This is a genomic window from Enterococcus sp. 6D12_DIV0197, from assembly GCF_002174385.1.
Lineage (GTDB): Bacteria > Bacillota > Bacilli > Lactobacillales > Enterococcaceae > Enterococcus_D > Enterococcus_D casseliflavus.
The window spans coordinates 199,885-257,555 of the sequence record NZ_NIBN01000001.1; the positions used below are offsets into that span (position 1 = coordinate 199,885).

The 57,671-nt window shown below is 44.8% G+C and carries 52 protein-coding genes (3 of these 52 cut by a window edge); 39 read left to right on the forward strand and 13 right to left on the reverse strand.

Translation table 11 applies throughout. The features are described 5' to 3' along the window. Nucleotides 1-14, forward strand: partial view of a Mini-ribonuclease 3 gene (locus A5867_RS00940; RefSeq protein ID WP_005226405.1) — the 3' portion only. The gene continues 409 nt to the left of window position 1, outside the view; the window shows 14 of its 423 coding nt (coding positions 410-423); the start codon falls outside the window, past its left edge; it ends in the stop codon at nucleotides 12-14. After that, nucleotides 1-819: the 3' portion of a 23S rRNA (guanosine(2251)-2'-O)-methyltransferase RlmB gene (rlmB, locus tag A5867_RS00945; protein WP_005226411.1), read on the forward strand. It extends 21 nt beyond the left edge of the window; only the last 819 of its 840 coding nucleotides appear in the window; the start codon falls outside the window, past its left edge; its stop codon occupies nucleotides 817-819. Before A5867_RS00940 ends, rlmB begins: the two co-directional genes overlap by 35 nt. Further along, complete coding sequence (locus A5867_RS00950) at nucleotides 816-1,334, forward strand: NYN domain-containing protein (RefSeq protein ID WP_010748486.1); 519 nt, start codon at nucleotides 816-818, stop codon at nucleotides 1,332-1,334. The genes rlmB and A5867_RS00950 overlap by 4 nt, the downstream gene beginning before the upstream one ends. Nucleotides 1,335-1,429: 95 nt before the next feature. Beyond that, complete coding sequence (locus A5867_RS00955; protein ID WP_015508689.1) at nucleotides 1,430-1,993, forward strand: sigma-70 family RNA polymerase sigma factor; 564 nt, start codon at nucleotides 1,430-1,432, stop codon at nucleotides 1,991-1,993. 87 nt (nucleotides 1,994-2,080) lie between these two features. Next, nucleotides 2,081-2,326, forward strand: a complete 246-nt coding sequence (locus A5867_RS00960; protein WP_005226417.1) for a Veg family protein — start codon at nucleotides 2,081-2,083, stop codon at nucleotides 2,324-2,326. Nucleotides 2,327-2,387: 61 nt separating this feature from the next. Beyond that, a complete protein-coding gene (locus A5867_RS00965) occupies nucleotides 2,388-2,840 on the forward strand; it encodes a GNAT family N-acetyltransferase (protein ID WP_010748489.1) in 453 nt (150 codons plus the stop codon). Nucleotides 2,841-2,935: 95 nt separating this feature from the next. Here A5867_RS00965 and mscL read toward each other — a convergent pair whose 3' ends face one another. Further along, nucleotides 2,936-3,382: a large conductance mechanosensitive channel protein MscL gene (gene mscL, locus A5867_RS00970; protein WP_005226421.1), complete on the reverse strand. Its 447-nt coding sequence runs from the start codon at nucleotides 3,380-3,382 to the stop codon at nucleotides 2,936-2,938. A gap of 161 nt (nucleotides 3,383-3,543) precedes the next feature. Here mscL and A5867_RS00975 point away from each other — a divergent pair, with 161 nt between their 5' ends. The 7 genes from A5867_RS00975 (at nucleotide 3,544) to rny (ending at nucleotide 12,514) form a co-directional block, all read left to right on the forward strand. Next, nucleotides 3,544-4,812, forward strand: coding sequence for a pitrilysin family protein (locus tag A5867_RS00975; RefSeq protein ID WP_087626682.1), 1,269 nt, complete (start codon nucleotides 3,544-3,546; stop codon nucleotides 4,810-4,812). Further along, nucleotides 4,805-6,103, forward strand: a complete 1,299-nt coding sequence (locus tag A5867_RS00980) for a pitrilysin family protein (protein ID WP_074934338.1) — start codon at nucleotides 4,805-4,807, stop codon at nucleotides 6,101-6,103. Before A5867_RS00975 ends, A5867_RS00980 begins: the two co-directional genes overlap by 8 nt. A 464-nt stretch (nucleotides 6,104-6,567) precedes the next feature. Then, nucleotides 6,568-7,470 carry a helix-turn-helix domain-containing protein gene (locus A5867_RS00985; RefSeq protein ID WP_016608952.1) on the forward strand — a complete coding sequence of 301 codons (903 nt, stop codon included), beginning with the start codon at nucleotides 6,568-6,570 and terminating at the stop codon, nucleotides 7,468-7,470. A gap of 132 nt (nucleotides 7,471-7,602) precedes the next feature. Next, nucleotides 7,603-8,184, forward strand: coding sequence for a CDP-diacylglycerol--glycerol-3-phosphate 3-phosphatidyltransferase (pgsA, locus tag A5867_RS00990; RefSeq protein ID WP_005226440.1), 582 nt, complete (start codon nucleotides 7,603-7,605; stop codon nucleotides 8,182-8,184). A gap of 127 nt (nucleotides 8,185-8,311) precedes the next feature. Beyond that, nucleotides 8,312-9,550: a competence/damage-inducible protein A gene (locus tag A5867_RS00995; protein WP_087626683.1), complete on the forward strand. Its 1,239-nt coding sequence runs from the start codon at nucleotides 8,312-8,314 to the stop codon at nucleotides 9,548-9,550. Nucleotides 9,551-9,652: 102 nt separating this feature from the next. Beyond that, nucleotides 9,653-10,696 (forward strand): recombinase RecA, encoded by a 1,044-nt coding sequence (recA, locus tag A5867_RS01000; RefSeq protein WP_005226448.1) that lies wholly within the window; start codon nucleotides 9,653-9,655, stop codon nucleotides 10,694-10,696. A 243-nt stretch (nucleotides 10,697-10,939) separates the two neighbouring features. Beyond that, complete coding sequence (rny, locus tag A5867_RS01005; protein WP_005232891.1) at nucleotides 10,940-12,514, forward strand: ribonuclease Y; 1,575 nt, start codon at nucleotides 10,940-10,942, stop codon at nucleotides 12,512-12,514. Between the two features lie 298 nt (nucleotides 12,515-12,812). Here the strand turns inward: rny and treR are convergent, their stop codons facing one another. Genes treR through A5867_RS01020 form a run of 3 tightly spaced genes read right to left on the reverse strand, consistent with a single transcriptional unit; the run spans nucleotide 12,813 to nucleotide 16,876 of the window. Then, nucleotides 12,813-13,529, reverse strand: coding sequence for a trehalose operon repressor (gene treR, locus A5867_RS01010; RefSeq protein ID WP_005226457.1), 717 nt, complete (start codon nucleotides 13,527-13,529; stop codon nucleotides 12,813-12,815). A 54-nt stretch (nucleotides 13,530-13,583) separates the two neighbouring features. Further along, entirely contained in the window at nucleotides 13,584-14,234 is a 651-nt protein-coding gene (gene pgmB / locus A5867_RS01015; RefSeq protein ID WP_087626684.1) for a beta-phosphoglucomutase, read from the reverse strand. Nucleotides 14,235-14,248: 14 nt separating this feature from the next. Further along, a complete protein-coding gene (locus A5867_RS01020) occupies nucleotides 14,249-16,876 on the reverse strand; it encodes a glycosyl hydrolase family 65 protein (protein ID WP_087626685.1) in 2,628 nt (875 codons plus the stop codon). A 336-nt stretch (nucleotides 16,877-17,212) separates the two neighbouring features. On the opposite strand from A5867_RS01020, the gene treP reads away from it, so the two are divergent. Next, complete coding sequence (gene treP, locus A5867_RS01025; protein WP_016608959.1) at nucleotides 17,213-19,192, forward strand: PTS system trehalose-specific EIIBC component; 1,980 nt, start codon at nucleotides 17,213-17,215, stop codon at nucleotides 19,190-19,192. A 120-nt stretch (nucleotides 19,193-19,312) separates the two neighbouring features. On the opposite strand, the gene A5867_RS01030 is transcribed toward treP, so the two are convergent. Further along, on the reverse strand, nucleotides 19,313-20,686 hold the full coding sequence (locus tag A5867_RS01030) for an MFS transporter (protein ID WP_087626686.1): 1,374 nt from the start codon (nucleotides 20,684-20,686) through the stop codon (nucleotides 19,313-19,315). A gap of 258 nt (nucleotides 20,687-20,944) precedes the next feature. On the opposite strand from A5867_RS01030, the gene A5867_RS01035 reads away from it, so the two are divergent. Next, nucleotides 20,945-21,430, forward strand: coding sequence for a hypothetical protein (locus A5867_RS01035; protein WP_005226468.1), 486 nt, complete (start codon nucleotides 20,945-20,947; stop codon nucleotides 21,428-21,430). 292 nt (nucleotides 21,431-21,722) lie between these two features. On the opposite strand, the gene A5867_RS17875 is transcribed toward A5867_RS01035, so the two are convergent. The 3 genes from A5867_RS17875 to A5867_RS01045 are packed head-to-tail and all read right to left on the reverse strand — an operon-like array spanning nucleotide 21,723 to nucleotide 22,787. Continuing rightward, nucleotides 21,723-21,887 (reverse strand): hypothetical protein, encoded by a 165-nt coding sequence (locus A5867_RS17875; protein WP_005226470.1) that lies wholly within the window; start codon nucleotides 21,885-21,887, stop codon nucleotides 21,723-21,725. Beyond that, a complete protein-coding gene (locus A5867_RS01040; RefSeq protein WP_010748498.1) occupies nucleotides 21,884-22,474 on the reverse strand; it encodes a DUF1700 domain-containing protein in 591 nt (196 codons plus the stop codon). The genes A5867_RS17875 and A5867_RS01040 overlap by 4 nt, the downstream gene beginning before the upstream one ends. After that, on the reverse strand, nucleotides 22,461-22,787 hold the full coding sequence (locus tag A5867_RS01045; RefSeq protein WP_005226473.1) for a PadR family transcriptional regulator: 327 nt from the start codon (nucleotides 22,785-22,787) through the stop codon (nucleotides 22,461-22,463). The genes A5867_RS01040 and A5867_RS01045 overlap by 14 nt, the downstream gene beginning before the upstream one ends. Nucleotides 22,788-23,106: 319 nt before the next feature. Here A5867_RS01045 and A5867_RS01050 point away from each other — a divergent pair, with 319 nt between their 5' ends. The 12 genes from A5867_RS01050 to A5867_RS01105 all read left to right on the forward strand — a co-directional run bounded on the left by A5867_RS01050 (nucleotide 23,107) and on the right by A5867_RS01105 (nucleotide 37,495). Beyond that, nucleotides 23,107-23,721 (forward strand): TetR/AcrR family transcriptional regulator, encoded by a 615-nt coding sequence (locus tag A5867_RS01050; protein ID WP_170927484.1) that lies wholly within the window; start codon nucleotides 23,107-23,109, stop codon nucleotides 23,719-23,721. A 345-nt stretch (nucleotides 23,722-24,066) separates the two neighbouring features. Further along, nucleotides 24,067-26,088: a type I pullulanase gene (gene pulA / locus A5867_RS01055; protein ID WP_087626688.1), complete on the forward strand. Its 2,022-nt coding sequence runs from the start codon at nucleotides 24,067-24,069 to the stop codon at nucleotides 26,086-26,088. Nucleotides 26,089-26,205: 117 nt separating this feature from the next. Next, nucleotides 26,206-27,213 (forward strand): LacI family DNA-binding transcriptional regulator, encoded by a 1,008-nt coding sequence (locus A5867_RS01060; protein WP_086338866.1) that lies wholly within the window; start codon nucleotides 26,206-26,208, stop codon nucleotides 27,211-27,213. 157 nt (nucleotides 27,214-27,370) lie between these two features. Further along, on the forward strand, nucleotides 27,371-27,658 hold the full coding sequence (locus A5867_RS01065) for a PTS cellbiose transporter subunit IIB (RefSeq protein WP_087626689.1): 288 nt from the start codon (nucleotides 27,371-27,373) through the stop codon (nucleotides 27,656-27,658). A 31-nt stretch (nucleotides 27,659-27,689) separates the two neighbouring features. Continuing rightward, entirely contained in the window at nucleotides 27,690-29,108 is a 1,419-nt protein-coding gene (locus A5867_RS01070; RefSeq protein ID WP_005226500.1) for an L-fucose/L-arabinose isomerase family protein, read from the forward strand. Then, a complete protein-coding gene (locus A5867_RS01075) occupies nucleotides 29,099-29,935 on the forward strand; it encodes a transketolase (protein WP_087626690.1) in 837 nt (278 codons plus the stop codon). Before A5867_RS01070 ends, A5867_RS01075 begins: the two co-directional genes overlap by 10 nt. Continuing rightward, entirely contained in the window at nucleotides 29,922-30,863 is a 942-nt protein-coding gene (locus A5867_RS01080) for a transketolase C-terminal domain-containing protein (protein WP_087626691.1), read from the forward strand. Before A5867_RS01075 ends, A5867_RS01080 begins: the two co-directional genes overlap by 14 nt. A gap of 1 nt (nucleotide 30,864) precedes the next feature. After that, entirely contained in the window at nucleotides 30,865-32,313 is a 1,449-nt protein-coding gene (locus A5867_RS01085; protein ID WP_087626692.1) for an FGGY family carbohydrate kinase, read from the forward strand. Between the two features lie 12 nt (nucleotides 32,314-32,325). Further along, the gene (locus A5867_RS01090) at nucleotides 32,326-33,183 is read left to right on the forward strand and encodes an alpha/beta hydrolase (RefSeq protein ID WP_087626693.1); all 858 of its coding nucleotides are present in this window, start codon (nucleotides 32,326-32,328) and stop codon (nucleotides 33,181-33,183) included. Nucleotides 33,184-33,229: 46 nt separating this feature from the next. Further along, entirely contained in the window at nucleotides 33,230-34,510 is a 1,281-nt protein-coding gene (locus tag A5867_RS01095) for a DUF4038 domain-containing protein (RefSeq protein ID WP_087626694.1), read from the forward strand. Nucleotides 34,511-34,517: 7 nt separating this feature from the next. After that, nucleotides 34,518-35,831 (forward strand): PTS transporter subunit EIIC, encoded by a 1,314-nt coding sequence (locus tag A5867_RS01100; RefSeq protein ID WP_074934325.1) that lies wholly within the window; start codon nucleotides 34,518-34,520, stop codon nucleotides 35,829-35,831. 221 nt (nucleotides 35,832-36,052) lie between these two features. Further along, on the forward strand, nucleotides 36,053-37,495 hold the full coding sequence (locus A5867_RS01105) for a glycoside hydrolase family 1 protein (RefSeq protein WP_087626695.1): 1,443 nt from the start codon (nucleotides 36,053-36,055) through the stop codon (nucleotides 37,493-37,495). A gap of 108 nt (nucleotides 37,496-37,603) precedes the next feature. Here A5867_RS01105 and A5867_RS01110 read toward each other — a convergent pair whose 3' ends face one another. The 3 genes from A5867_RS01110 to A5867_RS01120 are packed head-to-tail and all read right to left on the reverse strand — an operon-like array spanning nucleotide 37,604 to nucleotide 39,711. Further along, nucleotides 37,604-37,960 carry an MmcQ/YjbR family DNA-binding protein gene (locus tag A5867_RS01110; RefSeq protein ID WP_005226519.1) on the reverse strand — a complete coding sequence of 119 codons (357 nt, stop codon included), beginning with the start codon at nucleotides 37,958-37,960 and terminating at the stop codon, nucleotides 37,604-37,606. A gap of 60 nt (nucleotides 37,961-38,020) precedes the next feature. After that, the gene (locus A5867_RS01115) at nucleotides 38,021-38,773 is read right to left on the reverse strand and encodes an ABC transporter permease (protein WP_087626696.1); all 753 of its coding nucleotides are present in this window, start codon (nucleotides 38,771-38,773) and stop codon (nucleotides 38,021-38,023) included. Continuing rightward, entirely contained in the window at nucleotides 38,770-39,711 is a 942-nt protein-coding gene (locus tag A5867_RS01120) for an ATP-binding cassette domain-containing protein (protein ID WP_015508713.1), read from the reverse strand. Before A5867_RS01120 ends, A5867_RS01115 begins: the two co-directional genes overlap by 4 nt. Before the next feature lie 95 nt (nucleotides 39,712-39,806). On the opposite strand from A5867_RS01120, the gene A5867_RS01125 reads away from it, so the two are divergent. The 5 genes from A5867_RS01125 to cydC all read left to right on the forward strand — a co-directional run bounded on the left by A5867_RS01125 (nucleotide 39,807) and on the right by cydC (nucleotide 46,872). Continuing rightward, nucleotides 39,807-40,766: a helix-turn-helix transcriptional regulator gene (locus tag A5867_RS01125; RefSeq protein WP_087626697.1), complete on the forward strand. Its 960-nt coding sequence runs from the start codon at nucleotides 39,807-39,809 to the stop codon at nucleotides 40,764-40,766. Between the two features lie 188 nt (nucleotides 40,767-40,954). Further along, nucleotides 40,955-42,385, forward strand: a complete 1,431-nt coding sequence (locus A5867_RS01130; protein WP_015508715.1) for a cytochrome ubiquinol oxidase subunit I — start codon at nucleotides 40,955-40,957, stop codon at nucleotides 42,383-42,385. Further along, complete coding sequence (gene cydB, locus A5867_RS01135) at nucleotides 42,382-43,401, forward strand: cytochrome d ubiquinol oxidase subunit II (RefSeq protein ID WP_005226530.1); 1,020 nt, start codon at nucleotides 42,382-42,384, stop codon at nucleotides 43,399-43,401. The genes A5867_RS01130 and cydB overlap by 4 nt, the downstream gene beginning before the upstream one ends. Continuing rightward, nucleotides 43,398-45,119: a thiol reductant ABC exporter subunit CydD gene (cydD, locus tag A5867_RS01140; protein WP_087626698.1), complete on the forward strand. Its 1,722-nt coding sequence runs from the start codon at nucleotides 43,398-43,400 to the stop codon at nucleotides 45,117-45,119. Before cydB ends, cydD begins: the two co-directional genes overlap by 4 nt. Next, a complete protein-coding gene (gene cydC / locus A5867_RS01145; protein WP_087626699.1) occupies nucleotides 45,112-46,872 on the forward strand; it encodes a thiol reductant ABC exporter subunit CydC in 1,761 nt (586 codons plus the stop codon). The genes cydD and cydC overlap by 8 nt, the downstream gene beginning before the upstream one ends. A gap of 54 nt (nucleotides 46,873-46,926) precedes the next feature. Here cydC and A5867_RS01150 read toward each other — a convergent pair whose 3' ends face one another. Beyond that, nucleotides 46,927-47,907, reverse strand: coding sequence for a polyprenyl synthetase family protein (locus tag A5867_RS01150; protein ID WP_087626700.1), 981 nt, complete (start codon nucleotides 47,905-47,907; stop codon nucleotides 46,927-46,929). A 93-nt stretch (nucleotides 47,908-48,000) separates the two neighbouring features. Here A5867_RS01150 and A5867_RS01155 point away from each other — a divergent pair, with 93 nt between their 5' ends. The 3 genes from A5867_RS01155 to A5867_RS01165 all read left to right on the forward strand — a co-directional run bounded on the left by A5867_RS01155 (nucleotide 48,001) and on the right by A5867_RS01165 (nucleotide 51,222). Further along, nucleotides 48,001-48,903, forward strand: coding sequence for a prenyltransferase (locus A5867_RS01155; protein ID WP_005226546.1), 903 nt, complete (start codon nucleotides 48,001-48,003; stop codon nucleotides 48,901-48,903). A 31-nt stretch (nucleotides 48,904-48,934) separates the two neighbouring features. Beyond that, entirely contained in the window at nucleotides 48,935-50,143 is a 1,209-nt protein-coding gene (locus A5867_RS01160) for an NAD(P)/FAD-dependent oxidoreductase (RefSeq protein ID WP_015508719.1), read from the forward strand. Nucleotides 50,144-50,280: 137 nt separating this feature from the next. Then, entirely contained in the window at nucleotides 50,281-51,222 is a 942-nt protein-coding gene (locus A5867_RS01165; protein ID WP_087626701.1) for an FAD:protein FMN transferase, read from the forward strand. Between the two features lie 62 nt (nucleotides 51,223-51,284). On the opposite strand, the gene A5867_RS01170 is transcribed toward A5867_RS01165, so the two are convergent. Continuing rightward, on the reverse strand, nucleotides 51,285-52,199 hold the full coding sequence (locus A5867_RS01170) for a LysR family transcriptional regulator (protein ID WP_010748521.1): 915 nt from the start codon (nucleotides 52,197-52,199) through the stop codon (nucleotides 51,285-51,287). Nucleotides 52,200-52,462: 263 nt separating this feature from the next. Here A5867_RS01170 and A5867_RS01175 point away from each other — a divergent pair, with 263 nt between their 5' ends. The 4 genes from A5867_RS01175 to A5867_RS01190 all read left to right on the forward strand — a co-directional run. After that, nucleotides 52,463-53,068 carry an NADPH-dependent FMN reductase gene (locus tag A5867_RS01175; RefSeq protein WP_005226550.1) on the forward strand — a complete coding sequence of 202 codons (606 nt, stop codon included), beginning with the start codon at nucleotides 52,463-52,465 and terminating at the stop codon, nucleotides 53,066-53,068. Between the two features lie 18 nt (nucleotides 53,069-53,086). Continuing rightward, the gene (locus A5867_RS01180; RefSeq protein ID WP_087626702.1) at nucleotides 53,087-55,513 is read left to right on the forward strand and encodes a flavocytochrome c; all 2,427 of its coding nucleotides are present in this window, start codon (nucleotides 53,087-53,089) and stop codon (nucleotides 55,511-55,513) included. A gap of 90 nt (nucleotides 55,514-55,603) precedes the next feature. Then, a complete protein-coding gene (locus A5867_RS01185; protein ID WP_005226552.1) occupies nucleotides 55,604-56,833 on the forward strand; it encodes an OFA family MFS transporter in 1,230 nt (409 codons plus the stop codon). Nucleotides 56,834-57,054: 221 nt separating this feature from the next. After that, nucleotides 57,055-57,671: the 5' end (the start) of an SH3 domain-containing protein gene (locus A5867_RS01190; RefSeq protein ID WP_087626703.1), read on the forward strand. The gene runs 1,486 nt beyond the window's last position; only the first 617 of its 2,103 coding nucleotides appear in the window; it begins with the start codon at nucleotides 57,055-57,057; the stop codon falls past the right edge of the window.

Consider the following 57,671-nt stretch of genomic DNA (forward strand, 5'->3'; position numbering starts at 1 on the left):
AAGCGTCCAAATAAAAAAACAGCTGGCCGATCAGAAGCCAGACAAGAAAATAAACCGGATCGCCGCAAAGAAGCCGCTGGAGAAGCCATCGAAGATAATTTTGTCTTCGGCTATCATGCGGTTGCTGAAGCCTTGAAAGAAGGGCGAGGCAACAAGCTGTTTCTTTCCGAAGAAGCACGGGGAGAAAAAATCGATCGTTTGAAAGAAATGGCGCGGGAACAGGCAGTTCCAGTCAAATGGGTGCCAAAACAAAAGCTGGATACGATGAGTGACCAAGGGGTCCATCAAGGCATGATCTTGGCGATCACCCCTTATCAGTATTTGACCTTGGATGAATTGTTGGCCCAAACGAAAGAACAGCCGCTGTATCTGATTTTAGATAATCTAGAAGATCCCCATAATTTCGGCTCCATCATGCGAACCGCTGATGCCAGCGGCGTAGACGGGATCATCATTCCAAAACACCGTGCGGTGGGGATCACGCCAATCGTGGTGAAAACGTCGACCGGCGCAGTGGAACATATCCCTGTGGCCCGCGTGACCAACTTGACCCAAGCAGTCCAGCAACTGAAAAAAGCTGGTTTTTGGATCTTCGGTACGGATATGAGTGGCAGTGATTACCGCACATGGAATGCCCAAGGGGCGGTCGGTTTGATCATCGGCAACGAAGGTCGCGGAATGGGGGAAGGTTTGAAAAAAGAAGTGGATCAAATGCTGACGATCCCAATGACTGGGCACGTGCAGAGCTTGAATGCCAGTGTGGCGGCAGGTTTGTTGATGTATCAGGCCTTTACTAGCCGAAATGGGGCGTCCCAATGAAAACCCCTTTGCTGATCGTGGATGGCTACAATATGATTGGCGCTTGGCCGGAGCTGGTTCTTTTGAAAAATCAGGACCGTTTAGAAGATGCCCGAGAAGCCTTACTGAATCGGCTGTCGAATTATGCAAAATATGAAGGGTTGAAAATCATCGTTGTTTTTGATGCCCAACTGGTGCCTGGTGTGACCCAAAGTTACACCAAATATCAGCTGGAAGTTATTTTTACCGAAGAAGGAGAGACCGCCGACAGCTACATCGAACGAATCGCTGGTGAATTAAACAATCGATTGACCCAAGTCACCGTCGCTACCAGCGATTTAGCCGAACAGTGGGTGATCTTCTCTCAAGGTGCTTTGCGAACTTCGGCACGGGAATTGTACAAAAGCGTGGAAAAAACAGAAAAAGACATCCACGAGCATCAAACCGACTTGCGGTTTGAAAATTTCCGACGCAATTCCCCTTGGTCACCTGAACAATTAGCCGAACTTGAAAAGAAATTGCAAGACCTTAGTTAGGGACAAAGTTGGTCTGGTAAATTAGAAGATGTCCAAGCCATTTATGATACGCTCCTTTTGTAGCAAATGAAGCAAAAACAAAAGGAGTGATCTCGATGCGCACAAAGGAAAGACAAGTATCGCACCGTTCAGATAGATTTGAAGAGTTGTTCAGAAAATATCGACCGATCGTTGAGATTTTGCATAAAAAGTATTATCTGCGGGATTATGACTTAGACGATTGGCTGCAAGAAGGCAGGATCGTTTTTAATAAGTGTCTAAAGACTTACGATAAGGACAAAGGAACGACGATCGGTATCTTGTTTAAGCGTTCCTTTGAGAACCGTATCTGCAGCCTGTTGCGGGCGCAGCATGCCCAAAAACGCAAAGCCCAGGTCGATGCCTGCTCGCTGGAAGAAAAGCTTTTACAAGAAGGCAATCGGTTTTTGACCGATCATAATCGCTGTGCGGAAACTGCAGAGACCTACTTGTTCGTTAATGAATCGTTGGCAGAGTATCCGAAAAGTTTATCGTCTTTAGAACGAATGGTTATAATGAATTATTTAAAAGGATTAGAACTTGATCAGATTGCCGCTCAAGAAAAGCTGCCTTATGAAAAAATAAAAAGCGCTTTCAGTCGCGGTCGGACAAAGTTGATAGCGCTTATCAAGGGTGTTTAACAAAAATCTTATTGAAAGTAGAATTATTTTATGGTAAACTTGAAATTTTCTGCTTTTCGTGGTATGATGATGCTCGAGGTGAATGCGATGCCAACAACTTTAGCTACGATCAAGAAAGATTTAGAAGGCCGTATCGGTAGTGAGATTATGCTAGTTGCTCAGACTGGACGTAAGCGTCAAACTGAACGTCGCGGCGTTTTGACAGAAACTTATCCTTCAGTTTTTGTTGTAGATTTGGATCCAAATGAGAATTCATTCGAGCGGGTTTCTTATAGTTATTCAGATATTTTAACTAGAACTGTTGAGATTGAATTTTTATCAGAAGCTGTTTGAAACAAGAAGAGTTGACACTTTGTTGACTCTTTTTTGGTTCAATAAGATAAGGAGTGATGGGATGGCGTTTTTTCTAAAAGAGTTAGGGGAAATGACTGGGGTGGAGTTTTATCAGCTTGCCCGTTTGCGTACAGCGGTTTTTGTGGTGGAACAAGCGTGTGCGTATCAAGAGATCGATGCGATCGATGCACAAGCTAAACATTTATGGGCCCTTGATGAGGAAGGGCAGATCGTTTCGTACGCCCGTATTTTCCAGCAGGAACAAACGGTGCATTTTGGTCGGGTCATTGTGGCACCAGCATACCGGGGGCAAAAAGAAGGCCATCGTCTGATCAAAGAAGTTTTGCATCGCATTGAGCAGTGTTATCCAGCTTTGCCTATTGAGATCGAAGCACAAGCCCACTTAGAAAAATTCTACGGCCAGTATGGCTTTAAAACCATTACACCGCCTTTTTATGAAGACGGGATCCTGCATGTCGGGATGAAAAAAGAAGCAAGCACAGCGACTCTCTAGCGAGGTTCGCGTGCTTGCTTCTTTTAGCGCTATGATTGATGGATCGGATGAATCCGAATCGCTTCTTTCGACCTTATTGACTAAGAGCCGTTTTTTTATCGGATCGTATCATCCAATGATGTTGGACGTGGATCAACAGTGTTGGCAGGAGGCGTTTGCGCTTTTAGAAGGTCACGAATCTCTTCTAAATAATCCTCTGCAGTGACTTCTGGTACTTCTTCTTCCTCAGGTTGTTGTTTCAGATTGCGTAGTTTGTTGACTGCTTTGACAATCAAGAACAAGACAAATGCGGTAATCAAGAACGTAATAATGGCAGTAATTACGCGGCCGAAATCAAAGACCACATTTTTGGCTGGTTCAAAGACCAAGCCAGAAAAGGCATCTGCATTACCAAAGAGTGATAAGATCCATGAAACCAATGGTGTCAGCAATCCTTCAACTAAACTAGTGACGATTGCGGTGAAGGCACTCCCGATCACGACCCCGATCGCCAAGTCAATGACGTTTCCTCGTAAAATAAATTCTTTAAATTCTTTAATCATCCTGTATCCTCCCTTCTAAATCTTACTGACAGTATAGCGAAAAACGCGGGATTTATAAAAAAAAACGCTCGCTGCAGCAGGTTTGATCAGCGAGCCGAGGAGAAAGTTTGTCAGCTATGCTATAATTGAAGAGATAATTTTGCTTCTAGAAGGGGTGTCACATGTCTATTGAATTAAAAAAAGGTGTTCGGTTAACGGTGCTACCGACCAAAAAGTATAAAACGATCCGTTTTTTCGTTCGGTTTACTGCACCATTGCAGGCTGAAATGACCGCCAAACGGACCTTATTGACCAGTTTATTAGAAACGACTAGTTTGGCTTATCCGACACAGACCGCATTTAGCAGTCAGCTGGCAGAGCTTTACGGTGCCAGCTTTGGTATGAATGTTAACAAACGGGGCAATCTGCATCAAATCAATGCAGCGATGTCCTTTGTCAACGGGAAGTACGTGTCAGATGAAGCAGTATTGCCGCAAGCAGCCGCTTTTTTAGCAGAAGTTTTGTTCCATCCGAATGCCCACGAGGAACAATTTGAAGAAAAGAGCTTCACCATCGAAAAACACAACTTGATCGCCTATATGAACAGCGTGGCAGAAGATAAGCAAGCATTGGCTTCTTTAGGGCTGCAAGAGTTGTATTTCGAAAACGATCAGAATCAGAAGTATCCGAGCTTTGGCCGTCCCCAAGACTTAGAAGCTGTGACCGCAAAAGAGCTTTACCAAACCTATCGCTCAATGATGGACAATGATCAAATCGATATTTTCGTGATCGGCGATGTGGTTGAAGCAGAAGTTGCGGCGCTCTTCCAAAACATGGCCTTTACCGATCGGCCAGACCAAGCAATGCCGGTCTTTTATCAGCAAGCGGCGGAAAACATCATTCGCGAGAAAATCTTGCGAGAACCAATCATCCAAGCCAAATTGAACTTAGGCTATCATACTGGCGTGTATTATGACCAAGCCGAGCGGATCGCCTTTATGGTCTTCAACGGGTTGTTTGGCGGATTCCCTCATTCAAAACTGTTTATGAATGTCCGAGAGAAAGAAAGTTTGGCGTATTATGCTTCTAGCAGTATCGATACGTTTCGTGGGTATTTGTCGGTCCAAACGGGGATCGATGGCAAAAACCGCGACAAGGTCTTCAACTTGATCGAACAGCAGCTGCAAAGCTTGCAGCGTGGCGAAGTCACCGCGGAAGAACTGGCACAAACAAAAGCGATGTTGAAAAACCAGTACTTGCTTTCATTGGATAACCCACAAGCACTGATCGAAACAGCCTATCTGAATCAGTGGGTACCGAATACGAAAATGACGGAAGATGAATTTATGCAGAAATTGGCACAAGTGACCGTGGCAGATGTCCAAGCATTGGCTCAAAACGTGTCCTTGCAAGCTGTATTCTTCCTGGATAAGGAGACGACCCATGAATAAAAAAGTCTATCAGCAAATCAATGAGACCCTTTATGAAGAAGTATTGCCAAACGGCTTGAAAGTTTATTTGCTGCCAAAAGCCGATTTCCATAAAACTTACGGACTTTTCAGTACGAACTATGGCTCTGTCGACAATCATTTCGGGTTTTCACCCGAAGCATTGCATCAAGTCCCTGATGGCATTGCCCATTTTCTAGAGCACAAACTGTTTGAAAAAGAAGACGGCGATGTCTTTCAAACCTTTGGTCAGCAGGGGGCTTCTGCCAATGCCTTTACCAGTTTCACGAAAACCAGCTACCTTTTTTCGGCAACCGATCAAATCAAGTTGAACCTTGAAACGTTGATCGATTTCGTTCAAGCCCCGTATTTCACAGAAGAAACCGTCGAAAAAGAAAAAGGGATCATTGGTCAAGAAATCCAAATGTATGATGACGATCCAAACTGGCAGCAGTTTTTTGGCATCATCAAAAATCTGTATCCGAAGCACCCCTTGCATATCGATATCGCTGGTACGGTGGAAAGCATTGCGCAGATCACCGCAGAAGACTTGTATCTTTGCTACAATACCTTCTATCACCCAAGCAACATGACGCTTTTTGTGGTAGGCAATATCGATCCTGAAGAAACGATGGCGTGGATTCGGACCAATCAAGCGGCCAAGACCTTTCCAGAAACGCAGGCGATCATTCGCCAGTTTCCTGAAGAAACCTTTGCCGATATTCAAGCAGAATCAAGTCTTACCATGCCAGTGACACGTGCCAAAGGTGTATTAGGGATCAAAGGAGACTTGAACAAACTGCCGAAATCAGGAAGAGAGCTCTTGCGCTTCAAAAATGCGTTGAATCTTTTCTGCCAATTGGTGTTAGGCAATACTTCCGCCAATTATTTGCGTTTGTATGATCAAGGCATCATCGACGACACATTTGGGTTTGAAGTGAACTTGGATCGCGGCTTTTACTTTGCCGACTTCTCGGGGGATTCTGAAGAGCCAGAAAAAATGTTGGCAGAGATCGAAGCGATCGTAATGAATTTCCAGCAAGATCCAGAGATCAATGAAGAAAACTTGACGTTATTGAAGAAGAAAATGCTAGGGAAATATTTCCAATCACTGAACTCACTGGAGTTTATCGCAAACCAGTTTACCCAAAGTTTATTCGGTGAAACGACGCTCTTTGATCTGCCAGAGGTGATCCAATCGATCACTTTGGAAGATGTCCAGCAAGCGGCTCGTTCCTTTATCGATCCCAAAGCGTTTAGTCGTTTTTACATGTATCCAACGGAAAAAGCCTAAGCGAAGGCTGGTTTTGTCAAACAGCTGTCATCTAAGCGACACTGACTGATTCAAGGAGGAACGCCCAACAGAACAAGGGCTGGCCAACTCCTGAGTCATTCAGTGTTTTCTTTTTGCGTCAAAGGGTGGTTTTTTCTTGCAATTTGATGCCAATTTGGCGAAAAGTATTAAAATTTGTTTGCGAGTTGTGGTTAGGCTATCCTCAGACTTTTTCTTTTATGGTATTCTTTAATTATTGAAGCAAAATCTTTTTTTGTTTTTTTACAAAAATTCACGGAAAAAATGTTATATTTAGTAGACGGCGCGCCCAGATGGCAATCTGCGTGACGGAGTTTTTTTTATTGACGTATACAGGGAACCCCTGTTTTAAAATGATAGAGCAGCTTTGCTGACCTTACGACAAGCAGCGAAGCGATTTTAGGGCTTTTTTTAAAGATGAATAAAAGACTGGAGTAGATGATCGAGTGGCCAACGAAACAACGATTGGAGCAAAATTACGGCAAGCCCGTTTAGATAAAAACATTTCATTGATTGAATTACAACAAATGACAAAGATCCAAAAACGCTATTTAGAAGCAATTGAAGCAGAGCGTTTTGATCAATTGCCAGGCACTTTTTATGTCCGTGCGTTTATTCGCCAATATGCAGCAGCGGTTGGAGAAGACGGCGACAAATTGGTAGCCGTTTTTGATGGCAAAGATACGTTAGACGCCCCCTTACCAAAAAGACCGCAGCCTGAAACCGTCAGCGGCTCACGAAAAGCACAGCACGTAGAAGAAAAAAGCGGCTCATTTGTCGTCCGCTATTTGCCGATGATTCTATTAGGTCTGGTGGCCATTACGATCGTGAGTATCGTGGGCTACATGGCTTGGCAAGACAGGAATACAACGCCGATGATCCAAGGAAGCTCTTCTCTTGTGGTAGAAAATTCAGCGTCTACCGCTTCCACCACGTCAAGTACGGAAGAAACCAGTACTTCGAGTGAAGCGACTGAGTCCTCAAGTACGACGGAATCCAGCGAAGCGAAAATGACGATGACTGCCAGTGATTCGACGCAATCGTCGATCACGATCACGATGAAAGATGCGGAAAATCCTATTGAATTGGCATTTACTGGGCTAGATGCTTCTTGTTGGGTCGGTGTACAAGTCGACAACGCTTATGTGTACCAATACACTGTTCAAGCGGGAGAAACGCAATCGATGACGCTGCCAGAAGGCGCCACGAATGCGACCTTGACCCTGGGCGCAAGCCAAAATATCTCCATCACTGCCAATGGTCAGGAAGTGGACTTTTCTGACCCGCAATTTGAATTGTTACAAAAGACAGTCCGCCTGGTGATTGAATACCAAGACGATGCGGCATAAATCTGACAAATGCGCCTTATTGAGGTATCATTAGCTAAAAAGTTATCTGTTGCATCCGACCATTGAAAAGCAGAAGTAGTGGCATAATTTGCCGTTATTTCGTACAATAGTCGGCAGAGAGGAGTCTATTTCGTGAATTTACCCAATCAATTAACTGTATTACGGATCATTATGATCCCCATCTTTATTTTGGTCTTGGTTTTGCCGATCGATCTTGGCACGCTGACCGTTGGTACGACACAATTAGAAAACACGCACCTTATTGCAGCGATCCTTTTTGCGGCAGCCAGCATTACAGACTGGCTAGATGGCAAGATCGCTCGTTCCAGAGGCCTTGTTACCAACTTCGGGAAGTTTGCTGACCCGTTAGCAGATAAAATGCTCGTCATGACGGCTTTTATCATGCTGGTTGAATTAGACAAAGCCCCAGGCTGGGTAGTTTCGATCATCGTTTGCCGCGAGTTGGCAGTGACAGGTTTACGCTTGTTGTTAGTGGAACAAAGCGGGGAAGTCATGGCTGCTGCGTGGCCAGGGAAAATCAAAACCGCGACACAAATGGTTGCGATCATTTTCTTGTTCTTGAACAACATTCCCTTTTCAATGATCGGTTTGCCTATCGATCAAATCATGTTGTATCTATGTTTGATCTTCACGATCTATTCCGGGGTCGATTATTTCATAAAAAATACGAATGTTTTTAAAGATTCTATGTAAAATTTCTAGATCTAGATAAAGAAGCGATAAAAACAAGGATACAAGTCACGAAAGTTCAGAAGTTTTCTGGACTTTTTTTGTCAATATGAAAGACTTTTACGTATCTGATAAATGAAGGAGTAAACGAATGAAAGCAGAAATTATTGCAGTCGGGACCGAATTACTTTTAGGACAGGTGGTGAATACAAACGCGACCTTCTTGTCAGAAGAACTGGCAAGTCTTGGGATCGATGTTTTTTATCATAGTGTTGTCGGGGACAACCCCAATCGCTTAGAAGAATTGCTGACGATCGCCGACAAACGCAGCGACTTGATCGTATTGTGCGGCGGCTTAGGGCCCACCGACGATGACTTGACGAAACAAGTCACTGCCCGTCATGTGGGACAAGAGTTAGTCAGAGATGAACCAGGTTATCACCAATTGAAAGCCTTCTTTGAAAACAGTCAACGGAGGATGACGGAAAACAATTTGCGGCAGACCCTCGTTTTTAAGGACGGTGTGTCTTTGCCAAATCCCAATGGACTAGCGATCGGGATCTTTTATCAGACAGCCGCTACCAGTTATTTGCTGCTGCCAGGACCACCAAGTGAACTACAGGCGATGTTTCTTACCCACGCAAAACCACTTCTGTTAGAGCAGTTTCCCCAAGAAGAGGTCTTGCTGTCTCGCGTTTTGCGCTATTACGGGATCGGGGAATCGGCATTGGTCACAGAATTGGCCGATTTGATCGAGAATCAAGTCAATCCCACCATCGCTCCTTATGCCAAACCCAATGAGGTCACGCTGCGTCTGACGGTCAAAACTGCAGACGAGGCGCAAGGGATCAAACAATTGGATGCGTTAGAAGAAACCGTCCAAGCACGGGTCGGTGCGTATTTCTATGGGTATGGGGAACAAAATTCGCTGGCAGAAACAGTCGTCGGGCTACTGATCGAGAAAAAGAAAACCGTCACCGCAGCGGAAAGTTTGACCGCTGGTTTGTTCCAAGCGACCCTAGGAGGGATTCCTGGCGTCTCTGAGGTGTTTCCCGGTGGGTTCGTGACATATTCTGCTGCAACAAAAAGCAAGCTCTTAGGCATCGATCCAGGGCTTTTGGAAAGCTATGGGACTGTTAGTCAGGAATGTGCAGAAGCAATGGCCGTCTATGCCCGCAAACAAGCCGAGACTGATTATGCGGTGGCGTTTACTGGTGTTGCTGGTCCAGACGAGTTAGAAGGTCAGCCTAAAGGCACCGTTTGGATCGCCTTAGCTTCTGACAAAGGCGTCTCGAGCCAGCTGTATCACTTCAACCGCGACCGCGCCTATATTCGGCATAGTGCCGTCATGGCGGGCTTAAATCAAATACGTAAGGAATTATTAAATTAATGCGAATGTTTGTTCGTTTTTTCTTGCAATTTCCCGTCAGAAGGACTATTATTATCTTATGAACGACACACGAAAGTGATGAATATAAGGAGGATTATCCGTTTGGCAGATGATCGTAAAGCAGCCTTAGATGCTGCACTAAAGAAGATTGAAAAGAACTATGGTAAAGGTGCCATCATGAAGCTTGGCGAAAAAGTTGATCAACAAATTTCAACGATCCCAAGTGGTTCATTGGCCTTGGATGTTGCATTAGGTGTAGGTGGTTACCCACGAGGACGGATCGTAGAAGTTTACGGCCCAGAAAGTTCTGGTAAAACGACAGTTGCTTTACATGCCATTGCGGAAGTCCAAAAAAATGGCGGAACAGCAGCATTTATCGATGCCGAACATGCGTTAGATCCTCAATATGCGCAAAAATTAGGTGTAAATATCGATGATCTTTTGTTATCACAACCAGATACAGGGGAACAAGGATTAGAGATCGCTGACGCCTTAGTTTCAAGTGGTGCGGTTGATATCGTGGTCATTGACTCGGTAGCAGCTTTAGTCCCACGGGCGGAGATCGACGGTGAAATGGGTGATACCCACGTTGGTTTGCAAGCACGTTTGATGTCACAAGCATTACGGAAACTTTCTGGTTCCATCAACAAAACGAAAACGATCGCGATCTTTATCAACCAAATTCGGGAAAAAGTTGGGATCATGTTCGGGAATCCAGAAACGACGCCTGGTGGCCGTGCGTTGAAATTCTATTCAACCATCCGTTTGGAAGTACGTCGTGCTGAGCAATTGAAATCCGGTACAGATATCATCGGGAACCGCACGAAGATCAAAGTAGTCAAAAACAAAGTAGCGCCACCATTTAAAGTAGCAGAAGTCGACATGATGTATGGTCAAGGGATTTCCCAAGAAGGCGAATTGCTGGATATGGCTGTGGAACAAGACATCGTCGATAAAAGCGGTGCGTGGTATGCCTATAAAGGGGATCGTATCGGTCAAGGTCGTGAAAACGCCAAAAACTACATGCGTGAACACCAAGAAATGATGTTAGAAGTTTCTGCTCGCGTCCGCGATGCTTACGGGATTGGAACAGGAGAGACCGTAACCCTTGAGGAAGCGCAAGAAGAATTACCATTAGACGACTAAGTCTTGAAAAAGCCAAACAACTTCGTTGTTTGGCTTTTTTGTGGCTTTTTGCTAGATTCGTCCATTGTTGAAAAAACATCCGTAAAAAGGAAGGGTTGCGAAAGTTTACTTTATTATTTAAAGTTGACACTCTTGTGTTCAAACATTAGAATAAACGTATGTGGATTTCCACATAAGAAGTAGCGAATTGATAATTTTGTTATCCTTTGTTAATCAAAATTACAAAATATTTAAAAAGATAGTATGGAGGTGGATTCATTGGAACTACTTTACATTCTCCTCGCTATCATCGGTTTAATTGTCGGTCTTGGATTAGGAGTTTATGTGACGAAATCTCGTCATGAGAAAGAAATCAACGGCGCCCAAAATTCTGCAGCTGGAATTATCGAAAGCGCTAAGAAAGAAGCAGAAACTCTTAAAAAAGAAGCATTGTTAGAAGCTAAGGAAGAAAATCAGAAGTATCGGTCAGAGATTGAAAGTGAGTTGAAAGAAAGCAAACTTGATTTAAAATCACAAGAAAATCGTTTACTCCAAAGAGAACAAGTTCTTGATCGTAAGGACGATTCTTTGGAAAAACGAGAACGCTCACTTGAAGATAAAGAAGGCAGACTTAGTGAGAAACAACAATTAATTGACGAGCGAGAAAAAGAAGTAGAAAACTTAATCGATGGACAACAGAAAGAATTAGAGCGCATTGCTGCGCTGTCTAGAGATGAAGCAAAAGAGTTGATCATGAAATCAACGGAAGAGGAATTGAACCATGAATTAACGATCATGGTCAAAGAATCTGAACAGCGTGCGAAGGAAGAAGCAGATCGAAAAGCAAAAAATCTCTTGTCCTTAGCAATCCAACGTTGTGCCGCAGACCAAGTGTCTGAAACCACGGTATCGGTCGTATCATTACCAAACGATGAGATGAAAGGTCGAATCATCGGAAGAGAAGGTCGGAACATTCGCACCCTTGAAACATTGACAGGGATCGATTTGATCATTGATGACACGCCAGAAGCAGTCGTCTTATCAGGATTTGATCCGATTCGCCGTGAAATTGCTCGTATGACCCTTGAAAAACTGATTCAAGACGGCCGGATCCATCCAGCTCGAATTGAAGAAATGGTCGAAAAATCTCGGAAAGAAATGGATGAGCATATTCGTGAATATGGGGAACAAGCAGCCTTTGAAGTCGGCGCCCACACCCTTCATCCAGACTTGATCAAGATTTTAGGTCGTTTGCGTTTCCGTACCAGCTACGGACAAAACGTCTTGAACCACTCGATCGAAGTCGCAAAACTAACCGGTGTTCTTGCCGCAGAATTAGGCGAAGATATCCAGTTAGCCAAACGTGCTGGACTCTTGCATGATATCGGGAAAGCCCTTGACCATGAAATTGAAGGCTCTCACGTTGAGATCGGGGCTGAGTTAGCTGCCAAATACAAAGAAAATGGTGTGGTGATCAATGCGATCGCTTCTCACCATGGAGATGTTGAAGCAACATCGGTTATCTCTGTTTTAGTTGCAGCCGCAGATGCCTTGTCAGCAGCCCGTCCAGGTGCCCGCAGCGAATCATTGGAAAATTATATTCGCCGCTTGCAAAACCTAGAAAATATCGCCAACGGCTTCAAAGGGGTCGATTCCAGTTTTGCAGTCCAAGCCGGACGTGAAGTCCGTGTAATGGTCAAACCAGAAGAGATTTCTGATTTGGATGCTGTACGATTGGTTCGCGACATCCGCAAGAAGATCGAAGACGATTTGGATTACCCAGGTCATATCAAAGTAACCGTTATTCGCGAGACCCGCGCAACGGATTACGCCAAATAGCAAGCAAAAGCAGTATCCTCTGAGAGGATACTGCTTTTTTGTGTAGCTGATTGTCAATAAGGACGGCTGAGTTGTGCAAAATCGACTCTATTTCATCAGTCCCATAAATGATCGTGCCTTTTTTATTCGTCGGCAACAGAACAACGAACAAGCAAAAGGATGGCTCGATAGCGACAGAGGCGAAAAATGGGAGGATCGATCCAGTATTATCGAGTCGGGGGCTATTGAAAAACAAAACAGACCCAGACTTCTCGGGGAAGTCCAGGTCTGTTTCATGTGTTTCACGTCTATACGTCCATCAAATCTTGCGTCGGCGGGCAAAGTCCACAAAGCGGAATTTATCCAGTCGGTGGATCGATTCGGTGTATTCAAAACAGCGCGTGTCTTCTAGATACACGAGGCTGCGAACCGTAACGACATGCTGATCTTCAGGACGCAGATCCATTAGATCCCGCAATTCTTTGTTGACGGGGTCAACAGTGATTTCTTTTTGTGCATAAGCGATCTCAAGGCCAAGATCATTTTCAAAGTAATCAAAAATCGATACTTTCGCTCGGTTTTCTGGCAACTCTTCGATGATAGAAGCATCAAGGTAATCTTTATCCAAAATCACCACTTCTCCATCAATTCTCCGCTGACGGATCAGTTTCCATGCCTCAGAAGCAACAGGCCAACCAGTGGTCTCGTGCAGCTTTGGCGAAACGGCGATCTTGCGGATCTCGACAACCTTTGTTTCACTAGGAATGCGTTGGGTATCTTGCAGCTCTCGAAAACTCGTCAAGCCAGAAATCGGGAAATCAAAGCGATTCAAGTCTAAAACGATCGAACCTTTCCCTTGTTTCTTTTGGATATAACCAGCATCCCGCAATAAATTCAATGCCTTACGGACAGTCTCGCGGGAGACACCATAAGTTTTGATCAATTGGTTTTCGCTAGGCAGCAAAGAATGCGGAGGGTATTCGTTTGCTAGAATTTTTTGTTCTAAATCTAAAAATATTTCTTTGAACTTGTTCATCGGATTGCCCCCTCTTTGGCTATTATAGCGAGGCCAATTTGGAAATGCAATCGACTATTTCGCCAAAAGTTCGTCAATGTTTAGGTCCGTCAATTTTTCAACGATCACATCTGCACCGTGTAATTCTTCTCCTGAATAAACGCCTACCGCATACATACCAGCAGCTTTGATGCCGTCGATCCCTGCTTGAGCATCTTCAAAGCCAACTGCTTCTGCCGGTTCAATGCCTAGTGCCAGCGCTGCTTGGATAAAGATTTCTGGATCTGGTTTGCCTTTTTTCAAGGTTGCTGGGTCAACGATCGTATCAAAGTCTTGCATGACCCCAAGTTTGTCCAAAATAAACGGTGCATTTTTGGATGCCGAAGCGATCGCACAAGGAATGTTTTTTGCTTTGGCTTCATCAAGGAATGTCTTCACCCCTGGCAATAGATCATCAGGAGTCAAGTTTTGTAATAATTGTACATAGTGGGTATTTTTCTTCGTCGCTAACGCTTCTTTTTCGACTTCTGTGTAGGCGTCATTTTTGTTGCCTAGGGTTAAGATTCGCTCCAAAGAATCCATGCGGCTGATGCCTTTTAACTGCTCGTTGAACTTCAAATCGATCTCGATCCCGATCTCAGAAGCTAATTCTTTCCATGCAATGTAGTGGTATTTGGCCGTATCCGTGATAACGCCGTCTAAATCAAAAACAAATCCTTTTTTCATGTGTAACACTCCTTTTAATAAGTAATCGTTGCTTCTTTCTTTGCTTCTAGAGAAACTTGTTGCCCATTCACTAAGATCGTGACTGGCTGATCAGCGGTAATCGTCAATGTTTCATGTGTAACATTCATTGCAAAGCGGGTGCCGCGAACTTCTAGCTGAAAGGCTAAGCTGTCCCAAGCTTTCGGCAAGTTTGGCGTGATCTGCAGCTGCTCTTCTCGAATATCGATCCCAGCAAAAGTGGTTAATGGAATAAACAACGTAGCAGCCATGACACCGGCGTGAATGCCTTCTGCTGTAGTCCCGCCTTGGATATCACGGTAATCAGAAGAGAGGGCTTCTTGGTATAATGACCAAGCCAACTCCTGATCATCTACCATTGCCGCCAACTGGGCATGAACGATGCGTGACAAAGTCGAGCCGTGGGAGGTACGAGCCAAGTAATAATGGAGATTTTTTTCAATATAGTCTGTTGGCAGCTGGTAAGAAAGATCTGCCAAAATCTGATTGACTTGCTCTTTTGAGAAATTGTAGAAAATCATCAAACTATCCGCTTGTTTCGCGACTTTGTAGCTGTCAGCACTCTTGCCTTCAGCGTTCAAGATGCGGTCCATCCGATAGATGTTGCCATATTTCTCTTTGTAGTGAGCCCAATCCAGATCTTCCAGCTGGAAGTACCCTTCAAATTGTGCAATGATGCCTTCTGGATCGATCTCTAAGCCCAGCTTGGTACGAATATCTGCCATAGCAGCAATATCTGCAGGGGTTAAAGCCGTTTTCTCTAATACCGCTTGGAAGCTCTCTGCTGAAAGTTGTTGTTGAAGGTTCTCGATCTCTTCAAACAACCATACTACCATCATATTGGTATAGGCGTTGTTTTTCAAGCCGCCTTGTTCACTATTTGGGTAGCTTTCATGAAATTCATCTGGTCCCATGACTTTATCGATAAAGTAACGTTGAGCAGCATCATCCCAGGTGGCAGCACTTTGCCAGAAATGAGCGACTTCTAACATCAATTCTAACCCATATTGTTCCATGAAGACTCGATCTTGCGTGTTGTGCCAGTATTGCCAAATGTTATAAGCGATCGCTAAGGAGACATGGCGTTGCAAGCGACTGTGATCTTCTTTCCATTCGCCGCTGATAGGGTTCAAATGCAGTTCTTGGGATTGCTCACTGCCATCCAATCCTGATTGCCATGGGAACATGGCGCCTTGGTAGCCAGCTTTTTGGGCATCTTTTTTGGCAGCAGCTAAGCGGCGGTAGCGATACAGCAGAATTTCTTTGGCGGTGTCAGGAAAATGTAGAATGTAAAACGGTAAGATAAACAGTTCATCCCAGAAAATATGACCGCGATAGGCTTCACCATGTAGGCCACGGGCAGTGATACTGGCATCTAAGGACTCCTGATAAGCATTCGGTGCTGCGGAGACCAGCAGATGATACGTATGCAGATTCAGCATTTTTTGCGACATCAAGTCACCAGTGACTTCGATGGCCGCTTTCGCCCATAATTCAGCCCAGGCTTGTTTTGAGGCGGTATACATCGTCGCAAAATCAGGTAATGCTAAGGAAGAAAACGTAAATGCCGGTTGCGGCTCTTCTTGGCGATAAGCGGCAACAGTGACTGATTTTTCGACCCGATAAGTTTGTCCTTCCGTCACCTCAAGGGTTACTTGCTGACGGATGAGCTGGTCATTTGTTTCAGCTTGCAGCTCAGCCAATGGTAGGTCCTGTGAAAACAGTTCAGAGGATTGGACAACGGTAATCTGTGATTGGTTAGTGGTGACCACTAAATGCGCTTTGTTTTGTTCAGCTGCTGCCTCTTTCACGGTCAAATGCTGGTTAGTTAAACTACGGTAACGAGCGACGTTATAGTTATAGACCGATCCGTCGGCTTCACTGACGAAGGTAAGGGCGCCAGAAAAGTTCAGCGGAGTAAACTGATAGACCAAACTGTATTGGTGAACATCTTGCATATTGGCGATCTTCTTCGTTTCGATTCGCAGACGCTTTTGTTTTTTGGTTTCAATTTCTGCCACTGATTGGAACAAGCCGGTCTTCAAATCCAATGTCCGTTTAAAGGAAAGGAGCTGATTGTTGGCGATATCGATCACTTCATCATCGATCTTTACGTACATTTTTTGCAGATTCGGTGCATTGACGAAGTCTTCATTGCTGATGGTATGACCAGAAACATCCGATTCCACCGTATTGTAAAGACTTGCTAAATACAGTCCTGGATAGTTCGCTTCACAAATGGTCATCTCAGGCGTTGTGCCTCGCAGCCCTAAATAGCCGTTACCGACGGTTAAAAGTGACTCCACCGAGTATTCATCTTTACCAGGGGTGTAGCCATAGTATTCGAGGCGCCAAGGAATTTCAGTACTTTTTTCTTCATACTGTTCTTTCGTAGTGCAAACAAAGGGACGATTTAATTTTTCTGTCAACCATTGGTCCAGTGAAAAAGTCCCTTCTTCATTCGTAAACACCAGCGATTCAGAGACGATCCCGCCACCTTCCATTTGCTGCAGCTGCGCGGTCAGTGCGGCAACGCGTTCACTGTCAGTCCCAGAAAACGGATAGGTCGTACCAGTTTGATCCGTTAACAGCCATTGTTCCTTAGATAATATAATCGTATTCACAGTAGTTGTCCTCCTTTAAACTTGTCTATACATGCAAAATGATTATAACGTAAATTGTAAGCTATTTCAATTTATCTAGCCTGTTTTTTTATTCTTTTTTGTCAAATAAACAGTAAATAAAGTTGTTGGCAATATTATTTTATATTAATGAAACATTTTAAAAAACGTTTATTTATCAAGGTTTTTATATGGTGCCTTTGCTATTTGCTTGTATTGTTTATAGAAAAAGTAAAAAAAATTGGTTTGAAACGCTTGCAATATCAAAATTATCAAGTTATGATTAGTGCGTAATCAAAACATATATATACAAGTGGAGATGAAAGGGGTTTATTAATTATGGGAAAGTATCGTGATGATGCTGAGAAGCTGCTGGAATATGTTGGCGGCAAAGAAAATATCGCCGCAGTAACACATTGCGCGACACGGATGCGTTTTGTTTTGAACGATCAGTCAAAAGCAAACGAAAAGGCAATTGAAGAAATTCCAAGTGTCAAAGGAATGTTTACAAATGCGGGACAATTCCAAGTCATTATCGGCAATGATGTCTCAACGTTTTACAATGATTTTACCGATGTATCAGGAATAGAAGGTGTTTCTAAAGAACAAAGTAAAGCGATTGCAAAAAACAATCAAAATATCGTGCAACGAGCGATCGCTACGTTAGCTGAGATCTTTACCCCGTTATTACCAGCGATTATTGTCGGTGGTTTGATGCTAGGGCTGAGAAATTTCTTAGAAGGTGTACCGCTAGAAGCTCTAGGTGGACAAACCATTACACAAGCTTCTACTTTTTGGAACGGTGTCAACGGCTTTTTATGGCTGCCCTGTGAAGCGATCTTTCACTTTCTACCAGTAGGGATTACTTGGAGTATTACACGTAAGATGGGAACCACGCAAATATTAGGGATTGTTTTAGGGATTACATTGGTTTCACCGCAATTATTAAATGCTTATTCAGTAAGTTCAACTTCTGCTGCAGAAATTGCTCAAAATTATACGTGGGACTTCGGGTTCTTCACTATTGATAAAATTGGGTATCAAGCACAAGTGATCCCAGCAATGCTGGCAGGTTTCTTATTGGTTTATCTTGAAAGATTCTTCCGGAAATGGATTCCAGAAGCGGTTTCAATGATCTTCGTTCCATTGTTCTCATTGCTGCCAACTATTTTAGCAGCCCACATGGTGTTAGGTCCAATCGGTTGGCAAATCGGATCAGGCATTTCTTGGGTCGTAAATGCTGGCTTGACCTCACCATTAAACTGGTTATTTGGTTTCATTTTCGGTGGCTTGTATGCGCCTTTGGTTATTACCGGATTGCATCATACAACGCTAGCGATCGACTCTCAATTAGTAGCGGATTTTGGGACAACCAACCTTTGGCCAATGATCATGCTGTCAAATATTGCGCAAGGTACGGCAGTATTGGCGATTTGGTTCCTTCACCGTGGCAATAAAAAAGAAGAACAAGTCTCTGTTCCAGCAACGATTTCTGCTTACATGGGGGTTACTGAACCAGCGATGTTCGGGATCAATTTGAAATATGTTTACCCATTTGTCGCAGCAATGGTAGGTTCTGCCTTTGGTGGTATGCTGATCACTGCAACGAATACCCGTGCATTAGGTATTGGTGTAGGGGGACTGCCTGGCTTCTTATCATTTAAAATTGAAAACTATCCAATGGTCTTCATCTCAATGGCGGTGACGATTGCCATCACGTTTGTTTGCACCATCATCTTTAGAAAAGTTACCTTCTTAAATAAATTAGAACCGCAATTGGCTGCTGATACAGCTGCAGCAGCGGCTGTTGCACCAACGACGGCTGCACCGACAACTGCAGCCCCAGAAGCGGCACAAGTTTCAGAAGAAACCCTTTATGCCCCAGCTGATGGGAAAGTAGTTGCCATCACTGAAGTTTCTGATCCTGTCTTTTCTCAAAAAATGATGGGTGACGGCTTTGCTGTTCAGCCAACGAATGGAACGATTTATGCTCCTGTTGCAGGTACGATCTCTAGCATTTTTGAAACAAAGCATGCAATTGGGATTTTAACGCCTGGTGGCGCGGAAGTTCTTGTTCATATGGGCTTAGATACTGTGGAATTAAAAGGTGCGCCATTTGAGGTCCTTGTTTCTGAAGGTGACACGGTCACACCAGAAACGAAGATTGCAGTGATGGATCTAGATGCAGTGACCGCAGCTGGCAAACAGACAGATGTTTTAACAGTCATCACGAATGCCGAAAAAGTGCGTCAGCTTTCATTGACGACCACAGGCACAGTGACAGCCAAAACAGCGGTTGGTTCAGCTGAATTAAACTAAAAAAATAATCCGTTTCCGAGAGCACCCTTTGACTAAGAAGGGGGATCGGAAGCGGATTTTTTTATGGCCGCCCTCAAGGGAGAGCGGCTTTTTCTTGGTTTTCAATGGGTAAAGCCGCAGTTAGCTGACGGCTTTTTTGTCGGTGCTTTTGCGGAAGTAGTTGATCGTTAATAGGAAAGTCAGTAAGACTAAGGCCCACAAAAAGAATAAGGCGATTTGAGAGCCGATGACCGTCCCTTGGGTGTAATCGGTCGCCGCATTTTGTGCCAAATTGATAATGGTCGCCACCACAGCCGTCGCCACTGCACCAGAAAATTGCTGTAGCGTATTAAAGATCGCATTACCGTCCGCGTACAATGCAGGAGTCAGCTTGTTTAAGCCGGTGGTCATCATATTGCTGTAGGCTAAGCCGATCCCGATCATGTAAAAGACATGTCCAGCAACTAGGCTCCAAATGAAAGGCGAATGCAAAACGAGGGCTAAGGCAAGCCAACCGATGGCAATCAACGTCAAACCAGACAGGATCGGTTTTTTCGGTCCAACTTTATCCAGCAACCGACCAGAGATCGGCGCAAGGATCGCCCCGATCGCCGCCCCAGGAAGCATAACTAATCCTGCAGTAAAGGCATCTTTTCCCAAGACGAGTTGGACAAAGTTCGGCAAGACAAAGGAAATGCCCAGTAAAAGGAACTGACAAACAAGAAAGCCAAACAGAAACAAACTGAAGCTACGGTTTTTCAAAACAGCCAAACGAATCAAAGGGTTCGGGCCTTTTGAGCGTTGATAAAACAAGCCAGCACCAATGAAACCGAAAAGCAGCGGCAGTAGACTCGCTAAGGTGCCTACTTGATTCAAGAACAATAAGAAGCCGCTGAACATCAAGACGATTCCTAATACACTCAGTAAATCCAGGGAAGTGTCTTTTGCCCCAGCCGTTTTAGGGATCGAGTAAAGGCCGAGTACTAGGGAGATCAGCAAGACTGGGATCAAGAAAAGAAAGATCGCATTCCAAGACCAATGGGCGGTCAATAAGCCCCCATATGTCGGTCCGATCGCTGGAGCGATGGAAGTGGTCAAATTCCCTAAGCCGATTGCCGCTCCCCGTTTTTCAAAGGGGGAGTATGTCAAAATGATGTGGAACATCAAAGGCAGTGCGATCCCTGTGCTGGCACCTTGGAAAAAGCGGCCAATCAGCAAAATGGCAAACGTCGGCGATAAAAAGTCGATCACCAAGCCAACAAGGAAAAAGGCGTTGGCAGCTAGAAACAAGGTTCTCAATGAGAAGCGCTTCAAAAGGTAGGTCGATATTGGGACAATGATGGAGATGACCAGCAAGTAGATGGTCGTCACCCATTGAACATCGGATGTTGAAAGCGTAAATTGATCGATCAATGTCGGAAACGTTACATTCATGGCTGTTTCAATCAGCACACCTGCAAATGACATCAATCCGGTTGCGAGGATCGCCCCCACGAGTTTTTTGTTGTTTTCCATATTCTCACCTCTAAAAATTCGCAAAAAAAGAGACCGTTTCTATTCTCATAGAAACCGCCTCTCTCTCGACAAGCGAACCCGCTTGTTATCTGTACGATTTAATCTATCGCTATTCTACTGACTTCATAAGAAAGTGTCAAGAGAAGTGGATAAAAAAATAGCAAAAAACTTTTTTGAAAGTTTTCAAACTTTTACTTACACGAAAAATTTTCTTCTGCTAGAATAGTCGAGTACGAAAAAGAGAAAGGAAGTTGTTACATGCCTATCAATAAAAAAGAAAGTTTGATCTATACGACACTTATGTGTATTTTCATGGTGTATTTTATGAGTGTTTATAACCTCATGTTTCAAGTCGGTGTTTCGGCATTGGCATTCCAATTGGCGTGGAATGAATTGCCATTAGCCCTTTGTGTCGCCTTTATTTTGGATTGGTTCATTGTTTCTGGTCCGGCAAAAGGTTTGGCGTTTCGATTTTTGGACCATCAATCAGCTACTTGGAAAAAAATCGGGTTGATTTCTTCATTGATGATCGCCGGCATGGTGATCTGTATGTCACTCTTTGGTGCGTTGATGCACCCAAACCCTGATCACTCGGTGTTCGTCAATTGGCTAAGCAACATTGGGAAAAATGTGATCGTCGCATTGCCGTTGCAATTGTTCATTGCAGGTCCAATCGTTCGCCGGGTGTTTCGCGCCTTGTTTCCTATTGGCACTGTGCAAGAACAGCCAGTACTAGGGGAATAATCAATCATTAGAAAAAACGTACTGCAGACAGGTTCTGCCAAGGTTAGCTAAAACAGCTAGCTTGGCGATACCAGGACTTGCGGCACGTTTTTTTGCTTTTATAGACAGCAAAAAAACCCATAGGATGGTATGGGTTTTTCTGGTTACCCTATGAAATAGGATACAGGATGTACCTATATAGTAATATGGTTCCGTCAAAAAGAGAAGTTCAATTTTTTCACCGATACATGAAATTAATGCGAATTGCTAGTTTTTCTGACGAAAAAATCAACTTATAATTATTTTCCGTCTGTTATTCCGTATAGAAACCAACGAGTTGATACCAGCGACGATGCTCAATATGGTAGGCATCAGGTGAGTAGCCTGACATTGAAAAACCGATAAAGGTGATGACCAGTCCGAGAATAATAAACAACAGACTGAGAAAAACGAAAAAGCGCTTATTGATTTTGATCATAGGACTGCCTTCTTTCGATAGTTTTGAACAAATGATTTCGGCCAAACAACAAGGGAGTGGGTAAGACGTGAAAAAGGTCGGCTCATACTATAAGTGGCGATCAGGCAAAGCAGCCCTAAACCAAATAAGAAAATCCCCATGCCTAACTGACTTAAAAAGAGATAGAAACCATCCGCCATCAGCATGGGACTTAAGACAACGCTGGCGATCCCACCGATAAACGTAGTGACACCAATCATGCCAGTGGTGAAAGGCACACACCAGATGATTATTAAAAAGCTTAGGATCAGCAAAGCGGCACTTAACAAGAGGCTGCCCCACAATGGGAAGCCCAGTACTAAAATCAAGAGCAAAAAGGGATGAAAGCGGCGGGGAATCTCTACTACGACCTCTTCCGTTTCGGTAACTGCTTGGATCAGTTCTTTTGGGGAGCCAAGGCGTGCCACGGCTTCTTCTTCGGTGTATCCTTCTTCCATCAAATCTTCGATCATCTCGTCATAATAGTTGATCAGCTGATGAATCTCGCTAGGTCTGACTTTTTCAGATAATTCCGCAGCCAATGCCTTGATAAAATCAACTCTGTTCATCTAATGTTCCTCCTTTAATAAATCGCTGGATCAATGTCAATTGGGGCCAGTCGTTGGTTAAAAAATCGTCGATCCGCTGTTTTCCGATTTTGGTCAAGCGGTAATATTTTCGGGTCCGTCCTTGATGGCTTTTATTATAAGTCTCAACCGCTCGGCTGGCTTCTAAGCGCTTCAAGATAGGATAGAGCGTTGATTCTGAGATTGGCAGTAAAGGAGATATGTTTTTGACTAATTCATAGCCATAAGAGTCACCATGCTGCAAATAAGCCAACACACAAATTTCCAATAATCCTTTTTTTAATTGGGCATCCAAAGGCTCTCCTCCTGTTCATACTCATACTATACATTACATAGTATCATTCCACAAGCAGCACCAGTCAAAATCAACCTTAAGTCTGAGCACCATAAGACAACAAGAGTTTCTTTAACAAAATGGTCAAAAATAAAAAATAAAATTAAGAAAATCGGCGGAAAGTATAGGTTAACGTGCTCTTTTTTGTTAAAGTAGAAGTATAAAGATTACTTTCAGTAAGAAAATGGGCGTTGGTTGTGCTTCTAAAAGCTGCAAGTAGTCAAAGTGAATGAGACGAACATCAGCAAGAATTGGTGACGTCCAGAAAGGAAGGGGTATTATGAGAAAAGCAACGATTACGAAAAAATATTTGATCAATTGCTTAAAAAAATATCTGGTGGAATATCTTTATCGACCAATCACTGTCCGCGACATTGCTAAATATGCACGAACATCGACCCAACCGATCTATTTAAATTTTTCAAACATGCAAAATTATAAACAGGCGATGGTTGATGATGTGTTTCGCGACATTCACGAAACAAAAAAAGAGTCAGAAGAGACACTCGATTCCTTATACAGCTTTTGGCAGGACTATTACGTATTTGCCAGCCGCAATCGCAACCTCTTTTTCGCACTTTTTTTAAATGATATTGGCTGTGGTCCTTACATAAAAGAGCGTTCTTTTGCTTATTTTCAAGAAGCAATTGCTGAATCAGCTGTTTTTCAATGTGCGCATAAAAGCGATCTGAGAAAATATCATGAAGAAGCCTTGATCTTTTTTAGTGGGTTGGTATTGCTGTTTATTCGAGAAGGAAATACGCAAGATAATGCTAATTTTTTGAAAGAGACACAAAATTATTGGCAGCGAGTCCTTCATGAATCAGTCGATTTTTATCAAGGTGATTTACCTAAAACCTTACTCGAATCAGGTCTAGCTGTAAGTGATCAATAGATAGCGAGAAAGAGAGGAAGAGATTTCAGAATATTGTGACAGCTATCATTGCCATTATTGATTTCTTCTTTTTCAACAATCCCCATCGGAGCAGTGATCTTAAAGATTAGAAGCAATAGCTATTCTTTAAGAGCCGTTCAACGAGTGGGGGTTTTTCTTTTGATAAAAAGAGGTGCGGAGTCGTTTAGCAAAATTAGAAATGGGCTTGTCTGTAGTGTTAAGGCTTATTTTTAGGTCAAAGAAAAGGCGGCTTATTGTTGGCAATTTTCAAGAAATATGAGAAGGTAGAAATAGCAGAAAAGTAACTGGGTTTTATAGTTAGCAACGTTGAATGGAGGAATTTTGATGGGACAAAACACGCAGTATGGAGAAAAAAAGATTGCGATCGATCGCAGGATCGGTTTTTTAGAAGAACATACGTATCACGGGAATGATCTTGGTGTGACTTTTCAAGGACAGCAAACCACGTTCAAATGCTGGTCACCAGAGGCAGAGGCCGTTTCAGTATTGATTTATCAAAGCGGTGTCGCTGGGGCTGATGATCGCCTGCTGACACTGCCAATGGTCCAAGAAGACAACTGTTGGCAAGTCACGACGGAAGAAACCGTCAAAGAGCTGTTTTATACGTTTGAATTTCAACGAGACGGTCAAAAAGTCGAAGCGGTGGATCTTTATGCCAAGGCAGTAGGGATCAACGGGAACCGTGGGGCCATCATTGATTTAAAGGAAACAGATCCTGAAGGCTGGCAGGAGACTCACGGCGTCGGTCAGCAATCGATCACAGATGCCTATATTTGGGAATTGCATGTCGAAGATTTCAGTGGCGCCGAAAACAGCGGGATTTCACCAGAAAATCGCGGGAAATATTTAGCCTTTACTGAAAAAAAGACCCATCTGATAGGGGATGAAAGTCAACCAACTGGCATGGCTTATTTAAAAGAGCTGGGGATCAATTATGTTCATCTGCTGCCGATCTTCGATTTTGACAATGATGAAACTTCGTCTGCCTACAACTGGGGCTATGATCCGAAAAATTACAATGTCCCTGAAGGACGATACGCTTCTGATCCTAGTGATCCCAAGGCGCGGATTCGTGAATGCAAGCAAATGATCCAATCGCTGCATGAAGAAGCCATCGGCGTTGTAATGGATGTGGTCTTCAATCACACTGCGATCACAGAAGAATCGTGGTTTAATTTGACGGTGCCTGATTATTACTACCGCCAAGATGATGCGGGGAATTTTGCGGACGGTTCTGCTTGCGGCAATGAAGTGGCTTCTGAACGGAAAATGATGCGTAAATTTATCATTGATTCAGTTTTATATTGGGCGCAAGAATACAAAATCGACGGCTTTCGTTTTGATTTGATGGGCTTGATCGATGTGGAAACCATGAACCAGTTGCGGCAACGCCTAGATGATGCCGGCTTCAGCCATGTGATTTTATACGGTGAGCCATGGGATGCCGGTAGCAATCAAATCATTCAGCCGAATATCCCAGCCAATAAAAGCAATGTTTGGGCACTGTCAGAAGGCGTTGCGGTTTTTAGCAATGATTTAAGAGACAGTATCAAAGGCGATGTCTTTGAAGAAACAGACGGCGCGTTTATTCAAGGAATGAATGGTCAACCGCAAGTCAAGCAAACCTTTTATGCAGCAAATTTGGCAACGGCGATTCAAGGAAATACGAAAGTTGCTGGGCAAGAAGGCGCCGAGCGCTGGGCAAAATCGCCCCGTCAAGTGATCGCCTATGCGTCAGTCCATGATAATTTGACCTTATGGGACAAACTGGTGGCAACCATGCAAGCTTCAGCGAAGGAAAGAAATTATGACTTTGATCCTGAGCTTTTAGCTCGTAACAAACTAGCAGCAGCCATTTTGTTTACTAGCCAAGGAGCCGTGCTGACCCAAGCTGGGGAAGAATTTGGCCGTACCAAAGAAGGCGATGAAAATTCCTTCCGTTCGCCACTGACAGTCAATCAGCTGGATTGGGCACGTGCCAAAACCTTCAAAGAATTGCGCGAGCTGTATCGGGGCTTGTGGGCATTGCGGCAGTCCTCTGCACCATTGAGAGATGCCACGACCCAAACGGCTGAAAGCATGGTCTTTTATGAGACAAAGGATGAAAATCGCTTGGCGTATCAAGTACCCAATCGTGACAAACAGCATCCATGGCGTTCCTTGTTCGTTTTACTCAACAGCACGGAAGAAAGCTGGTCCTTTGACTTACCGACGACAACAGAAAATGCTTCTTGGCACATTGTTGCTGACCCCAAAGGAGCTGGGATCGCTTCTCGCGGCGTAACAGCGTCAAGGATAACCATCGACCCATTGTCCTTCTGCATTTTGGCGGAACAAAGTAACTAATCAAAGTAGAAGCTAAAACAAACTAAAAATTTTAGTTTGTTTTAGCTTTTTTGGTAGTAAAAAAACAATTCTTTTGCTATACTTTTAACAGAATGAGAAGCAGAAAGCGGTGAGCAAATGAAAGTTGTGATCTCTGATATTGCCCGAAAAGCTGGCGTTTCCAGCGGAACAGTCTCTAATGCGATCAACAATCGGAAGGGGATCAGTGAACAAAAACGGCAAGCGATCTTGAAGATCGCTCGTGAGATGGGGTACTTTGATCAGCGAGAAATTAAAAAAACGGAAAGCCAAAAAATCAAATTTGTCATAATGAACAAACAAGGAAATGTCGTAGGGGATACGCCTTTCTTTTCTGAATTGATCCGAGGAATCGAAATGGAGTGCAGTGCGTTAGGCTATGAACTGGTCATTTCCCATATCACACTGGCACCAGAAGAAGACCCGATTGAAAAGATCCGTCCAGAATTAGCAGATGGTTTGCTATTGTTAGGAACGGAATTGGAAAAACAAGATTTAGCAGTCTTTCGCCATTTGGAAGTACCGTTAGTGATTTTAGATACGGTGTTTAATTCGCAGGACTTTGATTTTGTCGCTATCAATAATCGTGACAGTGCCTATGAGATCGTTGAAAAGATGATCGAAAAAGGCCACCGTGACATCGGCATCATCAATTCAACCTTTCAAATCAACAACTTCCGTGAACGCAAGCAAGGGTTCATCCAAGCGATCCAAGAGCATGATCTGATCCATTATGAAGAGACGGAAGCCTTAGTAGAACCCACCTTGGAAGGCTCCTATCAAGACATGAAGGTCTATTTGGAATCCTTGCGTGCCGATCAGCGACCGTTACCAAGCGCCTTTTTTGCGGTCAATGACAATATCGCCATCGGAGCAATGAAAGCCATTCGTGAAGTGTTTCCCGATCATCCGTTGACCATCGTTGGGTTCGATGATATTCCTTTAGCGGAATTTTGCAACCCACCACTGACCACCGTCAAAGTAGATAAAGTGTACCTTGGTCGCCAAGCCGTGCGACGCTTGATCGAGAAAATCACGAGTGAAGATGAAAACCATCTGAAAATGCTGGTCGCCACGACGATCGTCGAACGCGAAAGCATCAATTAAGAAAAAAATAAGAAGAAGGACAAAACGTTTAGCAAGCGTTTTGTCCTTTTTTTAGTTATTTAACAAAAATATTTATCTAAAACTATTGCAAAATATTTAGCTTGTGCTATATTTAAGGTGTAAAAAGTAAGGGATTACATTTTGAGGAAGTGAATAGATGACACAGATCGGTCTCTTTTGTGCCACTGGGCTCTCCAGCGCACTGCTCGTCAAAGCGATCAAAGAACAACTAGCGGATGATCAGCATTACCATGTCAATTCCGCGCCTTTTTCAGAAATATTTATGGTGGGGAATGACTATGATTTTTTGATTTTAGCTCCTCAAACCCGCTTCAATCAAGCGAAAGTCGCAGCAGCCTTTCCTGATAAAAAAATCGTTTTACTGACGGATGAGGAATTTCTGAGCAAAAATGTAGCACGAATCGTCGAAGAAATAAAAATTTAGCTAAATATACTAAAACGCAAAGGGTGGTTTTATGGATAAAGTAACCATCGGGTTCGCCCCGACTAGAAGAAATTTGTTTAGTGCAGAAGCAGCCATTGAGTACGCCAATCTGACACGACAAAAAATGGACGAACTTGCCATTGATTATGTAGATATTTTAGATATCAACGAAGACGGCTTACTATACGATGATGAAGGGGTTGAAAAAATCGCCGAAAAATTCAAAGCAGCGAAGATCGACGGTCTTTTTCTAGCCAATGAAAACTTTGGTACGGAATATGCCTGTGCTCGTTTAGCAAAAAAACTAGATGTCCCCGTCTTACTGTGGGGACCTAAAGATGAGACGCCAGCCGCCGACGGTTCACGTTTGCGGGATACGCAATGCGGTCTTTTCGCTATTGGGAAAGTCTTGCGCCGTTTCAAGGTACCTTTCACCTATGTCAAAAATTCTGATATTGATTCACCAGAATTTGCCCGCGGCTTGCAAGACTTTATCAAAGTTTGCAATGTCGTCAAGACCTTCAAACAAACACGAATCTTGCAAGTTGGCCCACGCCCCTTTGATTTTTGGACCGTGATCTGCAACGAAGGCGAACTATTGGAGCGTTTCAATATCTCGCTATCACCAGTACCGATCCAAGAAGTGGTGCAAGAAATCAAGAAAGTCAAAGAACAGCAGCCAGATAAATTGCAAGCAGTCATTGATTATTTCGAAACCAATACGGAAGTCCAAATTTCGGCGAAAGATTTGGAGATGGTGGCAGCCCTCAAAGTGGCTTTGCAAAACTTATGTGAAAGCTACGGCTGCAATGCAGGAGTCATCCAGTGTTGGACGGCCTTACAAGACGAAATCGGTATTTTACCGTATGCCTCCTTGTCGCTGTTACAAGAAGAAGGTTTGCCTTTTGTCTGTGAGACGGATGTCCATGGGGCGATCTCGGAACTGTTGGTCGAAGCCGCTTCGTTGGGGGAACACCGAGCAATCTTTGCGGATGTCAACTGCCGCCATCCAGAAAATGAGAATGGCGAATTGCTGCAGCACTTAGGAGTTTTTGCTTATTCCACCGCGGAGACCAAACCGATCTTGCCGCAACGGCATTTTGTTTTTGACTATCCAGGATCAGTCGCTTTTCGGGCAATCAAAGACGAGTATACGCTGTGTCGCTTTGACGGGGACAACGGCGAATACTCCCTACTGATGGGTACTGGTAAAGGGATCGATGGCCCATACAATCAAGGAACCTATCTCTATCTGGAATTTGCGAATTTGAATCGCTTGGAATTCAAACTCGTTGAGGGCCCTTATATTCATCACGTTGCGGCGGTCAGAAAAAATGTGGTGCCGATCTTGTATGAAGCGTGCAAATACATCGGCGTGCAGCCAGATTTTTATGATCCAATCGAAGAAGACGTCAAAGCATACTTGAGAGGGGATCAATCATGGAAATAAACGAGCTGGAGATGAAGGCTTTAACGATTCGAAAATCCGTGTTAGAGCTGATCTATCAAGCAAAAACGGGTCATACTGGTTCGGATCTTTCTTGTACCGATATTTTAGTGGCCTTGTATTATCGGATAATGAATGTCGATGCGAAAGATCCTCAAAAGCAAGATCGTGACCAGTATATCCAAAGTAAAGGACATGCTGCAGAAGTATTATGGGCCGTTTTAGCGGACAAAGGTTTTTTGCCGAAAGAAGAATTAGCCACCTTTTCGCATTTTGGTTCAAGACTGATCGGTCATCCAAACAATAAAGTAGCTGGTGTTGAAATGAATACTGGTTCGCTAGGTCACGGCTTACCCGTCGCAGTAGGGATCGCCTTGGCAGGCAAACTGGATCACCGCACGTATCAAACCTATACGTTGTTGGGAGATGGCGAATTAGCAGAAGGCTCGGTATGGGAAGGAGCCATGGCGGCTGCCAACTACCAGCTGGACAATTTGACCGCCATCATTGATCGCAACGGCTTGCAGATCACTGGAGCCTCGGAAGATGTGATGGCAGTGGAGCCGCTAGATGAAAAATGGCGTGCCTTTGGTTGGGATGTGCATATCGTTGATGGCAATGATATGGCTGCCTTGGTGGCTGCATTAGAAAAACCGCATCAGCCCAATCAACCGAAGCTGATCATTGCTAAAACCATCAAAGGCAAAGGCTATTCTGCAGCCGAAAATCAAGCGCAATGGCATCATAAAGTGCCAACGGCAGAAGAGCTTGCACAAGCCATTGCCGAACTTGATCAGCAAATGGAGGTTTTGACTCATGGGAAAAAATAATATTGCCAATCGCCAAGCGATGTGCGACGTATTGATTGAAGAAGGAAAAAAGAATCCTGCGATCACGGTGTTGACCAGTGATTCTCGTGGTTCCGCTTCGTTAGCACCTTTTGCCAAGGAATTACCGACACAATTGGTGGAAGTAGGGATCGCAGAGCAAAACATCGTCAGTATTGCGGCTGGCTTAGCCCATATGGGCAAACGCCCTTTCGTTGCCTCTCCAGCTTGTTTTCTCAGCATGCGCAGTATCGAGCAGATCAAAGTCGATGTCGCGTATTCGAATAAAAATGTCAAACTCGTAGGTATCAGCGGCGGTGTCAGTTATGGGGCATTAGGCATGAGTCATCATTCCTTGCAAGACATCGCAGTGGCACGAGCGATCCCTAATTTGCAAGTGCTGTTGCCAGCAGATCGCTTTGAAACGATCCAAATGTTTAAAGCCTTAGCGGCATCAAATCAACCAGCCTATATCCGTCTCGGTCGCAATCCTGTTGAAGATTGTTATGATTCTGCAGATTATCCTTTTGAGATCGGCAAAGCCATTGAGCTGAGAAGCGGCCAAGATGTCGCATTGATCGCCACCGGCGAAACCGTGCGCCAAGCGTTGGATGCTGCTGAGCTATTGGAAAAACAAGGCATCACTGCTACCGTTTTAAATGTTCATTCCTTGAAGCCCTTTGATTCAGAAACGGTCAAACGAGTGGCGAAAGAAACAGGCACCGTGATCACTGTGGAAGAACACAGCCAATACAACGGCTTAGGAGCTGCCGTGGCGGAAACACTGACAGAAGAAACGGACATTCGACAAAAAATCATTGCTTTTCCGGATGAAGCCTTGATTACTGGTTCTTCGTCAGAACTGTTTGCCCATTATGGCTTAGACGGTGCCTCCATAGCGAAAACAGCGGTTGCGTTTCTAGGAGCTTAAGATGGACAAGACCTATCAGCTGGTTTTAGATCAGAGTACATCCGGTACCAAGCTCTTACTGTTTCAAGAAGGGAAAATCCTGCAGCGTTACGATAAAAAACACCGCCAAATTTATCCAAAAGTCGGGTGGGTCGAACATGATCCCCTCGAGATTTGGCAAAATGTCCAAGAATTGCTGGCACAAGTGTTTCAAGAACAAGCGATCACTGCAGGTCAAATCGTTTCCTTGTCCTTGACCAATCAGCGAGAAACGATCGTTGCATGGGACCGATTGACTGGTAATCCCTTGTACAATGCGATCGTGTGGCAATGCAACCGCAGCGCCGCGATTTGTGAAGAATTGACGGCACAAGGCTGGGAAAGGACGATCAATCAAAAGACCGGTTTACGCTTAGATCCGTATTTTTCTGGCACCAAAGTGAAATGGCTGGCACAAGAATTATCGGCTATCAAGGAAAAGTCGGGAACTGGCGAGTTGGCGATCGGTACGATGGACAGCTGGCTGTTGTGGAATTTAACGCAAGGGAAGGTATTTGCGACAGAAGCCAGCAACGCTTGCCGAACATTGTTTTACAATATTGAAGAGGGCCGTTGGGATGCAGAACTCGTCAAACTTTTTGGCATCCATCTAGCAGACTTGCCAGCGATCAAACCTGCTGATACGGTTTTCGGTAACTATCACGGAATCCCTATCAAAGGAATCTTAGCCGATTCACAAGCGGCATTATTCGGGGAAGGTTGTCAAAGCCTTGGGGATGTAAAAATCACGATGGGTACCGGTTGTTCGATCATGATGCAAGTGCAGCAGGAGCAGACGTTGCGAGATCGCCGCATTTTGACGACGGTCGGCTGGCAAACTAGCCAGGAAACAGCGTTTGCGCTAGAAGGCATCATCCGTTCCTGTGGTGACGCCATCAACTGGTTCAGTGAGCAAGTGGCTCCGCTGCCAGATGTAGCTGAGATTTGTCAAGAAGTGCTGACCAATGACAGTCAAGAAGACATCTATTTTATCCCAGCATTGCAAGGAATGGGTGCCCCTTTTTGGGATAATACGATGACTGCCAGCTTTGTCGGCATGAAACGCACAACGACGACTCATGAGCTGTTGAAAGCCGTTTTAGAAAGCATCATTTTTCAAATCAAAGCAGTGATCGATGTGATGGAAGAAGTCGCTGAACGACTGATCAATCAGGTAATGATCGATGGCGGTGTTTCGAAAAACCGCGCCTTGATGAGCTTATTGGCGACTTTGATCAATAAACCCGTCATCGTCAGCGAAGTCGAAGAATTTTCAGCCATCGGCACGATGCTTGTTGCCAATCCAACCATGAATGAACCAGCTATTCAGCAAACCACGATCATTCCGCAAGCCGAACAGGCCGTGATCCGTTTGAAATATGAAAAATGGAAACGGTTCATTGAGAAATCAGCTGCTTTTAGTGAAGGATAAAGGAGGAACTATATGGAGACCCAACGAATCCAATTGAATCAAACGGCTTACGTGGATACCTATTTATTGCACCAATCCAAAGAGTACAATGTCGGCAAGAAACGACCGCTAGTGATCGTCTGTCCAGGCGGCGGCTACGCATTTACCAGTGATCGAGAGGCGGAAGTCATTGCCTTGAAATTCAATAGTATCGGGCTAAATAGTGTTGTTTTATGGTACACCACCGGTGACCAAGTGAAAAATGTTCCCCACAATGCCTTGATGGAAGCCGCCCAAACCGTCAAAACCATTCGTGCGCATGCTCAAGAATGGTTGGTGGATGAGGAGCAAATCATCGTTTGCGGCTTTTCAGCAGGCGGACATCTAGCGTTGCAGTTAGCGACGCGCTGGCACGATGCTGAGCTGGCAGAAGCGATGGGCGTTAGCAGTGACTTACTGAAAGTGAATTTGGCGATCGCTGGCTACCCATTGGTTTATCAAGAGCATGCCTTCCCAATCGATGAGCTAGGCTTTGCTGCTAGTCTGATCGAAACACCTTTAACTGCCAACGAACGCTTTTTTGGGAGTAAACAACCGACGGAAGAAGCCATTCAATCCATGAACATTTTGCATCATGTCGATCAGTGGACACCTCCGATGTTTCTCTGGCATACGACGGAAGACGTCTTAGTCGATGTGGCGCACTCGTTGAAGCTGGCGGTCAAATTAAGAGAAGCCGAGATTCCATTCGAACTGCATATTTTTGAAAAAGGCGAACACGGACTGGCATTAGCGGATCGAACAACGGCACGCAAGCCAAGTCACCACAATGCCCATGTCGCCAAATGGTTTGAGCTGTGCGAAGGCTGGCTCAGTAGTTATATTGATTAAAAAACCGTCGGTGCACAACTTGTGCCGATGAAAGGAGAGCACCACTGTGAAAATCACCGTAAGCCAAAACAAACGCACCTTATTGCGAGACGGACAGCATTTCTTTTATTTAGCCGATACTTGCTGGAGTGCCTTTACTAGTATTCAAGAAAATGACTGGAACACTTACTTAGACAAACGCAAAGAGCAGGGCTTCAATACCCTTCAAATCAATGTGTTACCGCAATGGGATCGCAGCCGTGGTCAATTTGACTGCTTGCCGTTTCCTCTTGATGCGGGCGTCTTTGATTTTACTGTTTGGGAGGATGCCTATTTCGAACGGGCTCAGCGTCTTTGTAAAATTGCCGACGAGAAAGGCTTTACTTTAGCGTTGGTCGTCTTGTGGTCAAACTATGTCGCAGGCACGTGGGCTAGCCAGTTGGACAAAGAACGCAACGTGTTGCCGGAGGATTGCCGCCAGGCCTACTATCAAAAAGTGATTGCGACTTTTGATGCCTTCCATCCGATCTACTTTATTGGTGGCGATACGGATTTCCCAACACAGCCAACCATCGATACGTATCTAGAAGCCTTTGCTTTCTTTGAAAAGTATTCGCCCAATACTCTGAAAACGATTCATATCAAGGGACGTTTTGAAGAGATTCCCGCAACGATCGTCGAACATTTGGACTTATTTTTATACCAATCAGGTCATAACAGCGCCTTTTTGAATATGCCTTATTATTTGGCAGAGCGTTTTTATCAAAGACAACCGCAGCTGCCGATCATCAACTCAGAACCTTGCTATGAACAAATGGGCTATGCCCGTCACGTATACGGCCGATTTGGTCAAAAGGATGTCCGCAAAGCGGCATGGCAATCACTGTTAGCCGGCGGCGCGGCTGGGATCACGTACGGTGCCCACGGCATCTGGAGTTGGCAAACCCCGACGGCGACTTTTGCGGAAGAAATCGGGGAAGCGTTTGATCGTCCGATGATTTGGCCAGAAGCTTTATCTTTTCCTGGGGCAGATGACTATGGCTTTATCAAGCAATTATTCGAATTATTAAATATTCAGGAGCTTGTGCCTTGCCAAGAGCGCTTGATCGATGCAGATGAACAGATTCGTATGGCAGCCATCGCAGGATCGAAGGATGCGTTGCTTTACTTGCCAAGCAATACAACAGTTCGTCTGCAAGGAGATCTTTCTACAGCGACCGTCACATTGATCGATTTGAATACCAATCGTTTCTTGAAACCAAAACTGACAGTTACCGATGGTATCACTGTTTTCCATCCCCACAATTGTCATGAAGATGTATTGTTTGTCATCCAAATAAAGGAGTGAAAAGAAAATGGATAAGTATATGGATAAGGTGTTAGTATTTGCAGATAAAATCTCCAACAATCGGTATTTAAAGGCAATTTCAAACGGGTTGATGGCGACGCTGCCGATCAACATTATTGGTTCGATCGCCTTATTGTTAGCAGTTTTGCCGATTCAAGGATGGACAGACTTTATCAATTCGATCAATATTGGCGGCTATTTTTCCGTCGGTTACAGTATGACCGTCGGGGTTATCTCAGTGTACGCTTCCTTTCTGGTCGGTCACCGTTTAGCGACAGAATTTAAGCAATCGGCGGTTCCTGCCGGCATCGTTTCACTGTTTGCCTTTTTGATGATGACGCCAATGGTTACCTTAGAGGAAACAACGACCCTCGACATGAGCAAACTCGGTGCTCAAGGCTTGTTTACCGCTATGATCTGTGGCTTAGTCTTTGCTCGTTTGTACTGCTTTATTTTAGAAAAAAATATCGCCATCAAAATGCCAGCAGGCGTGCCGCAATTTGTGACGGATACCTTCGCCGGTTTGATTCCAGCAATTATTTCTGGGTTTACCGCGATCGTCATTAGCTGGGCATTCAGTTTTACTTCTTATGGCTCATTCTCAGATTTCATCTATCAAATCTTGGCAATGCCGCTGCAAAGCTTGTCTTCTAGTGTAGGTTCGTTGTTATTTATTGTACTGATCCAAATGGTGCTATGGTTCTTCGGTATCCATGGTTCGTTGGTGGTGGGTAGCTTTGTCACCGCTTTGTACTTACCAATGGATGTGGAAAATATGGATGCTTTGGCTAGCGGCGTTGCTCGTTCCGAGTTGCCGAATATTTTGAGTCAGTCCTTCTATAACTTATTTTCTGGTATTGGTGGTGCCGGAGGAACATTATCATTAGTAATCGTTTTGCTTTTATTAGCAAAATCCAAGCAATCCAGAACAGTAGCGAATTTAAGTGCTGTCCCTAGTTTATTTACGATCAATGAACCAATTATTTTTGGATTGCCGTTGATTTTAAATCCGATCATGGCGATTCCATTTATTTTAACACCACTGGTACAAACCCTAGTTGCTTATCTAGCCATTTGGAGTGGTATCGTTCCACGACTTAGTGGCGTACAAGTTCCTTTTGGTACACCGATCTTTTTAAACGGCTTTATCGCTGGTGGTTGGCAAATTGCAGTTCTACAAGTTGTTTGCGTTTTGGCAGGCTGCTTGCTGTACATTCCTTTTGTTAAAGTCTTAGATAAAGGAAAATTAAAAACAGAAGCAGAAGCAGCGCAAGCGGAGGTTCAAACTGAAAGTATCGATGCAACGGGGGAAACGGTTTAAAAGAAACCGATTTTATGATGACAAGCCAACGAGTTAGTGCTATAGTTAAAGAAAGAAAACCCACGTGGATTGTTACTGACTCGATCAGGCAAGACCTAAATAAGAAAGCGCTCTTCTCGTTTTAGCAGCGGCTCTTATTTAGGTTTTTTGTTTTTTATCGGGGATTTTTCAGTAACCAGCTAGGTAGGTTTATCAAAAGAAAACAAAAGGAGAACGAGCAAATGGCAAAATTTCCAGAAAATTTCTTATGGGGCGGCGCGACCGCAGCGAATCAATTAGAAGGGGCGTTCGATCGCGATGGCAAAGGCTTGTCAGTGGCGGATGCAATGCCTGGCGGCAAACAGCGTTTAGCGATTTTAGGTAGTGATACGTTTGATTGGACGATCGATGAGGACAAATACACCTACCCAAATCATCGCGGGATCGACCATTATGACCGTTTCAAAGAAGACATTGCGTTGTTTGCAGAAATGGGCTTCAAGAGCTATCGTTTTTCTATCGCATGGACACGTATCTTTCCAAATGGCGATGAAACGACACCAAACGAAGCTGGGCTAGCATTTTACGATGCGCTGATCGATGAATGTTTGAAATACGGGATCGAGCCAGTGGTTACGATCTCTCACTATGAAATGCCTTTGCATTTAGCCAAAGAATACGGTGGCTGGAAAAATCGAGCATTGATCGATTTCTATGAACGTTTTGCAAAAGTTGTCTTGGAACGGTTCCACAGCAAAGTCAAATACTGGATGACCTTCAATGAGATCAACTCTGCTTTCCATTTCTCCGCATTGAGTCAAGGAATGGTCAACAGCACAGGTGCCAGCGACTTTACAAACGTGATCCAAGCGTGGCACAACCAATTTGTTGCCAGCAGTAAAGCAGTCAAAATCGGCCATGAATTAAACCCAGAGTTACAGATCGGTTGTATGATCATTTATGCAACGACTTACAGCATTGATGCGAACCCAGTCAACCAAGTGGCGACGATGATCCATAATCAAGCCTTCAACTACTACTGTGCCGACGTGCAGGTACGTGGAAAATACCCATCCTTTACGGATCGTTTGTACAAAGAACACGGCGTCAATAAAGAGGATCTTGAGATTACCGAAGAAGACTTAGCCTTGATTGCTGAACATACTGTTGACTATGTTGGCTTCAGCTACTACATGTCTTCTGCCGTGGATATCACCACAGAAGAAGCCGATGAAGTGCAAGGAAACTTGTTAGGCGGCGTCCGCAATCCATTCTTAGAAGCAAGTGAATGGGGCTGGCAAATCGACCCAGAAGGGCTGCGCATCGCGTTGAATGAATTGTATGATCGTTATCAAAAACCGTTGTTTATCGTGGAAAACGGCTTAGGAGCCATTGATACCTTTAACGAAGAAGGTAAGATCGAAGATGACTATCGTATCGATTACTTGCGCCGCCACATTGAAGCAATGGGGGAAGCGATCGCTGATGGCGTAGACTTGATCGGTTACACGCCATGGGGCTGTATCGACCTTGTCAGTGCTTCAACAGGCGAAATGAGCAAACGCTATGGCTTTATTTATGTTGACTTTGATGACGAAGGCAACGGCACGATGGATCGTTCCAAGAAAAAATCCTTCGATTGGTACAAACAAGTCATTGCAACAAACGGAGAAGAGTTGGCCTAAGTGTTTCGTTAGACTCACGGATGACACAGGATCCGTTATAAAAGAAAACCGATCAACGGTGCTCCTATATAGGCGCATCGTTGATCGGTTTTTTGGTGATATTTGGGTTTAACGGGTACGCTCATAGCTGTCTCGTAACAAAGATTGGAGTTGTTTTTCTGATACAGAGCCATCTAGTAATGCGGTGAGCCAATGGTTTTTATTCATGTGATAAGCGGGTAAATAGCCGCGGCTTTGATTGATGATCGAAACCATTTCGGACGCTGCTTTGACATCTAAAATCTCGATCATTCCCGTTTCTTCTAGGCCTAATTTTTGCTTTTCTACAGTCATCAGCAAGCCAAACCATTTGCCGCTTTTGCGGTGCCGCAAGACTTGGTACTCGGGAAACTTTGCAAATGGATGGTCGACCTGAACATCATTAAAGGTCTGAGCGAAGGCGATCAGCCGGTTTTTAAGATCCATGGGTATCCCTGCCTTTTTATAATAGAAAACTACTTATATTATACCATTGATTCCTTTTACCTAGCGTAACCGTTTCTGATAAAGCATCCGTGCCAAGAACCAGCTCACCACTACGATACCGCCACACCAGCTAAAGGCACTGATCAAGGTGGTATCTTTCAAGTTTAACAAAAGCCCGCGCAAAGAATGGATGATCGGCGACATTGGTTGGTATTCAGCAAAAACGGCTAATGGGCGCGGCATGGTTTCCGTAGGGACGAAACCAGAGCTTAAGTAGGGCAAAAGGGTGATCAAGACAGTAAACAAGGTCGCTGTCTCGGGGCTTTTGGCGATGAGACCAACCAGAACGGAGACCCAAGTAAAGGCGAAGGTGAAGCAAAAGATCAATAGGAAAGCGAGTCCCCAGCCAGCAACTGTGGCTTGAGGGCGAAAACCGATGACCATGGCAACGATCAACACGACCAAGGTGCTGATCAAGCTCCGAAGAGTCGCGGCGAAGACATGGCCGTTTAAAAAGGCTGAGTTAGAGATGTTCAAGGTCATCAGCCGTTCCACCATGCCGGAATTCAAATCTTCCGTCACCGTTACCCCAACGGAGGAGGCGCTTTGGGCGATACATTGGACGAGAACACCAGGAACGACAAAATCGACATAAGAGGTATCGCCGACGTTCATGGCTCCCCCAAAAACATAGACGAAGAGGATCATTAAAATCGCTGGGGTCAAAATTCCACTTAGCAAAGTCTCCATACTGCGAATCGATAGCAAGAGATTGCGTTTGAATAAGGTGTTGGTTTCTATAATTGCTTTCATTGGTTTCCTCCTTGGACAAGTGTTAGAAAAATATCTTCTAACGAAGCATTCTTTTGATTAAAACTGGTTATAGTGATCGGTAGTTGATTGAGTTCCTGCAACAGCGTGAAGGAATGCTGGAAGTCTTGACTGACGGGAAATGCCAGAGAGAGACTGGACTCATTGACTTGCAGCGGAAAGTCAGACAGATGCTGTCGCACGGTCTGCAAGTGTTCTTTCGTCAATACGCTGATTTCCATCGTTTGTGAAGGATGCAGTGCTTTGACTTCCGTTGGTGTTCCTTGCAAGATGATTTTCCCTTCATGCAAGATGGCGACTTGATCTGCTAAAAATTCAGCTTCTTCGAGGTATTGAGTCGTCAGGAAAATCGTTCGTCCTTGAGCGGCGATCTCTTTGATCATGTGCCATGTGGCTAAGCGGTTTTGCGGGTCTAACCCGGTCGTTGGTTCATCCAAGAAGAGCAGGTCAGGTTCGCCGATAAAACTCATGGCGATGTCTAAGCGTCGTCGCATGCCACCAGAATAATTTTTGACTAGTCGGTTGCTGGCATCCACCAAATCAAAACGCTCTAACAAATGTTGGACGATAAACTGTTTGTTTTTGACATGGCGCAAGGCAGCAATCATCAGCAAGTTTTCTCGCCCGGTCAGTTCTTGATCGACGGCGGAAAATTGCCCCGTCAGACTGATTTTCTCGCGAATCGCTGCTGGATCTTTGGTCAAGTCGATCCCGTCGATCAGCGCGGTTCCTTGGTCAAAAGGTAGGATAGTGGACAAAATTTTGACTAAAGTGGTTTTTCCAGCGCCGTTTGATCCTAGTAAGACAAATACTTCGCCAGGAGTGACGTCAAAAGTGACCTCTTTCAAAACGGTTTTGTCTTTGAAGCTTTTTTGTAAATGTTTCACGTGAAGCATTTTCTTTTTTATATGGGTATCCATAGCTTTTCCCTCGTTTCTATAAGATAATTCAACTATAAAGGCTCTTTGGGAAAAGCAACTGCTTATTTCAATATATTGAAAAAGAAGGTGAAAAAATGAACAATTATGGTGCGAAAGTGAAAGAGCTTCGCAAAAGCAAAGGCTTGTTGTTGAAGGAATTAGTGGATGAACAATTGTCGATGTCTTTGTTATCGCAATTTGAAAATGGCAAAACGACGATTTCCTGCGAACGATTTCATCGTTTGCTAGATAAACTAGAAGTGAGTTTTGCCGAATTTCAGCTGCTGCATACGGGGGAGCATCATTCGGAGGCTCAAAAGCTAATGGTTGACTATGTCCGTTCGATGGGGATCGAATCCATTGATGAAGTACCTAAATTAAAAAAGAAATATCAAAAGCTGACCACGTACTTTCAACAGCATTACTCCTTGGAGCTGGACCACTTCTTACAACTGATCCGTTTTGACTACTTGATGAAAGAGGAGCTTTTTAAAGGGGTGCCCATCGAGGAGGCTTACCTGAAACACAATTACTGTTTGGACTCTGCCAAGCATTACTTGCTGAATACCGATACATGGGGTGTTTATGAGCTGCGGCTGTTTGCCCGCGTAGCAATTTCGATGGAGCCAGCTTTGCTTTGGCGCTGCTTGACGATCGCCATCAAAAAGAGTCAGCGCTTTGCAAAAATTCCTGGCAATGAAGATATTTTGTACAACACGTTTGAGACGGTATTTTCTGTCTTTGCTGTTTTCGACGAGGCGGACTATGCGGAAAAGACCTTTCATTTATGGCGAGATCATGTTTATGAAAAAGAACACATTGAACAAGCGGTCTTTATGCCATTTTTTGAAGGCTGGACATGTCTATTAAAACAAAACAAGGCACAAGCGGCGGACTTGATGCAGCAAACGTTAGATCAGCTGGAAAGATTTGGGATGAAGAACACGTTTGCTATGTATCAATCATTAAGCACATTTGTATTGAAAGAAGAGTTTCCAGGAATTTTATTGAGTGATCCATTGCTTTCTGAAGGAACCCGTTATGGCTGGGAGTAGCTAGAAAAAGCTGTTTCCCGCCGATGAAAGCGCCTTATGTTTAAGAATCGGAGAGGAAGTGATTAAAAATCAGTAAATGCAAGCAATTTGCTTCTTTTTTACTGATTAGAGGAGTATATTCGAAGTTGGAATTTTTCTTTATTTAGAATTATTTTAATGTACTTTTTTATGAAATAGGAGGATGTAGGATGGATATTGTGACACTAGCGCGAATCCAGTTTGCGATGACGACGATTTTTCACTTTTTCTTTGTACCGTTTTCGATCGGAACTGGTGTCGTCGTTGCAATTATGGAGACACTTTATGTGATCAAAAAAGATGAAAAATATCGCCGGATGACGAAGTTTTGGGGGAATATTTTTCTATTGAGTTTTGCTGTCGGGGTCGTGACAGGGATCATTCAAGAATTTCAATTTGGGATGAACTGGTCAGACTATTCTCGTTTTGTCGGGGATATTTTTGGTGCGCCCTTGGCTTTAGAAGCTTTGTTGGCGTTCTTCTTAGAATCGACGTTCTTAGGACTGTGGATCTTTACATGGGATCGGGTCAGTCCCAAGCTGCACGCCACCTTTTTCTGGTTGGTGACGCTAGGTTCGATGCTATCGGCGTTTTGGATCTTAGCTGCCAATAGTTTTATGCAGCATCCAGTGGGGTATACCTTGAACAATGGCCGAGCAGAAATGACTGACTTCGGTGCATTATTGGCAAATCCACAGGTTTGGTATGAGTTTTTACACGTGATCACCGCAGCCATCACGATGGGCGGGATCATTGTTGCTGGTTTATCAGCCTTTCGTCTGTTGAAGAAAGACAAAGACATTGAACGTGATTTCTTCAAAAAATCGATGCGGATCGGTTTTGCGGTGGCATTGTTCGGTTCATTCACCGTCTTGCTAGCTGGGGATGAACAAATGAAATACTTGGTTGAAGAACAACCAATGAAATTTGCCGCAATGGAAGGGGCCTATGAAGATACTGGGAGTCCTGCGGCTTGGACCGTCGTTGCTTGGGCGAATGAAGCAGAACATCACCAAGTCTTCGGTGTTTCGATTCCCTATATGTTGAGTATCTTAGCCTTCAATGAACCCTTCGGCTCCATCGACGGGATGGATACGGTCAATCAGCAATTGATTGAAACCTACGGCGATCGTAATTACTACCCGCCGGTCAACACACTCTTTTGGAGCTTCCGGATCATGGCTGGTTTTGGTGCCTTGATGCTGTTGGTTTCTGGTCTGGGGTTGTATTTTACGCGTAAGAAGAAACCGTGGCTCTTTGAAAAACGCTGGCTGCTTTGGGTAGTGGCGATCACTTTGTTCACCCCATTTATTGCCAATACAGCTGGTTGGTTGATCACGGAGTTAGGACGTTACCCATGGACGGTATACGGCTTGTTTACGATCGAAGATAGTGTGTCACCAAACGTTTCCGTGACCTCACTCTTGATCTCAAACATCGTTTACTTCCTCTTGTTCTCTGGCTTAGGCGGAACGATGGTCTATCTGGTGAAACGGGAAATGGATCATGGACCTGAAAAAGAAGCCTTCGGCGAAATCAGCCAAGGAGACAACCAAGAAGGGTACGAAGACCCATTTGATAAGGAGGCGTTTGAAGGATGACCGGTCTGCAATTACTATGGTTCACGTTGATTGGGCTTTTATTTTCTGGCTTCTTCTTCTTAGAAGGGTTTGACTTTGGTGTGGGGATGTCTGTGCAGACATTGGCCCACAATGAAGAGGAAAAAGACCAGATCGTTAAAACGATCGGGCCTGTCTGGGATGGCAATGAAGTGTGGCTATTGACCGCTGGCGGAGCGATGTTCGCCTCGTTTCCATACTGGTATGCTTCTTTATTCAGCGGTTTTTATTTGATTTTGTTATTGATCTTAGTCGGGTTGATCATTCGCGGTGTTTCCTTTGAGTTTCGAGCAAACTTCCCGAAAGAACACAAAAACATTTGGAACTGGACGTTGACGATCGGCAGTACGATCGTACCGTTTTTCTTCGGTCTGATGTTTGTCAGCATGATCCAAGGAATGCCTTTGGGTGAAGATGGCAACATGACGGCAACCTTTACGGATTACGTCAATCCCTTTTCAATCGTTGGCGGGATCGCGTTGACTTTGTTGTGCTACTTGCACGGATTAAACTATATCGCTTTGAAAACGGAAGGTCCGATTCGGGCACGGGCACGCAACTATGCAAGTATTTTTTATGGCATCTTATATGCAGGCTTAGTCGTCTTTGCTGTGATGCTTTACTTCCAAACGGATTTCTTCGAAAATCATTTTGCGACAACGCTTGGTTTGTTGCTCGTGATCGTTGTACTGACACTGATTGCAAATATCGGCGTCTTTAAAGGTAAAGAAATGATGGCTTTCATTGCGAGCGGCTTGACGTTGATCGCTTTGGTGGCATTGATCTTCACAGGGTTATTCCCAAGAGTCTTGATTAGTTCGATCGATTCAAGCTATGACCTGTTGATCGCTGATGCGTCTTCAAGCCGCTACACATTGAAGATCATGAGTTATCTTTCACTGACGATCTTGCCTTTCGTCTTGGCCTATACGGCTTGGAGTTACTATATCTTCCGTAAACGGATCAGTCATACGGAGGCGTTGGAGGGGTATAAATGATTGATAAACAAATCATGAAGCTCCCAGGAATGAAACAACTTTTAGGGCTGCTTGCGGGACTTTCGTTCCTGCAGGCGCTCTTCATTATTGGGCAGGCGTATGGATTGGCACGTGCCATCACTGGCTTATGGGAAGGACGACCATTAGAGGAACAGTGGGGCTGGATTCTGCTGTTCTTTTGTTCGTTTATCGCCCGACAAGCCGTTATCTATTTCCGTTCCAAAAGACTTGATGATTACAGTTACCAGCAAGCCGCCGATCTGCGGGATCAATTGTTGGAGAAATTGTTTCGGGTCGGTCCTCAGATCGCACAACAGCAAGGGACGGGGAATGTAACAACGATGGTCTTGGAAGGGATCAACCAAGTCGAAAACTACTTGAAATTGATTCTTGCCAAAATCATGAATATGTCGATCATTCCTTGGGTCATTTTGGCACTCGTTTTTTATCTGGATTGGGAGTCGGGCTTGGTCTTGCTGTTGGTGTTCCCCTTGATCATCATTTTTATGATCATCTTGGGCTATGCCGCGCAAAGCAAAGCGGAAAAACAATACCGAACGTTTCAATTACTGTCCAATCATTTCATCGACTCCCTGCGAGGGATCGACACGCTGAAATTGTTTGGGGTCAGTAAAAAATATGGCAAGAGTATCTTTGCTTCCAGCGAACGGTTTCGGAAAGCGACGATGGCTTCATTAAAAGTCGGTATTTTATCGACCTTCGCCTTAGACTTTTTCACGACCTTATCGATTGCCGTCGTGGCAGTCTTGCTAGGCTTGCGGCTGATCAATGAAGGAATCTTGCTGTTTCCAGCGTTAACCATCTTGATTTTAGCACCAGAATACTTCTTGCCGATCCGCGACTTCTCCAGTGATTACCATGCAACCTTAGACGGGAAAAATGCGATGACTGCGGTGACGGAGATCTTGCATCAGCCCGAAGCCCAAGTACCGGCAGTAACGGTGCCTCGTTGGCAGGAAGACGCCCAGTTAACGATCGATCAGCTGGCGTTTTCCTACGAGGAAAAAGCGGCTTTGACGGATATCAACTTGAACGTGACTGGCTTCAAAAAGATTGGGATCATCGGTTTGAGCGGTTCTGGCAAGTCTACCTTGATCAATACTTTGAGTGGCTTTCTCGTGCCAGACAGTGGCGAGATCACTCTCGAAGGGGCGAAGACCACGGCCTTTCGCCAAGCAAGCTGGCAAGAACAGCTGATCTATATTCCGCAAAATCCTTATATCTATCGGTTGACCTTGCAGGAAAATGTCGCGTTTTATCAGCCGACAGCTACCAAAGAAGCCGTACTTAAAGCCATTGAAGTGGCAGGCTTGACTGAGCTTATGGCGGAGCTGCCGCAAGGGTTGGACACGATGTTAGGAGAAGGGGAACGGCATCTAAGTGGCGGACAAGCCCAACGGATCGCTCTAGCCCGTGCCTTTTTAGACCAGCAACGAAAGATTCTTTTGTTTGATGAACCAACGGCTCACTTGGATATTGAAACCGAAGTTGCCTTAAAAGAACGGATGCTACCGCTGATGGAAAACCGTTTAGTCTTTTTTGCAACCCATCGCTTGCACTGGATGGAAGAAATGGATGAAATCATCGTGATGGATCAAGGAAGAATCGTGGAACAAGGAACCTTGGCACAACTGCAGCAAAAGCAAGGTGCTTTTACAGAACTAGTCAATGGAATGAGGAGGGAACAGCTTGAATAAAATCGGCTTATTGCGCTCATTGAAAACTGATACGTGGGTCAAGCCTTTCTTGTCAAAATACAAAAACGTTTTGGCGCTGGCCTTATTCCTAGGCTTCTTGACCTTTTTCTGTGGTGGGGCACTGATGTTTAATTCTGGGTACCTGATCAGCCGCTCGGCATCGATCCCAGAAAACATTCTATTGGTTTACATCCCCATCGTACTGACCCGAGCGTTTGGGATCGGCCGTCCAGTCTTTCGCTATTTGGAACGGTTGACCAGTCATAGCTGGGTCTTGCGCATGACCTCTAATTTACGTTTGAAATTGTACAACGTAGTAGAAAAAGATGCGATCTTCTTTAAGCAAGCACATCGCACGGGGGATATCTTGGGCTTATTGGCAGAAGATATCAACCATATTCAAAACCTGTATTTGCGGACGATCTTTCCTACCGTGATCGCTTGGATCTTGTATGCGTTCTTGATCATCGGACTCGGCTATTTTTCTTGGTGGTTTGCTTTGGTGATGCTGCTGCTATTAGGGATTATCGTTTTTGTCTTGCCGCTTTGGTCGGTGATCATCAACGGCGCGCGGCAAGAAAAGCAAAAACACATGAAAAACAACTTGTATACGACACTGACGGATAATGTATTAGGGGTTTCTGATTGGGTCTTCTCTCAAAGAGGCAGCGAGTACGTGGCTGCCCATAAGGAACTGGAAACACAGTTGCGGGCGGTGGATGAACAGATGCTGTCCTTTGATCGCCGACGGGATTTTCTTTTACAAAGCATCTTTGGAGTGATCGCTGTCGCATTGCTGCTTTGGACCAGCATTCGCTTTCCAGGTAACCACGGAGGAGCAGCCAACTGGATCGCTGCCTTTGTCCTGTGTGTCTTTCCTTTAGTTGATGCATTTGCGCCATTACCGTCAGCTGCTCAAGAAACCAATCGCTACAAAGACTCCATCGATCGCTTCAATGCATTGCCAGAAGAAAATCGCCAAGTCTCCATGGAGCAACCGTCAGCACCTGAAGTGACGGGCCTCGTGTCGATCACAGTCAAGGACTTGCATTTTCAGTATCCTGAAGGCAAAGAAGTGCTTCATGGGCTGGATCTAACGATTCCTGCGCATCAAAAACTAGCGATCCTTGGTCGCAGCGGTTCTGGGAAAAGTACATTTGCCTCCTTGTTGCGAGGCGATCTACAACCGACGCAAGGGGGGTCGATCACCTTAAACGACGTGCCTGTGACGGCATTGAGTGAGTCGATCAGTGACTTGATCGGTGTCATCAATCAAAGTCCCTATCTTTTCCATACGACCGTCTTGAATAATATTCGGCTAGGCAATGAGTCGGCTTCGGAAGAAGAAGTCTGGCGCGTACTGGAGCAAGTCGGGTTGAAAGAAATGGTGGCAGCTTTGCCTAACGGCTTGGCGACGATGGTGGATGAAGCCGGCTTGCGTTTTTCTGGTGGAGAACGGCATCGTTTGGCATTGGCGCGGATCTTGCTAAAAGACACCCCGATCATCTTATTGGATGAGCCAACCGTCGGCTTAGACCCGATCACGGAGCAAGGCGTGCTCGAAACCTTTTTCCAAGTGTTGGAGAACAAAACGATCATTTGGATCACCCACCACTTGCAAGGAATTTCGATGATGGACCGTGTGCTCTTTATTGAAGATGGTCAGTTGACCATGAGCGGAACACCTGCCGAATTGGCAGCAGAAAACAAACATTTTCAACACTTATTGGCCATTGACCAAGGACGACGATAAAAAAGAGCGTCCATCAATCAGTGATGGACGCTTTTCTTCTCATTGCTCTATGGCTCAGTAATTGCGCTGCAAGAGCAGTTCAGTTAATGAACGAATTTTGGCTTTGCTAGGTGCTTCGGGCAGCTGATCGATGTCGTCTAAGGCTTTTTGCGTGTAGGTGACCGCGAAAGCACGCGCTTTTTCGACACCGCCGTAACGAACGACAAGATCCGCAACTTCTTGGGCTTCTGCCAAGGAGAGTGATGCTTTTTTATTCAAATAAGGAGCGAATGCTGCAGGTGCCTGTTCTTTGGCAAATAGCAGCGGTAAGGTATAGACCCCTTGCGCCAAATCTTCTAGAATCGGTTTTTTCAAGGTGCCGCTATCAGAGGTGTAGTCGAGAATATCGTCGAATACTTGAAAGGCGATCCCGATGTTGCGACCGATCTCACCCGCCCGCTCTTGGTTTTCTGTGTCGAGGCCGCCAAAATGAGCGCCTTCGAGACAAGCGAGCCAAAACAGTTCAGCGGTTTTGCCGTTGATGCTTTGCAGATAGTCGTCAATCGATTCATGGATGTTGTAGCGAGTGTGCATTTGATCAAGTTCACCTAAAAGGAGTCGTTTCATGGCTTGTGCGTTGGTTTTTAAAAACGGGGAGCCATTCATACTTTCGATCAAAAGCTCAAAAAATTGGGTGAACAAAAGATCACCCGTGTAGACCGCGATATCCTTGCCGTATTTGGCTTGAACAGTGACTTGACTGCGCCGCAGCGGCGAATCGTCAATGATGTCGTCGTGGATCAAAGTGGCCATGTGTAAAATTTCTAGAGAAGCAGCAATTTTTGTTAATTGGTCGGTTTTTTTATAATGGGGATCGCCTAAGTCAGCAAACAAAAAAAAGAGCGCTGGCCGCAGCATTTTTCCACCTGAATAAGTAAAGTCGATCAAAACATCTTGTATCTCTTTGTTACGAACAGTAACGTGTTCTTCAATGATGGAACATACGGTTTTCAATCGTTGTTCGATCGTCGGATAATCGATCCAAAAGTCAAACATAGTATAACCCTTTCTAACAGTCATTCAGCCCTTATTCTAGCGTAAAGGGGCGTGATTGACTAGTTTAATGCACTCACTAAAGGAGGTGAAGTTGTGACGCTACCTGTATTTTTAGAACTTGTCGAATTTAAAGCAAAAACCGCCAGTATTTTGCCATTTTTCATTGGTGTCTGCTACAGCTGGTACAATTATCAAACGATTCATCTTGGCTATGTCCTATTGTATTTCATTGCCATGCTGATCTTCAATATGGCGGTGGATATTTTAGATAACTACAACGATTACCATCATGCCACAGAAGGGCATGACTACAAAGAAAAAACCAATATCATTGGTCGGGAACAGTTGTCTGTCAAATTGGTTTTTTGGTTGATGGTCTCCATGATCATCGTTTCCGCCGCCATGGGAATCGCCTTGGCAATGGTAGTTGGTTGGCCGCTCTTTTGGATGGGACTGTATTGTTACCTAGTCGGGATCTTTTATTCCTCTGGTCCACGGCCGCTTTCTAGTTTGCCTTTAGGCGAGTTCTTTTCTGGCTTTACGATGGGCTTTATGATCTCATTGATCTGTGTCTACCTTAATGCCTATCAAACCTTTGAATGGAACATTGCCACGATTGGCAGTATTTTCTTGATCTCATTACCCAACACATTATGGATCGCCAACTTGATGCTGGCAAACAACATTTGTGATCTGGAAGAGGATGAAAAAAATGAGCGCTATACGCTGGTGCATTACCTTGGTAAAGCCCGTGCGTTGAAATTATTTATCACAATGAACGTCTTGGCGTTTGTTGCGATCATTGCCTCAGTTGCCCTCAACATTGCGCCTTGGTCACTGGTTCTGACCTTTTTCGCGGCGCCCTTTGTCTGGCAACAGACAAAACGATTTATGCAAAAACAAATCAAAAGAGAGACCTTCATTTGTGCCGTTCGGATCCTTGCGGTCGGAGCATGCGTACAAGTGCTGAGTTTTGCGATTGGTTTGATTTTATAATTTTTACAGCAAAGAAAGGAAGTAAGGAAACATGAAGGAAGTTGTCATTTTAGGAGCAGGGTATGCTGGATTGCGAGCATTGCACGTATTGCAAGGAGCAAAAGAAGCGTTTCACATCACATTGATCGACAAAAACGATTATCATTATGAGGCAACCGATCTTCATGAAGTTGCGGCCGGTACGCAACCAAGAGACCGCATTTGCTATCCCATCAATGATGTCGTTCGTCCCCAAAAGACGAGCTTTGTTCAAAAGGAAGTGGCGTCGATCGATCGTAACCAGCAAGTGATCGTTTTTAAAGATCAATCCACGTGCACCTATGATTATTTGATCGTGGCATTAGGCTTTGAATCAGAATCATTTGGGATCCCTGGTGTCGAGGAGCATGCGTTGGAAATGGTGGATGTCGACTCCGCAGAAAACATCTATCATCATTTGTTGAAACAAATGAAGGCATACAAAGAAACACAAAATCCTGACTACCTAAAAATCGTTGTCTGCGGTGCTGGTTTCACGGGAATCGAATTGCTAGGTTCATTGGTGGAAAACCGTAAAACCTTCGCGAAAGCAGCAGGTGTCAAACCAGAAGACATCAAACTGTACTGTGTCGAAGCAGTGACTCGTTTATTACCGATGTTTGATGAAAAACTATCGGATTACGGGATCAAAAATCTCGTTAAATGGGGCGTAAACTTCCTGACTGGTAAACCCATCAAAGCAATCAAACCAGGTGTCGTTGTCTATCAAAATGATGCCGATACAGGAGCAACAGCAGAATTATCAGCCAAAACTATCGTTTGGACCACAGGCGTCAGCGGTAGCCATGTGATGGCTGAATCAGACTTTTCTGCTCGTCGTGGTCGCGTGATGGTCAATCAAGACCTAACAGACCCTGATCATAGTAACGTCTATGTTGTCGGTGATGTTTCAGCAGTCATGGACCCAGCGACCAATCGCCCGTATCCAACAACGGCTCAAATCGCTTTGAAGATGGGGCAGCATGCGGGTAAAAACATCTTACGTCAAATGAACGGGGAAAAACCAGCAGATTTCCACTTTGAATCATTAGGTTCAGTGGCATCGATCGGCAATACCCATGCCTTTGGCTTAGTAGGGAAAATGGGCATCAAAGGCTATCCCGCTTCCGTGGTGAAAAAAGCCATTATGGACCGTTCCTTGTACCAAACCGGTGGGGTCAAAGAAGTATTGGCGAAAGGCCGCTTCGACTTTTATCATTGAGCAATAGAAACAGCAGACTGCGAGGGTGACCTCGCAGTTTTTTTTCAAAAAAAAGCAGCAGCGGTATCCCGCAGACTACTTTTTTCTCCCAGAAACTGCTATGATAGCCAAAAGAACAGGACAAAGGAGCAAGGACAATGCCAGAAGGCCAACGAGTGTTACAGGGAATGGGAACGGTGATCACGATTTGGGTGCAGCATGAAACCCCAGAAGTGATCTTAGAGGAAGCAGCCAAAAGAGCTGCGGCCTTTGAACAGCGTTTTAGTGCCAATGACCCGACGTCTGAGTTGATGCAGATCAATCAGCAGGCAGGACAAGGAGCGATCGCTGCCACACAGGAATTGTTTGAATTGATCGCACGAGGGAAAGCCCATAGCGTACCCAAAGATAGCTACTTAAATATTGCCATCGGTCCTTTGGTGCAGGAATGGCGGATCGGGTTCCAAGATGCTCATCTACCAACGCCTGAGAAAATCGCGGAGCTGCTGCCAAAGACTGATCCTGCCAAGATCATTTTGGATGAAACGCTGCAGACCATCGGGTTAGCTGCTGGCATGAAGCTTGATCTAGGGGCTGTGGCAAAAGGATATTTTGCTGATTTGTTGATGACCTATTTCAAACAGGTTGGTGTTACAGCCGCTTTGATCGATCTTGGAGGCAATGTGGTGACTTACGGCGATGCCCCAAGCCATCAAGATGGCTATTGGCGGATCGGGATCCAAAACCCTTTCTTACCAAGAGGGAATTTTGTCGCAGCGTTGAAGGTTCGTAATCAATCAGTCGTTACATCAGGGATCTATGAACGAACCTATCAGGTAGCGGGCAAGACCTATCATCATATTTTTGATCGAGAAACGGGCTATCCGTTAGAGTCAGCCATTGCCAGTGTCACGATTCTCTCCGACCAATCGGTTGATGGAGAGATTTGGACGACCCGCTTGTTCGGCAAAGAGCCACAAGCCATCTTGCAGGAGCTGGCGCCGTTAGAAGGGATCACTGGATTAGTCATTACAAAACAAGGAGAGCTGATCTATCCGCAAGAATTAGCACGTTTGATCGAAACGCCAACAGCAGAATGAAAACAAGCAGCGATCACCTAGGAATATAGGTGGTGGCTGCTTGTTTTTTTGTAAAAAGAAAGCTAGACGTGTTGCAAAAAGGTCTCGATCAAGTCGGCTTCGCTGTTTGACAATGCCCGTTCGGCTTGATGGGCAATAAAATAGGTGAGGGACAAGAGTTCCTCTGGCATCGGATAAAGATTAAAAGGAGTCGCAGTCGCTGCTTGCAGCACGCTTTCTGGTACGATCGCAATCCCAAGGTTGTTTTCTGCCAATGCTGCTGCTGTATAAATATTGCTGCTTTCTATGAGAACGGTCGCCTCTACTTTGTATTTTTGCAGCAATTGATCGATTTGGCGCCGAATCGCCGAGCCGCTGGCAGTCAAAATCAACGGACTTTGCAGCAAGTCTTTGACGGCCAATGAATCAGGTGCTAAATACCGCTTCTCTGGTTGATACAGGGGAGAACAAGGCGGAATGATCGCTAGATACCGTTCTTGATTGGTACTGTGGACCGTTAGATTCGGTGCGATCGTCTCAGGATTTTGTCCGATAAAAAAGTCCAGCTGCCCATTCAACAGTCGTTTTTCATTGTGCTTCGGCAGGTCTTCCCGTAAGAAAAAGTGTACGTTGGGATAGTGTTCATAATATGCAGGCAAAAAGAGTGGCAGCAGATAGGAACCAAGGCTAGGCAAGATGCCTAAGCGCAAAGAACGCTTCTCGGTCGCGGTATACCAAGACAGCCGACTTTTCAATTTGGCAGACTCTGTTTCCAAGGTTTCCAGATATTGATAATAGATTTTACCAGCTTCCGTCAGTTGAAAATGACCCGGCTGCCGATTGATGATGGGGGTCCCTAGCTCTTGTTCGGCACGTTTCACGGTTTGTGTCAAGTAAGGCTGTGAGATGTAGAGGTCTTTGGCGGCTTTGGTATAGTTGCTATGCTTTAACAAGGTATCGAGGTATTGCAGCATCAGATGGGAATCTTTAAGTGCCATTGCGTGGTCCTCCTAGTCATTTTTTTCATTATAACAAATTTGTTATCGATAGATAGTTAAATAAATATTTCACAAATAAAGAATTCAGTCGTACACTAAATGGGTACTTGGGGAAGATTTTTTTGTTTAGAAAGAAGCCTTTCATCTCAGTAGGTCTTAAAAACCAACTTGAGAAACGATTGAAAAAAGAAATCAAAGCCAATGGTCAAAAACTTTTTATTTATTGTTAAATGTTAAATTATTCACAATTAGGAGAGATGATAATGAAATTGATTGGAATCGTAGGAACCAACTCGACGCGTTCGACCAACCGTCGCTTACTGCAATTTATTCAAAGCCATTTTAGTGACCAAGCGGAGATCGAACTTTGCGAAATCAGTGATCTGCCAGCATTTAATGAACCAGAAGATCGGACGGCACCAGCGGCAGTCCAAGCCTTGTCAGAGAAGATCGAAGCAGCAGATGGGGTGATCATCAGTACACCAGAATACGATCACTCGATCCCAGCGGTGCTAAAAAGCATGATTGAATGGCTTTCTTATACGACGCGGCCTTTGATCGATAAACCAGTGATGATCACGGGTGCTTCTCTTGGTGCATTAGGTTCATCGAGAGCCCAAGCCCACTTGCGTCAGATCTTAGATGCACCAGAAGTAAAAGCTCGAATCATGCCGAGTGCGGAATTTTTATTAGGGCACTCCATGCAAGCCTTCGATGAACAAGGAAACTTGATCGATAGCGAAAAAGTTGCCGAACTAGAAGATTGTTTCAATGAATTTGTCTTGTTTGTCGAAATCACGAACCGTCTGGTCAGTGAATATTCAACGGCTAAAGAACGAGCAAAGAAATTTTCGTGGGAACAAGCATAAGAAAGAGAGGAACCAGTCATGAAATTTGTCGGCCTAATCGGAACGAACGCCAAAAAATCCACCAATCGCCAATTAGTGGCGTTTATGCAGCGAGAATTTGCTGCCCTAGCAGAAATTGAACTACTGGAAATCAAGGATGTCCCAATGTTCAATGAAACACAAGATCAAACCAATAGTGAAGTGATTCAACGGTTAAATAGCAAGATTTTAGCAGCCGATGGGGTGATCATTGCGACACCAGAGCATAACCATTCGATTCCTTCCGCATTGAAAAGCGTCTTGGAATGGCTCTCCTTCAATCTCCATCCCTTTGATGGCAAACCGGTAATGATCGTCGGTGCATCCTACGATGTACAAGGCTCTTCGCGAGCACAGCTTCATTTGCGCCAAATCCTTGATGCACCGGGTGTCAATGCGACAGTCATGCCAGGAAATGAGTTCTTGCTGGGACGTGCCCATCAAGCCTTTGATGAACAAGGCAATTTAAAAGATCAACGAACGGTCGATTTTTTGGAAAGCTGTTTCCGCAAGTTCGTTCGGTTTACGGAAGTCGCTAATTTGTTGAACGTACCAGAAGAAGTCGTTTATGAGCCTGGCGAATACACCGTCACAGCACCAGGACATAACGGGGATCTACCAATGGTCGTCAAATTGAGCGAAGAACGGATCGAAGCTATCGATATCGATACTTCTGGTGAATCCGAAGGGATCGCTGATGTCGTTTTCGTACGGATTCCTCAAGAGATCATTGAAGGGCAAACCTTAAATGTCGATGCGATCTCTGGTGCTTCGGTTACTAGTAACGGTGTCGTTGATGGCGTAGCAAAAGCCGTGAAAATGGCTGGTGCGAACCCAGATGTCTTGCGCAAACGGCCAAAAGCCGCCAGTGCTTTGCAAACAGAAGATGAAACGTATACCACCGATGTCGTTGTCGTGGGTGGCGGCGGTGCGGGTCTGAGTGCAGCTGCCAGTGTGCTGCAAGCCAATAAAGATGTGATCTTAGTAGAAAAATTCCCAGCGATCGGTGGCAATACTGTACGTACTGGCGGACCGATGAATGCCGCGGATCCAAAATGGCAAAACGGCTTTTCCGCATTGCCTGGCGAACGCAGTGCTTTAGAAGAAGTGCTGACGATCGATGAGCAAGAGATCGATACAGAATACTTACCAGACTTCAAAGCTTTGAAGGCACAAATCACTGCGTATCTTTCAGAAACGACGCCAGAAAAAGAATACTTGTTTGATTCTGCTTTGTGGCATCGAATTCAAACCTATTTAGGCGGAAAACGCAAAGATTTGAATGGTCAACCGATCTATGGGAAATACGAGCTAGTGAAGATCTTGACGGATCAAGCATTGGACTCAGTGAAATGGCTAGAAGAAATCGGCGTAGAATTTGATATGAACAATGTCGATATGCCAGTAGGAGCGAAATGGCGCCGAGGACATAAACCAGTCAAAAACGAAGGGTATGCCTTTGTCTCTGCTTTGCATCAATTCGTGAAAGAACATGGGGGAACGATCTTAACCGATACGCCTGTCAAAGAATTATTGATCGAAGATGGCAAGGTTACTGGAATCATCGGGGAAGGCCGTAACGGTCAAAAAGTCACGATCCATGCCAAAGCAGTGATTTTAGCTTCTGGTGGGTTCGGAGCGAATACGAAAATGTTGAAACAATACAATACGTATTGGACAGAGATCGAAGACGATATCAAAACGTCAAATTCACCAGCGATCACTGGTGACGGGATCAAACTAGGGGAAAGTGCTGGCGCGGACCTTGTTGGCATGGGCTTTTCGCAAATGATGCCCGTATCTGATCCAAACACAGGGGCTTTGTTCAGTGGCCTGCAAGTGCCACCTGCTAACTTTGTGATGGTCAATCAAAAGGGTGAACGCTTTGTCAATGAATACGAAAGCCGCGATGTATTGACCCAAGCGGCGATCGATAATGGCGGATTGTTCTATTTGATCGCGGATGAAGAGATCAAGAAAACCGCTTATAACACGAGCCAAGAAAAAATCGATAAGCAAGTAGCTGCTGGTACGCTGTTCCGCAGTGAGACCTTGGCTGGCCTGGCAGAGCAGATCAATGTTGATCCAGCCGTCTTAGAGACGACCGTTGCGAAATACAACAGCTATGTGGATGCTGGGAAGGATCCAGAGTTTGGCAAGGATGTCTTCGACTTGAAAGTGGAAAAAGCACCTTTCTATGCCACACCAAGAAAACCAGCGGTTCACCACACGATGGGGGGATTGAAGATCGATCCGCAAACCCATGTGTTGACGAAGGAAGATCAAATCATTGAAGGGCTGTATGCAGCAGGGGAAGTTGCTGGGGGGATCCATGCTGGCAATCGCTTAGGCGGCAACTCGTTGACAGACATCTTTACTTTTGGCCGAATTGCTGGAAAAACAGCAGTCGCAGAACATCTCGAATAAAAAGCCTTGCGCGTTGTGTCTCGACACGCGCGCTAGCTTTTGAAAAAACATGTGAATAAAGTAACATGCTTAAAGCAAAGGAGAGAAAAAATGGAAACAAAAATCAATCGCTGGCTGATTCTGATCGCTTCGACCGCGGTATTGCTGTGTACGGGCGCTGTTTACGCCTTTAGTGTTTTTGCAGGACCTCTTAGTCAATTAAAAGGCTGGTCCATGGAAGAGATCATGTTAGCCTTTACCATCAATGCCGCAGTTGGCCCGATTACCATGATTTTGGGTGGTTTGCTGACAGACCGCGGAGCCGCTAGATGGGTCATCGCTGGTGGAGGCGTGTTGTTCGGAGCGGGCTTCTTCCTGACGGGATTGGTCAACTCACCCGCCATGTTGTACCTGACTTATGGAGTCTTTGCTGGTTTAGGGCAAGGCTTTGCCTATTCGGCTTGTTTAAGCAATACGATTCGGCTATTCCCGGATAAACGGGGACTGGCGTCGGGCTTGATCACAGCAGGTATGGGTGGGGCAGCGATTATTGCCGCACCGATTGCAAATCGTTTGATCGAATCACAAGATGTACTAGCAGCGTTTCGGATTTTAGGGATCGCCTATATCGTGATCGTCTTAGTGGCTAGTCTGTTTATTCGCAAGGCACCAGAAGATTATCGCCCAGCAGGTTGGCAACCAGCTGCGCAAGGGAAAAATGGCCCACAAATCAATCTGAATTGGTTGGACATGCTAAAGACCCCAACCTTCTACTTGATTATCGTTATGTTAGGTGCAGGGGCTTTCTCAGGTTTGATGATTGCTTCTAACGCATCAGTGATCGGGCAAAGTATGTTCGGTTTGACGGCAGCCGCCGCTGCTTTTTATGTCAGCTTGTACTCATTGAGCAACTGTTTTGGTCGTGTCCTTTGGGGCACCGTTTCTGATAAAATTGGTCGGACGAATACGTTGATGATCATCTATGGCGTGGTGGCATTGTCCTTATTCCTATTGACACTTGGTCAGACAACCGTGATCTTCACTGTCGGGATCATCGGTTTAGGACTGTGCTTCGGGGGCGTGATGGGGGTTTTCCCATCGATCGTTATGGAAAATTACGGACCGATCAATCAAGGAGTCAACTATGGAATCGTCTTTATTGGTTATTCTACGGCGGCATTCTTTGGGCCTAGAGTGGCAGCAGCAATCGCTGAAAGCAACCAAGGAGATTATACAAAAGCCTTTTATACAGCAATTTTCTTGGCGGTTTTTGGGCTCGTTCTCAACATTGGCTATGCGATGCTGAAAAAAGCCAAAAAGCCCGCACCTGTTATTAAATAACAATTCAACCAAAGCAGTCTTTTTGATAAAGGCTGCTTTTTTGGTGCCAAAGCCACTCTTTTTTCTTTTTTTAAAACAGAGGATTGGCGGATGAAGCAAAAGAGAAAACTGTTTTATAGCAAGAAATCATCTCGTTGAGTTCACTGTTTTTTCATCTTAACCCCCCATTTTTTAATAAATCGTGTTACAATAAAAAAAGGCTAATACGACGGAGGGATTAAATGACAATTCGTAAAGAACGACGCCGCTTAGAAAAGCGCTTGAAGCGCACACAATATACCCAAAAAAGTATTACGATGGCTACTACTTTAGTAGCGGGATCAACGTTTATCCCGACCTTAGGGCATGCGGCTGAAACGGCAACGACAGAAACTAGCAATGACCTCAAGGTCGTTGAACAAACAACAAACACGACACCAGAAACCGACAGCACACCGGTTGAGGAAACGACAGCATCGACGACAGCACCTGTTGTAACCGAAGAAACTTCGGAAACGACGGAGGAGTCAGGGACTAAAGCAGTCACTGAGGGATCAGAAACAGCGACGACAGAAAGCACAACAGTCGCTAGTGATGAAGTCTTAGAAGCAGATGAAGTACCATCAGCCCTTTCGGATTTGACCAGTCGGGCATTATTTTCACGGGCAACGATCGATCCGGCTGCCTTTATCAGTCAGATTTGCGGCTATGCAACGGAAGTAGCGGCAGCAAACGATCTGTATGCCTCTGTCATGATGGCACAAGCGATTTTGGAATCTGGCTGGGGCGCATCAACTTTGACGACCACGGCCAACAATATGTTTGGGATCAAAGGTAGCTATAATGGCCAATACGTGAC

Coding starts and splice junctions, on each gene's coding strand:
- A5867_RS00950 (WP_010748486.1), top strand. CDS start 816: ATGAAAACCCCTTTGCTGATCGTGGATGGCTACAATATGATTGGCGCT.
- A5867_RS00955 (WP_015508689.1), top strand. CDS start 1,430: ATGCGCACAAAGGAAAGACAAGTATCGCACCGTTCAGATAGATTTGAA.
- A5867_RS00960 (WP_005226417.1), top strand. CDS start 2,081: ATGCCAACAACTTTAGCTACGATCAAGAAAGATTTAGAAGGCCGTATC.
- A5867_RS00965 (WP_010748489.1), top strand. CDS start 2,388: ATGGCGTTTTTTCTAAAAGAGTTAGGGGAAATGACTGGGGTGGAGTTT.
- mscL (WP_005226421.1), bottom strand. CDS start 3,382: ATGATTAAAGAATTTAAAGAATTTATTTTACGAGGAAACGTCATTGAC.
- A5867_RS00975 (WP_087626682.1), top strand. CDS start 3,544: ATGTCTATTGAATTAAAAAAAGGTGTTCGGTTAACGGTGCTACCGACC.
- A5867_RS00980 (WP_074934338.1), top strand. CDS start 4,805: ATGAATAAAAAAGTCTATCAGCAAATCAATGAGACCCTTTATGAAGAA.
- A5867_RS00995 (WP_087626683.1), top strand. CDS start 8,312: ATGAAAGCAGAAATTATTGCAGTCGGGACCGAATTACTTTTAGGACAG.
- rny (WP_005232891.1), top strand. CDS start 10,940: ATGGAGGTGGATTCATTGGAACTACTTTACATTCTCCTCGCTATCATC.
- treR (WP_005226457.1), bottom strand. CDS start 13,529: ATGAACAAGTTCAAAGAAATATTTTTAGATTTAGAACAAAAAATTCTA.
- pgmB (WP_087626684.1), bottom strand. CDS start 14,234: ATGAAAAAAGGATTTGTTTTTGATTTAGACGGCGTTATCACGGATACG.
- treP (WP_016608959.1), top strand. CDS start 17,213: ATGGGAAAGTATCGTGATGATGCTGAGAAGCTGCTGGAATATGTTGGC.
- A5867_RS01030 (WP_087626686.1), bottom strand. CDS start 20,686: ATGGAAAACAACAAAAAACTCGTGGGGGCGATCCTCGCAACCGGATTG.
- A5867_RS01035 (WP_005226468.1), top strand. CDS start 20,945: ATGCCTATCAATAAAAAAGAAAGTTTGATCTATACGACACTTATGTGT.
- A5867_RS17875 (WP_005226470.1), bottom strand. CDS start 21,887: ATGATCAAAATCAATAAGCGCTTTTTCGTTTTTCTCAGTCTGTTGTTT.
- A5867_RS01040 (WP_010748498.1), bottom strand. CDS start 22,474: ATGAACAGAGTTGATTTTATCAAGGCATTGGCTGCGGAATTATCTGAA.
- A5867_RS01050 (WP_170927484.1), top strand. CDS start 23,107: ATGAGAAAAGCAACGATTACGAAAAAATATTTGATCAATTGCTTAAAA.
- pulA (WP_087626688.1), top strand. CDS start 24,067: ATGGGACAAAACACGCAGTATGGAGAAAAAAAGATTGCGATCGATCGC.
- A5867_RS01060 (WP_086338866.1), top strand. CDS start 26,206: ATGAAAGTTGTGATCTCTGATATTGCCCGAAAAGCTGGCGTTTCCAGC.
- A5867_RS01065 (WP_087626689.1), top strand. CDS start 27,371: ATGACACAGATCGGTCTCTTTTGTGCCACTGGGCTCTCCAGCGCACTG.
- A5867_RS01070 (WP_005226500.1), top strand. CDS start 27,690: ATGGATAAAGTAACCATCGGGTTCGCCCCGACTAGAAGAAATTTGTTT.
- A5867_RS01075 (WP_087626690.1), top strand. CDS start 29,099: ATGGAAATAAACGAGCTGGAGATGAAGGCTTTAACGATTCGAAAATCC.
- A5867_RS01080 (WP_087626691.1), top strand. CDS start 29,922: ATGGGAAAAAATAATATTGCCAATCGCCAAGCGATGTGCGACGTATTG.
- A5867_RS01085 (WP_087626692.1), top strand. CDS start 30,865: ATGGACAAGACCTATCAGCTGGTTTTAGATCAGAGTACATCCGGTACC.
- A5867_RS01090 (WP_087626693.1), top strand. CDS start 32,326: ATGGAGACCCAACGAATCCAATTGAATCAAACGGCTTACGTGGATACC.
- A5867_RS01100 (WP_074934325.1), top strand. CDS start 34,518: ATGGATAAGTATATGGATAAGGTGTTAGTATTTGCAGATAAAATCTCC.
- A5867_RS01105 (WP_087626695.1), top strand. CDS start 36,053: ATGGCAAAATTTCCAGAAAATTTCTTATGGGGCGGCGCGACCGCAGCG.
- A5867_RS01110 (WP_005226519.1), bottom strand. CDS start 37,960: ATGGATCTTAAAAACCGGCTGATCGCCTTCGCTCAGACCTTTAATGAT.
- A5867_RS01115 (WP_087626696.1), bottom strand. CDS start 38,773: ATGAAAGCAATTATAGAAACCAACACCTTATTCAAACGCAATCTCTTG.
- A5867_RS01120 (WP_015508713.1), bottom strand. CDS start 39,711: ATGGATACCCATATAAAAAAGAAAATGCTTCACGTGAAACATTTACAA.
- A5867_RS01125 (WP_087626697.1), top strand. CDS start 39,807: ATGAACAATTATGGTGCGAAAGTGAAAGAGCTTCGCAAAAGCAAAGGC.
- A5867_RS01130 (WP_015508715.1), top strand. CDS start 40,955: ATGGATATTGTGACACTAGCGCGAATCCAGTTTGCGATGACGACGATT.
- cydB (WP_005226530.1), top strand. CDS start 42,382: ATGACCGGTCTGCAATTACTATGGTTCACGTTGATTGGGCTTTTATTT.
- cydD (WP_087626698.1), top strand. CDS start 43,398: ATGATTGATAAACAAATCATGAAGCTCCCAGGAATGAAACAACTTTTA.
- A5867_RS01150 (WP_087626700.1), bottom strand. CDS start 47,907: ATGTTTGACTTTTGGATCGATTATCCGACGATCGAACAACGATTGAAA.
- A5867_RS01160 (WP_015508719.1), top strand. CDS start 48,935: ATGAAGGAAGTTGTCATTTTAGGAGCAGGGTATGCTGGATTGCGAGCA.
- A5867_RS01165 (WP_087626701.1), top strand. CDS start 50,281: ATGCCAGAAGGCCAACGAGTGTTACAGGGAATGGGAACGGTGATCACG.
- A5867_RS01170 (WP_010748521.1), bottom strand. CDS start 52,199: ATGGCACTTAAAGATTCCCATCTGATGCTGCAATACCTCGATACCTTG.
- A5867_RS01175 (WP_005226550.1), top strand. CDS start 52,463: ATGAAATTGATTGGAATCGTAGGAACCAACTCGACGCGTTCGACCAAC.
- A5867_RS01180 (WP_087626702.1), top strand. CDS start 53,087: ATGAAATTTGTCGGCCTAATCGGAACGAACGCCAAAAAATCCACCAAT.
- A5867_RS01185 (WP_005226552.1), top strand. CDS start 55,604: ATGGAAACAAAAATCAATCGCTGGCTGATTCTGATCGCTTCGACCGCG.